Below are 57671 nucleotides of genomic sequence, written 5' to 3' on the forward strand. Positions count from 1 at the left end.
CTGTGGTGCCGTGAGAGCATTAAGAGTTCGGTGCCGAGCGCACGCTCGACACTGAAGGCCGGAACTTGCAAGCAGAGGAGAAGATGGTGTGACCGGTCGAACCGGGACGAGCGAGACACTCCGAGGTGCTCACTGGCAGTCAATGTCGTGGTACGTGTTTGGAACTCGCTATCCGTGAAGCCCATCTAGGCCAGCGCTCACATGTCCGCGCGCAAAAGGCCGGACATATGAGCGCAAGCGATCCGATCAAATCATCTTCAGCCAAAACCTTGCAAGCAGGGGGCCGTCCACATATGAGCACCGGCCTTCGCAGGCCGGCCTCACCTGAATATCAGCGCACCTCAGGCTGCGCCGATGCGCAACAGGTCATGGAAATGCACCACGCCCAGCGGAATGTTGTTCCTGGTCACCACCAGCGCGCCGACATTGTGCTCGTTGAGCAGCGCGATCGCCGTGCCCGCAAGCGTCTGTGGGTCGACCGTCTTGGGGGTGCGGGTCATCACCTCGTCGACGATGACATCGGCCAGGTTGCGGTGCAGGTTGCGCGCGACATCGCCGTCGGTGATGATCCCGGCCAGTTCGCCGTTCGCGTCGACGATCAGCACGCAGCCGACCTTCTTCTGTGACAATGTCATCACCGCTTCCGGCATCTTGGTGCCGAGCGCGGCCAGCGGCATCTGGTCGCCGACCCGCATGATCTCGGAGACCATGGTCAGGTTGGCGCCGAGCTGACCGCCGGGATGGAAGGTGCGAAAATGGTCCGGCGTGAAGCCGCGCGCCTCGAGCAGCGCGATCGCCAGCGCATCGCCGATGACCAGCTGCAGCAGCGTCGATGTCGTCGGCGCCAGGCCATGCGGGCAGGCCTCGGGGGTACGTGGCAAGAGCAGCACCACGTCGGCCGCGCGCGCCAGCGCCGACGTCTCCCCGGAGGTCACGGCGATGAGCGGAATGGAGAAGCGCCGGGAATAGGCGACGATGCCCATCATCTCCTTGCTCTCGCCCGACCATGAGATGGCGATGATGGCGTCGTCCCTGGCGATCATGCCGAGATCGCCATGATTGGCCTCGACGGGGTGGACGAAGAACGCCGGCGTGCCGGTCGAGGCCAGCGTCGCCGCGACCTTCGAACCGATATGGCCGCTTTTGCCGACACCGGTGACGATCAGCCGGCCCTCGATCTTCGAGATCATTTCGACGGCCTGGGCAAAGGGTGCTGCCAGTCCGTTCTCGAGCGCGTCGGCAAGGGCCGCAATCCCGGCCTGTTCGGTTGCCACGGTCCTCAGCGCCGATTCGATCGACGCCTGCCTGTCCAAGGGCTTCTTTTCCGGGGATTTCGCATGCATGGATGATGCGATTAGCGCTTTGCCGCCCGCCTGTCCAACGGAAATGGCCCCGCGCCTGTTGCTCAAACGCCGTGCGATCGATTGGGACAACGACAAGCGCAAGAACAGGAAGCTCAACGACGGTCGTAAGACTCCCAAATCGGCGTTCGAGCCCATGGCGCGCGCGGCCTCAACCCTCCGTTAACCATCCCCATTTACGGTTCGGTAAGTATGGCGCGCATGCGCCGCGCAAGCAGTGGTGGCGATGTCCGGGGTCCAGCCAGAAAAATTGAGAGGACGACAGGGCAAGGCGGTCTGCGCCTTGCTGCTGGCGACCAGCATCCTTGCCTTGCTGCGTCCTGCGCCGCTCCATGCCCAGGAAACGGAACTGCGTGGAGAAGTGTCCGAATCGGCGATCCTGTCCGACCAGCAGCGCAAGGCGAGAAACCTGGTTCTTGCCCAGCAAGCGGCGGCCGACGCTGCCGCGCAGGACGATGCGCCGGCGCGCACCTATCTGCCGGCCAGCGCTGGCGCCGTGCCTGACGACAAGGACGCCGCGAACTCGACCACCAGCGTCTTCGACCCGCCCCAGGCCAGCGACGATACCTCCGCCGACACGCCAGCGCCACCCAAGCCGCGCCGCACTTCGACCGCCAGGCAGAATGCGGCTGACAAGGCAAAGGACAAGGCTGCCGACAAGTCGAAGGCGAAGAAGCGCACCAAGGCGGCTACGGATCCAACCACCACCGCCACGACGGCCACCACGGCGACGACGGACGACACCGACAGCAGCGCGGCGGACAAGGAAGCGGCCAACCGCCGTGCACTCACGATCGACAGTGTGGACAGGCAGAAACTCGATGCCGGCGCCGAGCGCACCGCCGCAATCGAGGGCCGAAACAAGAAACCAGAGGACGATCCGTTTTCCGCCACCGGCGTCAAATGGGGCTCCTTCGTCATCCGGCCGACCATCGAACAGGGGCTGACCGCCACGACGAACGGCGATTCGAGCAGTGCCGGTACATCGGCGCTGCTGTCCGAGACGGCGCTGCGCTTTACCGCCGCTTCCGACTGGCGCGAAAACTCCGCGACCATCGACGGCTATGGCATTTTCCGCGAAACCGTGTCGGGCTACCCGGTTCACGATGCGCAGGGCCGCATCGAAGGCCAGCTCAATGTCGACCTCGACAAGGAATTGCGCGCCATCGCCAAGCTCGGCTACGAAGCCGTGCCGGAATCCGCGTCTTCGCCCGATGCCATTGCCGGCGTCAGCACCCAGCCGCTGCGGCAGACGATCGACGGCAGCATCGGCGTCGAGAAGGCCGTCGGCAAGATGCAGTACACGTTGACCGGGGCGATCACACACGACTTCTATGGTGACGCCAAGCTCTCGGACGGCACCTCGCTGTCGCAGAAAGATCAGGACAACACGCTCTACACCGCAACCTTGCGCACCGGCTACGAGATATCTCCGGCGCTCACGCCCTTCACCGAAATCGAGGTCGGCCGCCGGGCCTATGACCAGCGCATCGACAATGAAGGCTTCGAGCGCTCCTCGACGCGGCTTGGCGCCCGCGCCGGCCTGCAACTCGACATGGGCGAAAAGCTGTCGGGTGAATTCTCGGCCGGCTGGCTCAGGGAAGCGATCGACGACAAGAACCTGGAAGCGATTTCGGGGGCCACCGTCAATGCCGATCTCAAATGGTCGCCGCAGCGCGGCACCACGATCGGCCTGACCGGCAAGACCACCGTCGAGACCACGACCACGTCGGGCGAAAGTGGCGATATCCTCTACTCCGGACGCCTGACCGGCGAACGCGTGATCCGATCCAATCTCACCGCGAATGCGGCTTTGGGCCTGGATTGGCGCGATTATGTCGGCATCGACGGCCACGACAGGATATTGAGCGCCGAGGCCGGGCTGACCTGGTGGCTGAACCGCTATGCCGGCCTCACCAGCCGGCTGAGAACCGAAAAGCTGACCAGCAACCTGCCCGGCCGCGACTACACCGCCAACAGCATCTACCTCGGCGTGAAGGTGCAGCGCTGAAGGAGTATGAGCTTCGTCATCCTGGGGCGTAGCAAGGAGCGAAGCGACGCGGCGCAGACCCCAGGATCCATGCCGCGATTTATGGGTCGCCTCCGCGATGGTAGGCCTGGGGACATCGTTCCGGACCGCTACACTCTGGGTCTATGTAACGGAATGGATCCTCGGGTCTCCGCGACGTCGCTACGCTCCTGCTTTGCCCGAGGATGACGAAAGTGGGGCCTAAAATGCCGCCCCGCGGCGCTCCGATGGCTGCATCTCGTCGAGCAGCGTGCGGATGACGCCGGCCATGCTCTGGTTCATGTCGTTGCGCCACAGCGCGAAGGCGACATTGGCCTCGACAAAACCTTCCGGCGAACCGCAATCGAAGGTACGGCCCTGATAGTGGTAGCCGTAGAAGGCCTGCTGCTTCTCCAGCTTCAGCATCGCGTCGGTGAGCTGGATCTCGTTGCCGGCGCCCTTCTCCTGTCCTTCCAGAATCCCAAATATTTCCGGCTGCAGGATGTAGCGGCCGTTGATGTAGAGGTTGGACGGCGCCGTGCCGGTCTTCGGCTTTTCCACCATTTCGGTGATGCGGAACCCGTGATGCGTGTCTTCGCCGCGCCCGACGATGCCGTATTTATGGGCCTCCGCCGGATCGCATTCCTGCACGGCGATGATGTTGTTGCCGGTTTCCTCGTAGAGCTCGACCATTGCTTTCGTGCAGCTCTTCTCCGACTGCATGATCATGTCCGGCAACAACAGGGCGAAAGGTTCGTCGCCGACCAGTTCGCGCGCGCACCAGACGGCATGGCCGAGACCCATCGGTACCTGCTGGCGGGTGAAGCTGGTCTGGCCCGGCAACGGCTGCAGTCGTTGCAGTCGGGCAAGCTGCTCGTCCTTGCCGCGCTGTGCCAGTGTGTCATAGAGCTCGAACTGGATATCGAAATGGTCCTCGATGACCGCCTTGTTGCGGCCGGTCACGAAAATGAAATGCTCGATGCCCGCCTCGCGCGCCTCATCGACGACATACTGGATGACCGGCCTGTCGACGACGGTCAGCATCTCCTTGGGAACAGCCTTGGTGGCCGGGAGAAACCGCGTGCCGAGACCGGCGACCGGGAAAACTGCCTTGCGAACTCTCTTCATACTTTCAATTATCCGTTTGCTGGCCCGCACCGCAATCCCGTCTCGCGACATTTTCACGCCGGAATCGAAGATTACTGGGCGGGTGAGGGAAACTTCCACCGGTTAAAGCATCGAGGTGTCTTTTCGTTCCAGGCGACACCTATGGTAAACCAATTCCTAACCCGGTTCGGCGATGAATGGTCTTTCCTGAGACAGAGAAGGAGGAAAAGATGTCCGTTCGCAATGCCGCAAAACGTTTTACCAGCGCCATGACGGCAGCCAGCCTCTCGCTCACTTTGCTCATCCCCACCGGGCCGGCTTTCGCCGACGCCGGGTTCCGGCAATGGGTCGCCGGCTTCCGCGCCACCGCCGTGGCGGGCGGCGTTTCCGGCGCTATTTACGACCAAGCATTCAGCGGCATCAAAGAAGCCGACCCGGTAGTGTTGGAAAAGGCTCGCACGCAGCCCGAATTCACCGCCCCCGCCTGGGATTATTTCGACAACCGCGTCCATGACCAGTCCGTCGCCGTCGGGCAGCTGATGGCGAAGAAATGGAAGCCTTGGCTGGACAGGATCGAGGCAAGGTTCGGCGTCGACCGGTACGTTCTCCTGGCCATCTGGTCGATGGAATCCAACTATGGCGAGATCCTCAAGCGCGACGACATCATGCGCAACGTCATCCGTTCGCTGGCGACTTTGGGTTATGGCGACGCGAAACGTTCGAAATACGCTCGCACCCAGTTGGTCGCGGCCCTGAAGATCCTGCAAACCGGCGACATCGACGAGAGCCATCTGATGGGCTCCTGGGCGGGCGCCATGGGCCAGACCCAGTTCATCCCGACCAGCTACCAGCATTATGCCGTCGACATGGACGGTAACGGCAAGCGCGACATCTGGAATTCCATTCCCGATGCGCTGGCGACATCAGCCAACCTGCTCAAGAAGAATGGCTGGCAGGCCGGAAAGACCTGGGGCTACGAAGTCACGTTGCCGGCAGGCAAATTGCCGGCCGGATCCAAGACGCTGGCGCAATGGCAGGCGCTCGGCGTGGTCCGCGCCAGCGGCAAGCCGTTCAAGAGCCTCGCCGACAAGGCGACGCTGAAAGTGCCGGATGGCCGTGGCGGGCCGGCCTTCCTGATGATCAGGAATTTCTCGGTCATCAAGGCCTACAACAATGCCGACAAATACGCGCTCGCCGTCGGTCTGCTTGCCGATGAGATCGCCGGCGGCAACGGCCTGGTGCAGGATTGGAACCGGCCTTTCACCAAGCTCAGCTTCGAGGAACGGCAGGAGTTGCAGAAGCGACTTTCCCAGCATGGCCTTTATGATGGCAAATTCGACGGCAAGATCGGCGACGGCTCGAAGACGGCCATTATGGCCTATCAGGCAAAGGTCGGCTTGACCCAGGATGGCTATCCGAGCTTGGAAGTGCTGAAATGGCTCAGGCGGAAATAGAGCCTGACGTATTGAGTAGGGAGGGAACGATTGGTGTGGCCTGCGCGCGTCGGGGCGTTCGTTCGTCGCATGCCGGTGCTGGTCCTGGCCTTCGCCGTGCTCGCCATTGCCGTGGCCGGCGCCGTCCATGCCCCAGCCATGGCGCAGGAGCAGCCACAGCAGAGCCGCGGCTGGTCGTTGCGCGACCTCCTGTTTCCGCGCCGCAGCGAGCGGGTCGAGCCGCCGCAGGACATTCAGCAGGCGACGCCTAAGCCGAAGAAAAAGCCGCGTGCGCCTCGCCCGCCAGCGGAGCCGGCAACGCCCGTGGTCGAAAAAGCGCCGGACGCCCGCACCGTGCTGGTGGTCGGCGACTTCATGGCGGCGGGCCTCGCCGAGGGTCTGGACGACGCCTTCGCCGAGAATACCGGTGTCAGGATCGTTGTCCGCAGCAATGGCTCGTCAGGCTTCGTGCGCGATGATTTCTACAACTGGCCCGAACAGATCAAATCGCTGATCGAAACCGAAAAACCCGCCGCGGTGGTCGTCATGCTGGGGTCTAACGACCGCCAGCAAATGAAGGTCGGCGACGTGCGCGAGCAGCCCCGCTCCGAGAACTGGACCAAGGAATACGAACGCCGCACCGATGAGTTCGGCAAGGCAATCGCCACCGCCAAGGTGCCTTTCCTGTGGGTCGGCATGCCGGCCTTCCGGGTGCCGAAGATGACCTCGGACATGCTGGCCTTCAACGACATCTACCACAAGGCGGCCGAAAGCCACGGCGGCGAGTTCGTCGATGTCTGGGACGGCTTCGTCGACGAGAACGGCGCCTTCATCACCAACGGCCCCGACATGAACGGCCAGCCCGTGCGGCTGCGCGCCGATGACGGCATCAACGTGTCCAAGGCCGGCAAGCGCAAACTCGCCTTCTACACCGAAAAGCCGCTGCTGAAGATCCTTGGATTGGCCGCGCCAGGAAGCGTGGCGCCGGCCGTCGCGCCGGCGGGCGCACCCGTCGAAGCACCCGCTCCGGCGGCCGCGCCCATCGTCATCGATCGCACCCAGCCCATGCTGCTCAGCGATCCCGCGCTCGACGGCGGCACGGAATTGCTCGGCGCTGCCCCGCCGCCGAAGGCCAATCCAGCTCTTCCCGGGGAAAGGCTGGTGATCGAGGGCAAGGCGCCGGAAGCGTCGCCAGGCCGCGCCGATGATTTCTCCTGGCCCCCGAAGGCAAGTCCGGCAGCCGCGGCGGCGGCAAGCGACACCACGACAGCGATCAGTCCTTAGTCTAACGCGGTAGCACCGTCGTCCCCATCAGCGCCTCGTCGATCGAGCGTGCCGCCTGGCGGCCTTCGCGGATCGCCCAGACGACCAGCGACTGGCCGCGGCGCACGTCCCCCGCCGCATAGAGCCGGTCGACGCTGGTCCTGTAGTCGCGATCATTGGCCTCGACATTCCTGGAACGGCGGCTGTCGGTGGTGACCTTCATCTCACCCTCCAGTTCCGCCGCAACGCCCGCCATCGCCGGGCCGGCAAAGCCGATGGCGATGAAGGCGAGATCGGCGCGGATGACGAATTCGGTGCCGGCGATCGGCTTGCGCTTCTCGTCGACCTCGCAGCACTTCACGCCCGTAAGCTGGCCTTCCTCGCCGATGAATTCGAGCGTCGCCACCTGGAATTCGCGTTCGGCGCCCTCGGCCTGCGAGGACGAGGTGCGCATCTTGGTCGCCCAGTAGGGCCAGACGGAGAGCTTGTCTTCCTTCTCGGGCGGCTGCGGACGGATGTCGAGTTGGGTGACGCGCACCGCGCCCTGGCGGAAGGCGGTGCCGACGCAGTCGGACGCGGTATCGCCGCCACCGACGACGACGACATGCTGGCCACCGGCGATGATCGGATGCGACGGCCATGCCACGGACTGGATCGGCTCGCCGCCGACGCGGCGGTTCTGCTGGACCAGATAAGGCATCGCGTCATGCACGCCGCCGAGATCATCGCCTGGAATGCCGGCCGCGCGTGGTGTTTCCGAACCGCCGCAATAGAGCACCGCATCATGTTCGGTCAGCAGTTCCGCGACGGGCTTGTCGACGCCGACATTGACACCGCAGTGGAATGCGACGCCCTCGCCCTGCATCTGTTCGATGCGCCGGTCGATATAGTGCTTCTCGATCTTGAAGTCCGGAATGCCGTAGCGCATCAGCCCGCCGGGGCGGCTCTCGCGCTCGTAGACATGCACGTCGTGGCCGGCGCGGCCAAGCTGCTGGGCGGCCGCCATGCCGGCCGGGCCGGAGCCGATGATGGCGACGCGCTTGCCGGTCTTCTTCTCTGGCGGATAGGGCCTGATATGGCCGGTCTCATAGGCCTTGTCCGCGATCGCCTGCTCCACCGTCTTGATGGCGACCGGAATGTCCTCGAGGTTCAGCGTGCAGGCTTCCTCGCAAGGTGCCGGACAGATGCGGCCGGTGAACTCCGGGAAATTGTTGGTCGAGTGCAGGTTGCGGATCGCGTTATCCCAATCCCTGTTGTAGACGAGGTCGTTCCAGTCCGGGATCTGGTTGTGGATCGGGCAGCCGGTCGGCCCGTGGCAGAACGGAATGCCGCAATCCATGCAGCGCGCGGCCTGTTTCTCGACCTCCTTGTCCGACATCGGTAGCGTGAACTCGCGAAAGTGCCGGATGCGGTCGGAGGCAGGCTGGTACTTGTGCACCTGCCGGTCGATTTCGAGAAAGCCTGTTACCTTGCCCATAGTCCAGTTCCTGCTGTCCAGATGGTGCGGTTTTCGCCGCACCCGTTAACCTCTTGAGGCAGCCATGGCAACCTTGAGCCCGAGGTCAACTGTCGATGAAGGGGCCGGGAAGCCTGGGCTCCCCGGCAATTCTCAAAAATCTATTCGGCCGCGACGCCCATGCGCATGCGTTCCATCTCGATCAGCGCGCGGCGGTATTCGACCGGCATGATCTTGCGGAATTTCGGCCGGAAAGTCGTCCAGTCGTCGAGGATCTCGCGGCCGCGCACCGAACCCGTATAGTGCACGTGGTTCGAGATCAGCTGGTAGAGCCGTTCCTCGTCATGGCTGGTCATGTCGCCCGACACGTCGACGCGGCCCTTGTGATCGAGGTCGCCGCCATGGTGCAGCAGCTTTTCCATCAGGTCGTCTTCTTCCGGCACCGGCTCCAGCTCGACCATGGCCATGTTGCAGCGCTCGGCGAAATCACCCGCCTCGTCCAGCACATAGGCGACACCGCCCGACATGCCGGCGGCGAAGTTACGGCCGGTCTTGCCGATGACGACGACGACGCCGCCGGTCATGTATTCGCAGCCATGGTCGCCGACGCCTTCGACGACGGCTGCCACGCCCGAATTACGCACCGCGAAACGTTCGCCCGCTACGCCGGCGAAATAGGCCTCGCCCTCGGTCGCGCCATAGAGCACCGTATTGCCGACGATGATGGAGTCGGCCGCGACGATCCTGGCTTCCTGCGGCGGCCGGATGACGATGCGTCCGCCCGACAGGCCCTTGCCGACATAGTCGTTACCGGCGCCGACGAGTTCGAACGAGATGCCCCGCGCCAGGAACGCGCCGAACGACTGGCCCGCGGTTCCGGCGAGCTTGACCTGGATCGTGTCCTCGCGCAGGCCCTTGTGCTTGAAGCGCTTGGCCACTTCACCCGACAGCATGGCGCCCGTCGAACGGTCGACATTGCGGATGTCGACTTCGATCTTGACCGGTTGCTTCGCCTCCAGCGCGGGCTTGGCCAGTTCGATCAGCTTGCGGTCGAGCACATCGTCGATCGGGTGCTTCTGCCGTTCGGTCCAGTGCACCGCTTCATGCGGCGCGTCGGGCTTGTAGAACATCTTCGAGAAGTCGAGCCCGCGCGCCTTCCAATGCTGGATCACGTCGCGCTTCTCCAGAAGGTCGGCGTCGCCGATAATCTGGTCAAGATGGGTAAAGCCCATTTCGGCGAGCAGCGCCCGCACCTCTTCCGCCACGTAGAAGAAGAAGTTGATGACGTGCTCGGGCGTGCCCTTGAAGCGCTTGCGCAGCACCGGGTCCTGCGTCGCGACACCGACCGGGCAGGTGTTGAGATGGCACTTGCGCATCATGATGCAGCCGGCCGCGATCAGCGGCGCGGTCGAGAAGCCGAATTCGTCAGCGCCGAGCAGCGCGCCGATGATGACGTCGCGCCCGGTGCGCAGGCCGCCATCGACCTGCAGCGCCACGCGTGAGCGCAGGCCGTTCAGCACCAGCGTCTGGTGCGTCTCGGCAAGGCCCATTTCCCACGGGCTGCCGGCGTGCTTGAGCGAGGTCAGCGGCGACGCGCCGGTGCCGCCATCATAGCCCGAGATGGTGATGTGGTCGGCGCGCGCCTTGGCAACGCCCGCCGCGACCGTGCCGACACCGACTTCCGACACCAGCTTGACCGACACGTCGGCCGCCGGATTGACGTTCTTCAGATCGTAGATCAGTTGCGCCAGGTCCTCGATCGAATAGATGTCGTGGTGCGGCGGCGGCGAGATAAGGCCGACGCCCGGCGTCGAATGCCGAACCTTGGCAATGGTCGCATCGACCTTGTGGCCGGGCAACTGGCCGCCTTCGCCGGGCTTGGCGCCCTGAGCCACCTTGATCTGCATGACGTCGGAATTGACGAGATACTCGGCCGTCACGCCGAACCGTCCCGAAGCGACCTGCTTGATCGCGGAACGTTCCGGGTTCTTGCCGCCGCCAGGCAGCGGCAGATAGCGGTCGGCCTCTTCACCGCCTTCGCCGGTGTTCGACTTGCCGCCGATCTTGTTCATGGCGCGCGCCAGCGTAGTGTGCGCTTCCCTGGAAATCGAGCCGAACGACATCGCCCCGGTCGAGAAGCGCTTGACGATGTCGGCCGCCGGCATCACGTCGTCGAGCGCGACCTTCGTGCGGCCGGTCTCATCCGCCAGCCTGATCTTGAACAGGCCGCGGATGGTCTGGGCGCGCGCCGTCTCGCTGTCGATCTGCGCCGAATAGTCCTTGAACGTCTCCCACGATCCCTGGCGCACGGCGTGCTGCAAGGTGGCGACCGCGTCGGGCGACCACATATGCGCCTCGCCGCGCATGCGGAACAGATATTCGCCGCCGACCTCAAGGCTGTTGCGCAGCACCGGATCGCTGCCGAAACCGTCCGTGTGACGGCTGACGGTTTCGCCCGCGACCTCATCCAGCCCGACGCCTTCGATCAGCGTCGCGGTGCCGGTGAAGTACTGCTGCACGAAATCGGTCTTCAGCCCGATGGCGTCGAAGATCTGCGCGCCGCAATAGGATTGGTAGGTCGAGATGCCCATCTTGGACATCACCTTGAGGATGCCCTTGCCGATCGACTTGATGTAGCGCGACACCACTTCGTAGGCGTCGACCTCTTCAGGCAATTCGCCGCGCTTGTGCATGTCGAGCAGCGTGTCGAAGGCGAGATAGGGATTGATCGCTTCCGCGCCATACCCGGCAAGACAGCAGAAATGATGCACCTCGCGCGGCTCGCCGGATTCGACGACCAGGCCGACCGCGGTGCGCAGCCCCTTGCGGATCAGATGATGGTGCACGGCGGCCGTCGCCAGCAACGCCGGAATGGCGATACGGTCCGGTCCGAGCTGGCGGTCGGAAAGGATGATGATGTTGTAGCCGCCGGCGACCGCCGCTTCCGCACGCTCGCACAGCCGGTCGATGGCGCCCTGCATGCCGGCAGCACCCTCGCTCGACCCATAGGTGATGTCGATCGTCTTGGTGTCGAAACGGTCCTCGGTGTGGCCGATGGAGCGGATCTTCTCGAGGTCGCCATTGGTCAGGATCGGCTGGCGCACCTCGAGCCGCTTGCGGCGCGAATTGCCGACCAGGTCGAAGATGTTCGGCCGAGGTCCGATGAAGGACACCAGGCTCATCACCAGCTCCTCGCGGATCGGGTCGATCGGAGGGTTGGTGACCTGGGCGAAATTCTGCTTGAAATAGGTGTAGAGCAGCTTCGACTTGTCCGACATCGCCGAGATCGGCGTGTCGGTGCCCATCGAGCCCACCGCTTCCTGACCGGTGGTCGCCATCGGCGACATCAACAGCTTGGTGTCTTCCTGGGTGTAGCCGAACGCCTGCTGGCGATCGAGCAGGCTGACATCCTTGCGCAGCGCGCGCGGCTCGACTGGCTTCAAATCTTCCAGGATGAGCTGCGTATTGCCAAGCCAGGTCTTGTAGGGATGCTTGGTCGCGATCTCCGACTTGATTTCCTCGTCGGGGACGATGCGGCCCTTGGCCAGGTCGATCAGAAGCATGCGGCCGGGCTGCAGCCGCCACTTCTGCACGATCTTCTCCTCCGGCACCGGCAGCACGCCGGCTTCCGAAGCCATGATGACGCGGTCGTCATCGGTGACGATGTAGCGCGCCGGGCGCAATCCGTTGCGGTCGAGCGTGGCGCCGATCTGGCGTCCGTCGGTGAAGGCGACCGCGGCCGGCCCGTCCCAAGGTTCCATCAACGCCGCATGGTATTCGTAGAAAGCCTTGCGGTCGGCATCCATGAGCTTGTTGCCGGCCCAGGCTTCCGGGATCAGCATCATCATGGCGTGGCTGAGGCTGTAGCCGCCCTGGAACAGGAACTCGAGCGCATTGTCGAAGCACGCCGTATCGGACTGGCCATCATAGGAGATCGGCCAGAGCTTCGAGATGTTGTTGCCGAACAGTTCGGAATCGACCGACGCCTGGCGCGCCGCCATCCAGTTGTTGTTGCCGCGCACGGTGTTGATTTCGCCATTGTGCGCGACCATGCGGTAAGGATGCGCCAGCTTCCACGACGGGAAGGTGTTGGTCGAGAAGCGCTGGTGGACGAGGATCAGCGCGGTCTGGAAGCGCGGATCGGTCAGGTCCTTGTAGTAGGCCCCGACCTGATAGGCCAGGAACATGCCCTTGTAGACGATGGTGCGCGCCGACAGCGACACGCAATAGGCGCCGATGTCCTTGTTGTCGTTCTCGGCGTAGATGCGGCCCGAGATAACCTTGCGCAGCAGGTAGAGCCTGGCCTCGTATTCCTCGTCGTCGGTGATGTCAGCCGTGCGGCCGATGAAGACCTGGCGGTGGAACGGCTCGGACGCGACGATGTCAGCCGCCTTCGATAGCGACGAATTGTCGACGGGCACGTCGCGGAATCCCAGCAGCGGCAGCCCTTCGGACTGCGCCGACTCCGCGATGATTTCTTCGACATGGGCACGAAGGATGGCATCCTGCGGCATGAACCAGTGTCCGACGCCATACTGGCCTAGCGGTGGCAGTTCGATACCTTGGGCCGCCATCTCCTCACGGAAAAAAAGATCCGGAAGCTGCACCAGCACGCCGGCGCCATCGCCGACCAGCGGATCGGCGCCGACGGCGCCGCGATGCGTCAGGTTCTCGAGCACGGCTAGACCGTCCTTGACGATCTGATGCGACTTCACGCCCTTCATGTTGACGATGAAGCCGACGCCGCAGGCGTCATGCTCGTTGCGCGGATCGTAGAGACCCTGGGCGGTCGGGCCGCCGGTGGGCGCACGATTTTTGGTGGAGGTATTTTTGACGGCGGCCGCTTCCGTCTGCGCGGCCTGGCCGTTCGTCGCAGAGAGCGTCAATTCCGTCATCGTCCTATCCTCCGTTCCGCGCCACTTGGCATTGGTCAGCCTGGGGGCGCTGGTTTGCCTTGGCGAGCACTTGGGCTCGCCCTTCATCCTTGCGGCACGTCTTGCAAAATCGCCGAACCAGGCGGCACGCCGCTGGTTCACATCCGGTATCGTACAGGCCAGAGCCGGTCCGTCCACCTGTCGCTCGCGGCAAAAGCCGGAGTGGCCTAAACGATACGCCAATCCAGCCTGTTTTGTGCGACAAAATAAGACAGCACTACTGTCCTAAATTTTTATGACAGAAATCCAGAACCCACACAAGACCGATTCACAAAAAACTTAGCCGCGCCGCGACACAAAATTTCGTGACGCGATTGCAAAACGTAAGCTTCGGTCTCTGGAGGCGCCGCCAGCCCGACACTGGCTTTACCCGTTTTCTTGTGTCTGGCTCTTGCGGGCGGGTCATGAAACCGGTCAAGGTCCCGGCGATTTTCCCAGCACAGGCAGACGCATGTTCTTCGCTTCCGACAATTGGGCAGGCGCCCACCCAAGCATTGCAGCCGGCCTTTCGGCCCATACCGCCGGCTTTTCGACCGCCTATGGCGATGGTGCCCTCGACCAGGCCGTCTATCAGCGCTTCAGCGAGATTTTCGAACGTGAGGTCGCGGTGTTCTTCGTGGCGACCGGCACCGCCGCCAATTCGCTGTCGCTGACGGCCTATAACAAGCCCGGCGGCATTTCCTTCGCCCACCGCGAATCGCATGTCATCGAAGACGAATGTGGCGCGCCGGAATATTTTTCAGGCGGCTCGCGGCTTCACGCCGTCGACGGCCCGCTGGGCAAGATCGAGCCGCACAATCTGGACAGGGCGATCGGCCGTTTCGCCGGCGAGGTGGTTCACTGGGGCCGGCCGATGGCCGTCTCGATCACCCAGTCGACCGAGGTCGGCACTATTTATGGCCTGGATGACATCGACGCGATCTCGGCCATCGCCAAACATCATTCCGTGCCGCTGCACATGGACGGCGCCCGCTTTGCCAACGCGCTGACCGCGCTCGACACCACGCCGGCCGAAATGACCTGGAAACGCGGCGTCGACATCCTGTCCTTCGGCGGCACCAAGAACGGCTGCTGGTGCGCCGAGGCGATCGTGCTGTTCGATCTCGGCCGCGCCAAGGAATTGGCCTTTCTGCGCAAGCGAGCGGCACAGCTGTTTTCGAAGTCGCGTTTCGTCGCGGCGCAGTTCGAAGCCTATTTCAAGGACGGGCTGTGGCTCGATACCGCAAGGCATGCCAACGCCATGGCCGCGCGCCTGGCGGCGGCGATCGAGGATTCGGCCACGGCCAAGCTGGCCTGGCTGCCGCAGGCCAACGAAGTCTTCGCGGTGATCAAGAAAACGGAAGCCGAGAAGCTGCAGGCGGCGGGCGCGGCCTTCTACGACTGGCACAGGCCGCACGGCTTCGACGGCCATATCGGCGAGGACGAACTGCTCTATCGCTTCGTCACCAGTTTTGCTACGACCTCGGAGGAAGTCGACCGTTTTGGCCAGCTGATCGCCGGATAATCAGCCTTCGCGACAACAAAAAAGCGGCGCCTTTCGGCGCCGCTTTCCGTCTCGGGAGGAGACTTTAGACTTTAGGCAGCGGTCTTGGCCTCGATCTGCTTGGCCTTGGCCGGAGCCGAGGTGATCGCGATCTTGCGCGGCTTCAGCTCTTCGGGAATGTTGCGCTTGAGGTCGACGAAGAGCAGGCCGTTCTTCAGCGCGGCGCCGACGACTTCAACGTGATCGGCAAGCTGGAAGCGGCGCTCGAAGGCCCTGGAGGCAATGCCGCGATAGAGCAGCTCGGAGCCTTCGCCGGTGCCCTCTTCCTTGCGCTCACCCTTCACGGTCAGCACGTTGCGGTGGGCTTCGATGGAGATCTCGTCATCCGAGAAGCCGGCAACCGCCATAGAGATGCGGTAGGAATCCTCGCCGGTGCGCTCGATGTTGTAAGGCGGATAGGTCTGCGCGCCATCAGGCTGCGCAAGCGAATCGAGCATCGTGAAGAGACGGTCGAAGCCGACGGTCGAACGGTAAAGCGGGGAAAAATCAACGTGACGCATGAGGTGTTCTCCTGTTGAGCAACATGGTTTGCGTATGGCCGGTGCGAAACCCGTAAGCGGCGTCTCGGCTGGACCAGCGACCCCGACATTGGCGGCCGCAACACACATCTGGGGAGCGCTCAAGAGCATTTCAAGTTTCGTTTGACGGCAAAAAAGGTGAGGCCGCCTGCCTTTGATGAACGGCAGATGAACCGGCGCTTCGGCGCCCGTTCAGACAGCCGCCGCTAAAGTGGCTTTCAAGATCAAGGATTGGCGGCGCCGGATTTGCAGAGGTGCCGCATCGAGGCCGAACCGGGTGTTAACGTCCCTTCCTCCCGGATCGACAGGGCCGGAAGCGCGCTCAAAGCCGCTTCCGGCCTTCCCTGGTGCAGGTCTCCGTAACCCGGATTTGCTTTGCTTTTGATGTGTGGGCGTCTATCACCTTGACGAGGCCAGCCCTGAAGGGCTGGCGCGCCAAGACGCCGAGCACAAAGCGCCGAATGACGGATCTCCTCTACGACACACCCCTTTTTCACGAAGTTGAGGGCAATCCGCGACCGGAAAACGCCACCGGCGGCTTTTTCACCACGCGCGACCGCAAGAAGATACGCTATGGACTGTTCGCAGCGGTCGCCCGGCCGATGCGCGGCACCGTGGTGCTGCTCGGCGGCCGCAACGAGTGCATCGAGAAATATTTCGAGACCATCCGCGATCTTGCCGCGCGGGGCTTCGGCGTCGCCACCCTCGATTGGCGCGGCCAGGGCGATTCCGACAGGCTGATCCGCGATCGCCAGCGCGGCTATGTCAGGTCGTTCCGCGACTATACGGCCGATCTGGAGCAGTTCTTCGAGGAGATCGTGCTGCCGGACTGCCGTGGACCCTATTACATCCTCGCCCATTCCGCCGGGGCGGTGATCGCGCTGCTTGCCGCGCCGTCGATGGTGAACCGCGTGCGGCGCATGGTGCTGATCGCGCCATTCCTGACATTGCCCGACCTGCCGGTCTCGATAGGGACGGTCCGCCGGGTCTGTTCGATTTTCTGCGCCCTGGGGCTCGGCCGGCTCTACGCCGCCTGGGGTCCACGGCCGAGACACACGCTGCCCTTCGAGGTCAACAAGGTGACATCAGATCCGCAGCGCTATCGCCGCAACACGCGCATCTATGAAGAATATCCGCAACTGGCGCTTGGCGGCCCGACGGTCCGCTGGCTGCAGGCGGCGGCGAAGGCGTCGGAAGCCATCAGCAACCCCGACTTCATGGCCCGCATTCAGGTGCCGCTGCTGATCATCGCCGCCGGCGCCGACCAGGTCGTCTCGACCAAGGCGGTGGAAAAATATGCGAGAAACCTGCGACTCGGTTCGCTATTGATGATCGACGGCGCCAAACACGAAATCCTGCAGGAAGTCGACCTCTACCGCGAACAATTCCTCGCCGCCTTCGACGCCTTCGTCCCCGGTTCCGACGACCCGACGGCCTGACCTCTCTCCCAGACGCAGGCGGCGTTCAAGCAGGTCTACGGGCACACCTCTGCGGAATTCCAGCGTTCGATACGGTCGCGCCGACCAAAGGCAATGTCAGCCGCGCAGGGCGGCCATCGCGGAGGCATGAAGCTCCGGTGTCGCCGCCGCAAGAACATCGCCGCCATTCTCCGCCGGCCCGCCGTCGAAAGTGGTGACGACCCCGCCGGCTTTCTCGATGATCGGGATCAGCGCCACGATGTCGTAGGGCTTCAATCCAGGATCGGCGACGATGTCGACGCTCCCCGAGGCGATCATGGCGAAGGCATAGCAATCGGCGCCATAACGGGCGAGCTGTATCTGCTTCTCGAATGCGTCGTAGCGCGTGCGTGCCTCGCCCTTGAACAGCGCCGGCGTGGTGGTGAACAGCGTCGCCTCATCGAGTTTTGTCGTCTTGCGGGTCGACAGTTTTCGCGGACCTCCCGGCCCCTCGTAATGCGAGCCGGACTCGTTGGCGTAGAACAGCTCGCCGGTGAAGGGCTGCGCCATCATGCCGGCGACCGCGTCGCCATCGACCGTCAGCCCGACCAGCGTCCCCCACACCGGCAGGCCGGAGATGAAGGCGCGCGTGCCGTCGATCGGATCGATCACCCAGACGTGCCGGCTGGAGATGTTCTCGCTGCCGTGCTCTTCGCCCAGGATGCCATGGTCGGGATACTCGGCCGATATCAGCGCCCGGATCGCGCGCTCGGCCTCGCGGTCGGCCTCGGTGACCGGGTCGAAACTGCCCTTTTCCTTGTTGGCGACCGCGCCTTGGGCGCGAAAGCGCGGCAAGGTCTCGGCCGCTGCGGCTTGCGCGATGCGGCGCATGAAATCGATGCTGATGTCCAACTGATTCTCCCGCATTGCAGCATGCCCGAACCGGCTCTGCCGCCCGTCAAAACAAGCTTGTTTATCGATTTATCGCCGCGATAGCTGTTGCCGGAATGTCACTCCAACGCCATCGAGAGGCAATTTCCACATCACTGTGAATTAAAAAAGCCTGAACGTCCCTTGACATTTGTGCGCTGCACAATACCCTCATCCTCGGACAGGGTTTCCTGTCCATGCCCTCCTTGGGCGTTTCCTCCCTAGACTTCGACCGTATCGTGCAAACGATGCGGTCTTTTTTTCACCGCTCCGGAGCCTGCCGCCCAAAAAACGGCAAAGGGTCTTGGGCACGCATGAGACAAGGCGTGATCTTCACTCCGCGGCCAGCGGCAGGTCGATGAAATGATGGTCCGGCATCGCCATCAGGTCGGCTGAAAACCGCGTCAGATCGTCGGCCAGCTCGTCGAAGCCGGCGGCCTTCTCGAATGTTCGCTCATTCATGTAGAGCCCGCGATTGACCTCAATCTGCAGCGCATGCAGGTTAAGCGCCGGGCGCCCATAGTGTTCCGTGATGAAACCGCCGGCATAAGGCTTGTTGTGAGCAACGGTATAGCCCATCGCGGTCAGCAGCCCGATCGCGGTTTCGGTCAAGGCCGCGGTCGCCGAGATGCCGAAACGGTCGCCGATGATGAAATCCGGCCGCAGCCCGTTGTCACCGACGCGGATGCTCGCCGGCATCGAATGACAATCGATCAGCACGGCAAAGCCGAAACGGGCGTGGGTCCTGGTCAAAAGCCGCTTCAGCGTTTCGTGATAGGGCTTGTAGACGGCCTCGATGCGGGCAACCGCCTCGGCGAGCGGCAAGCGGCCCGCATAGATGTCGAGCCCCTCGCCCACCAGCTTCGGCACGGTACCGAGCCCGCCGGCGACACGCGCCGAGCGGATGTTGCAGAAGGACGGCACCGGCTCGGCGAACATGCGCGGGTCGAGTTCCCACGGCTCGCGGTTGACGTCGAGATAGGCACGCGGGAAATTCGCCGCCAGCATCGGCGCGCCCAGCGCCACGGCGCCGCCGAACAACTCGTCGACATAGCAATCCTCCGAGCGTCGGATGGCATTGCGATCGAGCCTCGCCATGGCAAGGAAGCGTTCGGGATAGTAGCGGCCGCTATGCGGTGAATTGAAGAGGAAGGGGACGCGCTGCTCGGCGCCCGAACGGATTTCGAAGGGTGGAAAGACCGAAAAATCCTCGGCTGCCGTCTTCAATTTGAACGAACCCGAAAACACCAGTGCATCATGACACGAAACTGCCACCTTGCCGGCCGCATGTCCAGCATTTCAGCGGTCGTGCCGCTGGGCAAATGTGGGTCAGACGCGTCCGCGTTCACTTGATGTTTACTCTCACCTCCTCATATACAGGATGGTTAACGGGACTGCCCCACGGCAGTCTCTGGCGGGTGATTCGGACAGGATATCATGGCACGCATTCTTCTGGCGGAAGACGATGACGATATGCGTCGGTTCCTCGTCAAGGCGCTGGAGCGCGCCGGCTACCAGGTCAGCGATTTCGACAACGGCGCCAGCGCCTATGAGCGGCTGCGCGAGGAACCGTTCTCGCTGCTTCTGACCGACATCGTCATGCCGGAGATGGACGGCATCGAATTGGCACGCCGCGCCACCGAGATCGACCCCGACCTCAAGGTCATGTTCATCACCGGTTTCGCCGCCGTCGCGCTGAACCCGGATTCCAAGGCGCCGAAAGACGCCAAGGTTCTGTCCAAGCCCTTCCACCTGCGCGATCTCGTCAACGAGGTCGAGAAGATGCTGCAGGCGGCCTGAGCCACCTTCCGCAAGCCGCCGGCGTCAGTTCCACAGCCGCGGCGAGACGACGTGTTTTTCCTCTTTTCCTGCTATTGACGCGCCGGACCAAAAATGGTGTATGCGCGGCTTCGGATGGGCGTGTAGCTCAGCGGGAGAGCACTGCATTGACATTGCAGGGGTCACAGGTTCAATCCCTGTCACGCCCACCATCCAACCCAGAAATTCGGCCCTTGCATCACGGCGCTCCCGTCTTGGCGCTCACCGGAATGGACGACGGCAGATTCGATCGCGAAACTCGTTTAGACGCCCGCGACGGCACACAGGCTTTTCATCCGCGACATGGCAAGGTCGGGATCGGCCAGCAATCCGGCCTGGTCGGCGAGGCGAAAGACTTCGGCATAATGGCGGATGCCGCGCGCCGACTGCATGCCGCCGACCATCGCGAAATGGTCCTGATGGCCGTTGAGCCAGGCCATGAAGACAATGCCGGCCTTGTAATGTTCGGTCGGCGCCTCGAAGATTTTTCGTGACAGCGGCACGGTCGGCGCCATCAGCGCGTCATAGCCGGCACGATCGCCATCAGCCAGCTTCGCCAGCGCGGCATTGGCAACCGGCGCGATCGCGTCGAAAATGCCGAGCAGTGCGTGCGAGTGCCGCTTGCCGTCTCCGGCGATCAGTTCGGGATAATTGAAGTCGTCGCCGGTGAACATCAACACACCGTCCGGCAGCCGGTTCCTGAGCGCCACCTCCCTGCCGGCGTCCAGCAGCGATATCTTGATGCCTTCGACCTTGCCGGCATGGCGCTCGATGATGGCGACCACCGTATCGAGCGCGGCCTCGAAATCGTCGTTGCCCCAATAGCCCTTCAAGGCCGGGTCGAACATGTCGCCCAGCCAGTGCAGGATGACCTTGCCGGAGGCCTGGCCCAATATGCGGTCGTAAACCAGGGCGTAGTCGTCCGGCCCCTTCGCCACGGCCGCCAGCGCGCGGCTGGCCATCATGATCGCCTTGCCGCCCTGGCCTTCGATGAAAGCGAACTGCTCCTCATAGGCGGCGATCACATCGTCCAGTGTCCTGGCCGACGCCGGCACGAGGTGGTCGGTTCCGGCGCCCGAGGCGAGATCGCCAGCGACGGTCCGCGCCTCCGCGATTGAACGGCGGATCAATTCCTGCGCATTTGTCCAATCGAAGCCCATGCCGCGCTGCGACGTGTCCATCGCCTCGGCGATGCGGAAGCCGAGCCGCCATAGATGATGGCGAAACGCCATTGTTCTGTCCCAGTCGACAACCGGCCGCGACCATGGATCGGTCATATTTAGGGGGTCGGCGACGACATGCGCGGCGGCATAGGCGATCCGCGAAAACCGTGCGCCGATTACCGGTTGGACCGGCCGTCCGGCAAGCGCGTAGCGGGCGCTGCGGTCACCTTCGCCAGGCAAGACAATGTCCATCGATCTCTCCCTTCGCAGCGCCTATTAAATGGAACGTTCCAATAAATCAAGAACCTTTAGGATTCGAAGTGACCCGCCAACCAATGCTGCGTTGCAACACAAGACCCCTTGAATGGCAAACTGTTGGACCACGTATGACCGCGTCGTCTGATTGAGAAAAATCCCGATTGACTCATCCATGGAGCATACATTAGAACGTTCCAATAAATTCGATTGAGAAAACCGGGGAGGATATCTGGATGGCCAGCCGGGCCAAGGCGACGATCTTCGACATTGCCCGCGAGGCGGGCGTGTCCAAATCGACCGTGTCGCTCGTGCTCCAGGGCAGCGGACTGATCCGTCCCGAGACCGCGGTCAAGGTGCGCAAGGCGATCGAGGATGTCGGCTATGTCTACAATCGCGGCGCCGCCAATCTGCGCAAGGCCCATTCCAACGTCATCGGCATGGTCATCAACGATCTCACCAACCCGTTCTTCGCGGAACTGGCGGTGGGCATGGAGCGTGTTTTCCAATCGGCCGGCATCGTGCCCTTCATCGCCAACACGGCCGAAAATCCGGTGCGCCAGGAAGAAGTACTGAAGTCGCTGATGGAACAGGGCGTCGCCGGGCTCATCGTTTCCCCGGCGCGCGGCACCACGCCAGGAGCGTTCCGGCGGCTGGAAATAGCCGGTCTGCCGATTGTCTTCGCCATGCGCCGGCTGCCTGAAAGCCGCATTCCGGTGATTGCTCCCGACAATCATCGCGGCGCCTATCTCGCCACCGCTCATCTCATTGGCAAGGGGCACCGCCGGCTGGCGTTCTTCGGCGGCTCGTCCGACCTGGTGGTCTATCATGAGCGGCTGGGTGGCTTTCGCGAAGCCTGCGAAACGCTCGGCATCGACGCCCGCGACGCGCTCATCATCGAGGGCGAGACCAACCGCAAGGGCGGCATGGCCTGCCTGGAAACGTCGCTCGCAATGGTTGAGCCGCCAACCGCGGCGCTCTGCTTCAACGATGCCGTCGCCTTCGGCGTCATGCTGGCGCTGCGCAAGCGCAGGCTCGAGCCCGGCCCGGATTTCGCCGTCGTCGGCTTCGACGATGTGGTCGAGGCCGAGCACTATATGCCGCCGCTGACCAGCGTCGCGGTGGACTCCGCCGGTCTCGGCGAACGCGCGGCCCACGTCATGATCAAGTTGATCCAGTCGCGCACCACGCGCGCTGAGGACCATATCGGCGCCGTCAATCTCGTGGTCAGGGAAAGCTGCGGCCCAGATCGCCGCACGCGAAACAGGCCTACGGCAACCGGAGCCGCGACATGAGTGTCAAATGGGGGCTGATCGGCGCCAGCACGATCGGCCGGCAATTCATGATCGACGCCATTCGCGCGCAAGCCGATGGCGAGATATCAGCGGTGATGAGTTCCAACCCGGACCGCGCCGCGGCCTATGCAAGGGAAAATGGCATTCCGGCCGCCGTATCGAATCTCGATGCCTTGCTCGGATCCGGTATCGACGCGGTCTACATCTCGACCACCAACGAACTGCATCTCGAACAGGCACTGGCCGCGATCAAGGCGGGAAAACATGTGCTGTGTGAGAAGCCGCTGGCGCTGACCAGCGACGACGCGCGCAGGATGGTCGTTGCGGCCAAGGCCGCGGGCGTCGTGCTTGGAACCAATCATCATCTGCGCAATGCCGGTGCTCACCGCGCCATGCGCGAGGCTGTTACCGCAGGTCGCATCGGCCAGCCGATTGCCGCGCGGGTTTTCCACGCCGTCTACCTGCCCGAAAACCTGCAGGGTTGGCGCGTCGCCAGGCCTGAGGCGGGCGGCGGCGTGGTGCTCGACATCACCGTACACGATGCCGACACGCTGCGCTTCGTGCTTGGCGACGATCCGGTCGAGGTTTCCGCTTTTACGCAATCCGCCGGTATGGCCGGCAGCGGGCTAGAAGACGGCGCCATGTGCATCTGGCGCTTCAAGTCGGGCCTTATCGCGCAATCGCATGAAGGCTTCACCACCAGATTTGCCGATACCGGCTTCGAGGTGCACGGCTCGCAAGGGTCGCTGATCGCCCGCAATGTGATGACGCAAAAGCCGGTGGGCTCAGTCCTTCTGCGCACCGCCAGCGGCGAGGAAGAATTGAGCTTCGACCGCGAGAACCTCTATGTCAGGTCGGTGGACCGGTTCCATGCCGCGATCCGTGGCGATGACCAGCCCTCCGCCACCGGAGAAGACGGCATCTGGTCGCTCGCATCAGCCGAGGCGGCATTGCAATCGGCCAATTCCGGCAGAGTCGTCAAGATCGACCCGAAACTCGGGAGCATGAATTGAGCAAGGTCGTTTCACCGGCGCAGGCAGCCAGCCTGATCAAGGACGGCATGGTCGTCTCGGTGTCCTCGTCGAGCGGCCTCGGCTGTCCGGACGCCGTGCTCGCCGCCATCGGCGAACGCTTCGACAGCGAGGGCCATCCGAAGGACATCACCACGCTACACCCGATCGCCGCCGGCGACATGTATGGCATCAAGGGCATCGATCATCTGGCCAAGCCGGGCCTTTTGAAGCGTACGCTGTGCGGCTCCTATCCGTCCGGCCCCTCCTCCGCCGAGCCGCCGCGGATCTGGAAGATGATCGGCGACAATTCCGTTGCCGCCTATAACGTGCCATCCGGCATCCTGTTCGACATGCACCGCGAAGCCGCCGCCAAGCGGCCGGGCGTGCTGACCAAGGTCGGCCTCGACACTTTTGCCGACCCGCGCCACCAGGGTTGCGCCATGAACGCCGCCGCCGGCGAGCCGATCGTGTCGGTGCAGCAATTCGACGGCGAGGAATGGCTCTATTTCCGCGCTATCGTGCCCCAGGTCTCGATCATCCGCGCCACCACGGCGGACGAGCGCGGCAACCTGACCTATGAGCACGAGGGCGCGTATCTCGGCGGCTTGGAACAGGCGCTCGCCGCCCGCAACAATGGCGGCATCGTCATCGCGCAGGTCAAGCGCGTCGTCGAGAATGGCACGCTGAAGCCGCATGATGTGCGCGTGCCCGGTGTGTTGGTCGACCATATCGTCGTCGCGCCGGACCAGTTGCAGACGACGCTGACGCCTTACGATCCGGCGATTTCTGGTGAAATCTTCCGGCCGCTGTCGAGCTTCCGCAATGCCGAGATGAACGTCCAGAAGGTGATCGCGCGCCGTGTCGCCATGGAGCTCCGCGACGGCATGGCCGTCAACATCGGCTTCGGCATCTCGGCCAACGTGCCGCGCATCCTTCTGGAAGAAGGCCAGCACGGCAAGGTCACCTGGGTGATCGAACAGGGCGCTGTCGGCGGCGTGCCGCTTCTCGACTTCAAGTTCGGCTGCGCCTCCAATGCCGAGGCGATCATGCCCTCGCCGCACCAGTTCATCTATTTCCAGGCCGGCGGTTTCGACGCTTCGCTGCTTTCCTTCCTGCAGATCGACCGCCACGGGTCGGTCAACGTGTCGAAGCTTTCGGCACGGCCGCACGTTACCGCCGGAGCCGGCGGCTTCGTCGACATCACGTCGCGGGCAAAGAAGATCGTCTTTTCCGGCTTCTTCAATGCAGGGGCCAAGCTGTCGCTCGCCAATGGCGGCATCCGCATCGACGCGGAAGGCAAGGTCAAGAAAGTCGTCCAGGAGGTCGAGCACATCTCCTTCTCCGGCAAGCGCGCCGTCGCGCAGGGACAGGACATCACCTACGTCACCGAGCGCTGCGTGATGAAGCTGACATCAGATGGGCTGATGGTGACGGAACTGGCGCCGGGTATCGACCTCGAGCGCGATGTGCTTGGTCAAGCCGAGATCCCGCTCAACGTAGCCAACGACCTCAAGGTGACGCCCGCCGCGCTCTACCAGGATCGGCCGATCGGCCTGTCGCTGAATGGCGGCGCCTCGCTCGGAGGCGCGCATGGCTGAGCGCCTCGTGACCTTCGAGCAGGATGGCGCGATCGGCATCGTCACCTTGCGCCGGCCCGAAAAGTTCAACGCGCTCGACATTCCGATGCTGCGCGCGCTGGAAGCGGCGCTCGATGAGGCGGAAAGCGCCGAGGATGTGCGCGTCGTCCTCATATGCGGCGAAGGCAAGGGTTTTTGCGCCGGCGGCGATGTCGAGGCCTGGGGCGGCATGAGTGCCGCCGATTTCCAGGTGCAATGGGTGCGCTACGGCCACCGTGTCTTCGACCGGCTGGCACGGCTACGCCAGCCGACCATCGCGGTCTTGTCTGGCCATGCGCTCGGCGGCGGGCTCGAACTGGCTGTCGCTTGCGACTTCCGCGTCGCGGAAACGCAGGTGAAACTCGGCTTCCCCGAAACCTCGATCGGCGTCGTCCCCGGCTGGTCCGGCACGCAACGCGCGGTGCGTCGCTTCGGCGCCCAGACGGTGCGTCGCATGGCGCTTGGCGGTGAGATCTTTCTGGCGACGGAAGCGCTTGCGCTGGGTGTCGTCGACCGCGTCGTCGAAACCGGCAAAGCGTCGGATGAAGCCAAGACATGGGCTGAAAAAATCGCCGAACGCGGGCCGCTGGCGACCGAAGCCGCCAAGCTGATGATCGCGGTGGCGGAAGGCGAGGAAAGTGCAGCTGCAACGGAAGCCTTGGCCAGCGGCTTCATAGCGCTAACCAGCGATCTCAAGGCCGGTGTCGGCTCCTTCAAGACCAAGCAGAAGCCCGTGTTTTCGCGTTCCTAGGACAGAGTGGAAATCACATGAATGCACCTCTCAAGATTTCCATGCCTGCCGAGGCCTCTGCGGCCCCCAAGGCATACAAGCTGCTGATCGACGGCAAGCACGTCGATGCCCGCGATGGCCGCATGCTGAAACGCAAGAGCCCCGGTCACGGCTTCACCGTTTCACACTATGCGCAGGCAGGTGCCGCCGAAGTGGAAGCCGCGATGCAGGCGGCGCACAGGGCGTTCGAGACCGGTCCCTGGCCGCGCATGAAGGCGGCCGAGCGTGCCGCGATCCTGCTCAAGACGGCCGACCTGATCGAGGCCCGGCTGGAAGACATAGCGCGGCTCGATGCACTGGAATCCGGCAAGCCGATCGCCCAAGCGCGCGGCGAGATCGGCGGCGCCGTCGACATCTGGCGCTATGCAGCTTCGCTCGCCCGAACGTTGCACGGCGAAAGCTACGCCAATCTCGGCGACGCCATGCTGGGCGTCGTGCTGCGCGAGCCGATCGGTGTCGTCTCGATCATCACGCCGTGGAACTTCCCGTTCCTCATCGTCAGCCAGAAATTGCCTTTCGCGCTCGCAGCCGGCTGCACGGCGGTGGTCAAGCCGAGCGAGATGACCTCGGCCTCGACCTTCCTGCTTGGCGACATCCTGCTCGAAGCCGGCGTTCCCGCGGGCGTCGTCAACATCCTCGCCGGCCTCGGCGCCGATGTCGGCGCGCCGATGGTCAGCCATCCCCTGGTCGAGATGGTTTCGTTCACCGGTTCCACCCGCGTCGGCAAGATGACCATGGCGGCGGCCTCGAATTCCCTGAAGAAGGTCTCGATGGAGCTCGGCGGCAAGAACGGCCAGATCGTGTTCCCCGATGCCGATCTCGAGGCGGCCGCCGACGCGGCGGTGTTCGGCGGCTTCTTCAATGCCGGCGAATGCTGCAATGCCGGCAGCCGGCTGATCGTGCACGAGGCGATCGCCGATGATTTCCTGGCCGCTGTGAAGGCATTGACCGCCAAGGTAACGGTGGGCGATCCGCTCGATGACAGGACCAAGGTCGGCGCGATGATTTCGTCCGACCATCTTGCCAAGGTGACCGATTACGTGGCGGCGGCCGCGAGTGACGGCGGCAGCATCTTCAGCGGCGGTCGGCAGCTCCCCTCCAATGCCGGCCAATATCTCGATCCGACGATCTTGCGCGACGTCACCGAAAACATGGCCGTCGCCCGCGAGGAAGTGTTCGGGCCGGTGCTCTCGGTGCTGACCTTTGAATCGATTGAGAAGGCGTTGCACATCGCCAACAACACGCCCTATGGTCTGTCGGCGGGTGTGTGGAGCGCCAGCATCGACACCTGCATGTCGGTGGCGCGGGGCGTGCGTTCGGGGACGGTCTGGGTGAACACGTTCATGGAAGGTTATCCAGAACTGCCGTTCGGCGGCTATAAGCAATCGGGCTTGGGCCGCGAACTCGGCAAGCGCGCCGTCGAGGACTATACCGAGGAAAAGACAATCCAGTTTCATCGCGGCCAGCGCACCGGTTGGTGGGTCGGCTGAGTTGGGAAGAACCCGGTGGCCTGCCACCGGTCGTGTAATGCAACAAGGGAGGAAGTACATGTTGCGCAAACTGCTTATCGGAACGGCTCTTGCGACAAGCTTTGTGTTCTCGGCCCACGCCGCGGACGTCAAGGAAGTGCAGATGCTGCATTGGTGGACGTCGGGCGGCGAAGCGGCGGCCCTCAACGTGCTCAAGCAGGATCTGGCCAAGGAAGGCTATGCCTGGAAGGACGTGCCGGTGGCCGGCGGCGGCGGCGATGCCGCCATGACCGCGCTGAAGGCGATGGTCGCGGCCGGCAACTATCCGACCGCCTCGCAGATGCTCGGCTACACCGTGCTCGACTATGCCGCGGCCGGCGTCATGGGCGACCTCACCGAGACGGCCAAGAAGGAAGGTTGGGACAAATCGGTTCCGACCGCCCTGCAGAAATTCGCCGTCTATGACGGCAAGTGGGTCGCCGCTCCGGTCAACGTCCACTCCGTCAACTGGCTGTGGATCAACAAGGCGGTGATGGACAAGATCGGCGGCACCGAGCCGAAGACCTTCGACGACTTCGTGGCATTGCTCGACAAGGCCAAGGCGGCCGGTGTCACTCCGCTCGCGCTTGGCGGCCAGAACTGGCAGGAAGCCACCATGTTCGATTCCGTCGTGTTGTCGACCGGCGGGCCGGAATTCTACAAGAAGGCGATGAACGACCTCGACGACGCGTCGCTCAAGTCCGACACGATGAAGAAGTCGTTCGACAACCTTGCCAAGCTCGTCACCTATGTCGATCCGAACTTCTCGGGCCGCGACTGGAACCTCGCCACCGCCATGGTCATCAAGGGCGATGCGCTGGTGCAGGTCATGGGCGACTGGGCCAAGGGCGAGTTCCACGCCGCCAAAAAGACCCCGGGCACCGACTTCCTCTGCTACCGCTTCCCGGGCACCGACGGCTCGGTGATCTACAACTCCGACATGTTCGGCATGTTCAACGTTCCGGAGGACCGCAAGGCCGCCCAGATCGCTCTGGCCACCGCCACTTTGTCGAAGAGCTTCCAGTCGGCCTTCAACGTCGTCAAGGGTTCGGTTCCGGCCCGGACCGACGTGCCAGACACCGACTTCGACGCTTGCGGCAAGAAGGGTATTGCCGACCTGAAGAAGGCCAATGAAGGCGGCACGCTGTTCGGCTCGCTCGCCCAGGGCTACGGCGCGCCTCCGGCGGTCGCCAATGCCTACAAGGACGTCGTCTCCAAATTCGTCCATGGTCAGATCAAGACCTCGGACGAGGCGGTGACCGAACTGGTCAAGGCGATCGACGACGCCAAGTAAGCGCTACGTACGAAAACACCTTCCCCGCTCCGGCGGGGAAGGGTCCCCGGTCCGTGAGGCCGGTCGGCCGGACGCCGACGGGAGGAACCCATGAGCACAGTCGCGACAACCCAGATTAAGCTGACGCCGGAGCATGCCCGCCCGCGCGCCTCTGTGCGCTCGCGCCTGCAGGATGCCTTGCCGAAAATCGTGCTGGCGCCGAGCTTCGCCATCACCATCGTTTTCGTCTACGGCTTCATCCTGTGGACGATCTATCTGTCCTTCACCAACTCCAAGACCTTCCCGTCCTACGCCATAACGGGCGGGCGTGCCTATCAGCGACTGTGGGGCTGGACCTTCGACACCGACCCGCCATCGAGCTGGTACACGTCGATCACAAATATGGGCATTTTCGGTTTTCTCTACATCTTGATCTGCCTGGCGCTCGGCCTGTTCCTGGCCATCCTGCTCGACCAGAAGATCCGCGGCGAAGGCGTTTTGCGCCCCATCTACCTCTACCCGATGGCGCTCTCCTTCATCGTCACCGGCGTCGCCTGGAAATGGTTCCTCGACCCCGGCCTCGGTCTTGAGCAGACGCTGCATCAATGGGGCTGGACGAGCTTCCATTTCGACTGGATCAAGAACAAGGATTTCGTCATCTACACGGTGGTCATTGCCGGCGTCTGGCAGGCTTCCGGCTTCATCATGGCGATGTTCCTGGCCGGCCTGCGCGGCATCGACGGCGAGATCATGAAAGCGGCGCAGATCGACGGCGCCACCACCTTCCAGCTCTATCGCCGCATCGTCATTCCGCTCTTGCGGCCGATCTTCCTGTCGGCCTTCATCGTGCTCGCGCACCTTGCCATCAAATCCTACGATCTGGTGGTGGCTCTGACCAGCGGCGGTCCCGGCGGCTCGGCCTGGCTGCCGTCCAACTTCATGTATGAATACACCTTCAAGCGCAACGAAATGGCCGTCGGTTCGGCAAGTGCGGTGATCATGTTGATGACCATCGTCGCCATCATCGTGCCCTACCTCTATTCGGAACTTAGGGAGAAGTCGCGATGAGCGCCGTCACCGCTCCCGCCCGCCAGGCCAGCCGTGGCGTCAACGTCAAGATCGTCAACCGCATCGTCATCTACGGGCTTCTGGCGCTGTTTGCGCTGTTCTACCTGATGCCGCTATTCGTCATGCTGGTGACCTCGTTCAAGACCATGGACGAGATCCAGAATGGCAACATGCTGGCCCTGCCCACGGCGCCGACCTTCGAGCCCTGGCTGAAGGCCTGGGGCGAGACCTGCGTCGGCCTCACCTGCGCCGGCATCAAGGGTTATTTCTGGAATTCCATCAAGATGGTGGTCCCGGCCGTGCTGATCTCGACCATGCTCGGCGCGCTCAATGGCTACGTGCTGACCAAATGGCGTTTTCGCGGCGCAACCCTGGTGTTCGGGCTGATGCTGTTTGCCTGCTTCATTCCGTTTCAGTCGGTGCTGCTGCCGATGGCGACGATCCTCGGCAGCCTCGGACGGTTCGGTGTGACGCTGCAGAACACGATCGGAACCAGCTTCGGCCTCGGCAATTCGACGGTCAACCTGGTCTTCGTTCATGTCGTCTACGGCATCGGTTTCACCACGCTGTTCTTCCGCAACTATTACGAGGCGTTCCCGAGCGAACTGGTCAAGGCCGCGCAAGTGGACGGCGCTTCCTTCTTTCAGATCTTCCGGCGCATCATGCTGCCGAACTCGATGCCGATCTTCGTCGTCACCGTCATCTACCAGTTCACCAACATCTGGAACGACTTCCTGTTCGCCTCCGCCTATGCCGGCACCGGTGACGCGATGCCGATGACGGTGGCCCTCAACAACGTCGTCAACACCTCGACCGGCGTCGTCGAATACAACGTCAACATGGCGGCGGCGATGATCGCCGCGCTGCCCACCCTTCTCGTCTATGTGCTCGCCGGCCGCTATTTCGTGCGCGGTCTGATGGCCGGCGCGGTCAAAGGATAACCCAATGGCTTTTCTGGAAATTGATGGTCTGAGGAAGCGTTTTGGCCAGGTCGAGATCCTGAAAGGGATTAACCTCGAGCTGGAAAAGGGCGGCTTCCTGGTGCTGGTCGGTCCGTCCGGCTGCGGCAAGTCGACCTTGCTCAACACCATTGCCGGACTGGAGACGATCACCTCTGGCGATATCCGCGTCGATGGTCGCACCATCACCGATCTGCATCCGTCGAAGCGCGACATCGCCATGGTGTTCCAGAGCTACGCGCTCTACCCGAATATGACGGTCGCCGGGAACATCTCCTTCGGCATGGAGATGCGCGGCGTGCCTGCCGACGAACGCCAGAAGGCGATCGACAAGGTGGCCAAGGTGCTGCAGATCGGCCATCTCCTGCAGCGCAAGCCGAGCCAGCTCTCCGGCGGCCAGCGCCAGCGCGTCGCCATGGGCCGGGCACTGGTGCGCGACCCCAAGCTGTTCCTGTTCGACGAGCCGCTGTCCAACCTCGACGCCAAGCTGCGCGTCGACATGCGCATCGAGATCAAGCGCCTGCATGCCACCACCGGCACGACCATCGTCTACGTGACCCACGACCAGATCGAGGCGATGACGCTGGCGACCAAGATCGCCGTCATGCGTGACGGCGAGGTGCAACAGTTCGGCACGCCGGCCGAGATCTACAACAACCCCGCCAACGTCTTCGTCGCCGACTTCATGGGGTCGCCGGCGATGAACCTGATCCCGGCCACCATCGACGGCAACGGCGGCGACCTGGCCGTCGTGCTCGATCGCGAGGCACGCCAGCCGATCACCTTGCCGATGGCCAACGCTCCGGCCGGATTGTCGGCGTTCAAGGGCAAGCCGGTCATCTTCGGCGTTCGCCCGGAGGCGCTCACCGATCCGGAAGGCGCGGAGCGCAACGCCTCGCAAATCGCCACCGCCGATTGCCATATCGAGGTTGTGGAGCCGGCCGGCTCCGACACTTTCGCCGTTACCAATCTCGGCGGCAAGGGCGTGGTGGCGCGGCTGCGCGCCGATGCCAACATCCAGCCGGGCACCAACACGCCGCTCGCCTTCAACCTCACCAAGGCGGTGTTCTTCGATCCGGCGACCGAGAGCCGTATTCGCTGATGCGTGTCGTCCAAAAGTGGATCCGGTTTTGGGGCAACGACATGCATCGAAACAAAAGAACTAAAGCGGGCGGCATGTGTCAATTCAAACGCGGCGCGCTTTAGGCGATGGCAAACCCCGATATCGTCATCATCGGTTCCGGGATCGGCGGCGCCACGATTGCCTCCGGTCTGGCCGGCAGCGGCGCTTCCATCCTGATGCTGGAGCGCGGCGAGCCGTTGCCGTCGACGCCGCACGCGCGCGACACGCGCGCCATCTTCGTTGACGGCCATTACCGGCCGAAGGAAATGTGGCGCGAGGCTGGCGGTGCGTCCTTCAACCCCGGCAATTACTACTATGTCGGCGGCAACTCGAAATTCTTCGGCGCGGTGCTGATCCGCTACCGCAAGGAAGATTTTTCCGACATGGAACACTTTGGCGGCGTCTCGCCCGCGTGGCCGTTCTCTTATGACGAATTCGAGCCCTGGTACTCCAGGGCTGAGCAGGTGTTTCGTGTGCGCGGCGCGCTTGGCGAGGACCCGACCGAGCCGTTCCACTCCATTCCCTATGCCTTCAAGCCGGTGCCTGACGAAGCGCCGATCGCGCGCGCCCGTGCCGAACTCAAGGGGCTGGGCCTGCATCCAGCATCACTGCCGCTCGGCGTCGACATAGAGACATGGCTGAAGGAGGGCAGGACCGGCTGGGACGCCTTCCCGAACACTGGTCAGGGAAAGATGGACGCCCAGACGGCGCCGCTGGCGGCGGCGCTCAAGGACGAGAACATCAAGCTCGAAACCGGCGCCTATGTCGAATATCTCGAGACAGCCCCGGACGGCAAAACCATCTCGGCCGTTCACTATCGCCAGAACGGCGAGCCGAGGAAGGTCGCGCCGAAGCTGGTGATCCTGTCGGCCGGCGCGGTCAATTCAGCCGTCATCCTGCTGCGCTCGCCCTCACCCGGTAATGGCAAGGGAGGCGGCAAGGGCTTGGCCAACCGCTCCGACCAGGTCGGCCGCAACTTCATGAACCACAATTCGAGCGCCATGCTGGCGATCGATCCGCGCCGCAGGAACGATGCCGTCTACCAGAAGACGCTGATGCTGAACGACTACTATCTCTCGGACGGCAAGGGCGGCAAACCGCTCGGCAATGTCCAGCTTCTCGGCAAGATCGACGGCAACATGCTCAAGGCCAATGTGAAGCGGGTGCCGAAATTCGCGCTCGACTTCATGGCCGGCCATGCCGTCGACTGGTACCTGATGTGCGAGGACCTGCCAGATCCCGAAAGCCGCATCATGGTCGACGGCAAGGACATCGTCATGCAATGGCGACGCTCCAACATGCAGTCACTGGAAGGCCTGACCAAGGTGATGCGCGAGAATTTCCGCGCCTGCGGTTATCCCCTCGTGCTGTCGCGCCCTTTCGACAAGCGCACGCCCTCGCACCAGTGCGGCACGGTGAAAATGGGCGACGATCCGGCGACGTCGCCGCTCGATCCGTTCTGCCGCGCCTTCGATCACCGGAACCTCTTCGTCGTCGACGCCAGTTTCCTGCCGAACTCAGCCGCCGTGAACCCGGCGCTGTCGATCGCCGCCCAGGCGTTGCGGGTAGCGGACCACATCCGTAAGAGCGAATTTCAATGATAGGTTCGCGCCGCCCCTCATCCGGCTGGCGGCACCTTCTCCCCGTAAGCGGGGAGAAGACAGCTCGCCGCAACCCCGGCGCTCTTCTTGCCACGCTGGCGATTAGCGAAAGCGGCCGCGACGGCCTCCTTCTCCCCGTCACTATACGGGGAGAAGTGCCCGGCAGGGCGATGAGGGGCGGCGCTAGCATACGGATAGGTATCCAATGACCCGTCCCGCAGCCATCGTCACCGGCGGCGCGCGCGGCATTGGGCTTGCCTGCGCCGAGGCGCTGGCCGATGCCGGCTTCGACATCCTGGTCGCCGATCTTGCCGATAGCCCCGTCAAAGGGCTGACAGAAAATATTATAGAGCGTGGCGCGGCCTTCGCTTACCATCCCTGCGACATCGCTGATCTTTCCGCTCACACCACACTTGTCGACGCTACCCTGCGCGCGTTCGGCCGCATCGATTGCCTGGTCAACAATGCCGGCGTCGGCGCTGCGGAGCGTGGCGACCTGCTGGACCTCAAACCCGACAATTTCGACCGCGCGCTCGGCATCAACCTGCGCGGCACCGTCTTCCTCAGCCAAGCCATCGCCAGGGCGATGCTCCGCCAGCCCGGCGATCATGCAAGATCGATCATCACCATCACCTCGGTCAGCGCGGAGATGGCCTCTCCGGAACGCTCCGAATATTGCATATCGAAAGCCGGGCTTTCCATGTGGGTGAAGAACTTGGCGCTCAGGCTCGCCCCGGAAGATATCGGCGTGTTCGAGCTGCGGCCGGGCATCATCCGCACCGAGATGACGGCAGGCGTGAGCGCCAAATATGACGCGTTGATCGACAGCGGCCTGGTGCCTGCCAAACGCTGGGGCGAAGCCTCCGACATCGGCGCCATGGTGGCCGCACTTGCTGCCGGCAGACTGGGCTTTGCAACCGGCTCGATCATCAATGTCGACGGCGCGCTCTCCGTGCCCCGGCTATGAACGGATGAGACAATGACCGACTACATCATCGTGGGCGCCGGCCCGGCCGGCTGCGTGCTGGCCAACCGGCTGAGCGAGGATCCCTCCAATTCCGTGCTGCTGCTGGAAGCGGGCGGCAAGGACTGGCACCCACTGATCCACATGCCGGCGGGCTTCGCCAAGATGACCAAGGGCATCGCCTCCTGGGGCTGGTCGACCGTGCCGCAGAAGCACATGAAGGATCGCGTCTTCTGGTACACGCAGGCCAAGGTTGTCGGCGGCGGCTCGTCGATCAACGCGCAGATCTACACGCGCGGCAATGCCCGCGACTACGACGCCTGGGAGAAGGAGGAAGGGCTGGCCGGCTGGGGCTATCGCGACGTGCTGCCCTATTTCAAGCGCGCCGAGAACAACCAGCGCTACGCCAACGATTTTCACGGCGACCAGGGACCGCTCGGCGTGTCGAACCCGATTGCGCCGCTGCCGATCTGCGAAGCCTATTTCCGCGCCGGCCAGGAGATGGGCATTCCCTTCAACCCTGATTTCAACGGCGCCAGCCAGGAAGGCGTCGGCTACTACCAACTGACCCAGAAAGACGCCCGGCGCTCCTCCGCTTCGGTCGCCTATTTGAAGCCGATCCGCGATCGCAAGAACCTGACCGTCAGGACCGATGTGCTGGTCACCCGCATCGTCGTCGAGAAGGGCCGTGCCATCGGCGTCGAGATCGTCGACAAGCCGGGCGGCCAGACAACAATCCTGCGCGCCGACCGCGAGGTGATCCTCTCGTCCGGCGCCATCGGCTCGCCGAAGCTGCTGATGCAGTCCGGCATCGGCCCGGCCGACCATCTAAAGTCGGTTGGCGTCACGCCCGTCCACGACCTGCCCGGCGTCGGCTCCAACATGCAGGACCATCTCGACCTGTTCGTCATCGCCGAATGCACCGGCGATCACACCTATGACAATTATGCCAAGCTGCACCGCACCGCCTGGGCCGGCCTGCAATATCTGCTCTTGAAGAACGGACCGGTCGCCTCCAGCTTGTTCGAGACCGGCGGCTTCTGGTACGCCGATCCGACCGCCGCCTCGCCCGACATTCAGTTCCATCTGGGTCTCGGCTCCGGCATCGAGGCCGGCGTCGAGAAGCTGAAAAACCCGGGGGTCACCTTGAACTCGGCCTTCCTGCACCCGCGCTCCCGCGGCACGGTACGCCTGAAAAGCGCTGATCCCGCCGACCATCCGCTGATCGACCCGAACTACTGGTCCGATCCCTATGACCGCGCCATGTCGCTGAAGGGGCTGCGGCTAGCGCGAGAGATCATGCGGCAGAAGGCACTTGTCCCCTACGTGCTGCGCGAGGTGCTGCCGGGTCCGTCGCTCGCCAGCGACGACGAGTTGATCGACTATGCCTGCCGCACGTCCAAGACCGACCACCACCCGGTCGGCACTTGCCGCATGGGCCATGACGAGATGGCGGTGGTGACGCCGGACCTCAGGCTGCGCGGGATAGAAGGCCTGCGCGTCTGCGACGCCTCGGTGATGCCGCGTGTGCCTTCTTCCAACACCAACGCGCCGACCATCATGGTTGGCGAAAAGGGCGCGGATCTGATCCTTGGCCGCGAGCCGCTGGCGCCGGCGGTATTTTCCGGCAATCGCGCTGCTTAGGGAGTGAAAAATGATCAGGCACTGTGTTTTCGCTAGATTTCGTAGCGATGTATCCCCGACCGAGCGCACGGCCATCCACGCCGACCTCGAGGCGTTGCGACAGGTGATCGAAGGCATGGAGACGGTTCATTTCAGCGTCAATGTCAGTCCGGAGCCATTCGCGCGCGGGTTCAGCCATGGCTTCACCATCGACTTCCGCGATGCCGCGGCACGCGACGCCTATCTCGTGCATGAGGCGCATCAGCGTGCCGGCGCCCGGCTTGTCGCGGCCGTCGAAGGCGGCACGGACGGGCTGATGGTCTTCGATCTCGACCTTACGAAAACGTGAACCGCCGGCCTTTCGAAAGCCGGCTGACCGCTGTTCTCCTTTACCGGCGGGCCGACACAGTCTCCGCTGTCTCGAAGCACCGTTCCTGACTTTGGCGACCCGCTTCATGCGCGCGACCTTGCCCGGCTTCATCTACCAGGCCGGCAATCTCGCCGCGTCCTATGGCGGTCCGTATCAGGCGGGATCGCCGAAGCACCCGGAGGGAGCTATGCTACGCTCTGGCGCTTTTTGCCGGCGTGGTCGCCGTCTGCATCATCGCTTCAGTCCGGAGAGGCGTGGCCAGGTGATGACCGTGCTGGGCTGAGAGATCAAGCCATCCTCAGCGCGATGACGCCCGCGACGATGCTGAGCGCGGCGGCACCGCGCCAGCCCGTCATCTTCTCGCCGAGCGCGTAGACCGAGATCATCATGGCGAACAGGATCGAGGTCTCGCGCAGTGACGCCACCGAGGCGATCGGCGCCTTGGTCATCGCCCACATCACGATCCAGTAGGCGGCGCCGGAAAGCACGCCGGTGAACAGCCCGGTCTTCCAGTCGCGCGCCAACACCGGCAGCGCCTTGGGCCCTCGGAAAACGAGGCACAGCACCAGCGCTCCGAGCGCATCGCAGATGAACAGCCAGGCGGCATAGCTTTGCGCGGTTGCCGCCAGCCGCGCGCCGCTACCGTCGGACAGCGTGTAGCTGGCAATGAAGATCGACGTGCCCAACGCAAATGCGACCGCGCGCAGGTTCAGCTTCTCCAGATGCGCCCCGCCGCGAAACGACATCACCAGCGTTCCGGCCGACAACAGCAGGATGCCGACAATGGCGAGCGGCGCCGGCACCTCGGCGACCACGAACATGCCGCCAAGCGCGGCCAGCAGAGGTGCCGTACCGCGCGCCAACGGATAGGTCTGGGCGAAATCGCCGGCCTGGTAGGCGCCGATCAGAAAAGTGCGGTAGCCCATGTGGAAGATCACCGAAGCGGTGATGTAGGGCCAGACTTCCGCCTTGGGCACCTCGACGAAAGGCAGCACCACGAGGCCAGCGACCCCCATGCCGAACGTCATCAAAGTGATCGACAGGAAGCGGTCGAGATGCACCTTGACCAACGCGTTCCAGATCGCGTGCATGGCGGCGGCGGCAAGCACCGCGAAGAAAACGAAAAGCGTCATATGGAGCTCATCGACCTCCCCAGCCGAAGGGCGTTTCGAGATCGATGTCGACCCGGACGGGGAAGTGATCGGACGCAAGCTCGCCGATGTCGGCGCTGACCGAGCGCACACGTCCGGCGAACATGCCGCCGACAAAGCAATGGTCAAGCCGGCGCTTTGCCAGTCTGCCGTCTATGATCTTCTCATGCGTGTGAAAATCACCAGCCGGTTCAACCGCCATGGCGGCGGCATCGACGAAGCCGTCGAGATAGGCCGCCCCACGATGATAAGGCGTGCTACCGACGATGCGCCGATATTCGGCGCTGCCGGGTTCCATGTTGAAATCGCCCAGCCAGATCGCAGCCAGCGGGTTTTCCGGCTCGGCTTCTCCATGCGTCCAGTTACGCGAAGGTTCGTCATCCACGCCGCTCCACGGTCCGCCTTCCCGCGGCGCCCGGCGATGCGCGGCCAAGAGATAGTCGATCTGCTCCAGCCGCTCTTCCACCGCGATGTGCGCGAGATGCAGCGAAAGCACCCTGACCGGCCCGGCCGGCGTACGGATCATGCATTCGAGCGCGGCATTGCGGGTGTTGAGCGGACGCAACGTGCGGCGCATCGGCAGCACGTGCAGCCGCGACCAGACGATCGGCAGCCTCGACAGGACCATGGTGCCGAATTGCCGGCGCCGGTTGACCAGATGGCCGTCCCGCCATTCGCTGGCGTCCATGTCGAAGGCGGGGCCATATACCCAGTGATAACCAGGCAAAAGGCGTGAAAGCAGTTCCAGCTGGTCGTCGAAATTGCTGCGCTGCCAGTGCCGCTCGACCTCCTGCAGGGCGATGATGTCGGCGCCCGCGACGAGGCGCGCCGCGCGCGAAAGATCGTAGCGCCCGTCGCCGCCGAAGCCGTACTGGATGTTGTAGCTGACCAGCTTCATTGCTTATCCGGCTCACTTCTCGGCATTGGCAGTAACGGTTCGGTCGATCGCTTGCAATGTGCAGGAAGACGGACGGGGCTTGGGCCAGCAGGGCAGAGGTCGAGACGCGGTATCTGCTAGTCGGTGGTCAGCGGTTGGAACCGGCCGGCGGGCGACGCCGCCAATTCCGCCCAGTCGATTTCTTCCTCCAGTCGGTGGTAGGCTTCATCGCCGATCGTGCCGTTGCTGCGAAGTTCCTCCAGCGTGTCGCGCTGGCGGTTGATGGCGTAGAGCCGCAGCCGGTCGTATTCGGTCGCCGCCTGCGCATCCTCCGGGTTTTCCGCGATCTGCCGCTGAGCCTCGTACTGCTCGCGCACGACGGCGGCCGCCGACGAGGTCTTACGGCTCAACACGTCAAGCGCGGCCTGCATGACGGCAACGCGCGCCTGAGCCACTTCGCGATCGATACTCGTGTCCGGTTCGAAGTTGAGTATCCGCAGCAAGGGCTTCAAGGTCATGCCTTGCAACACCAGTGTGCCCAGAACCACCGCAAAGGCGGCAAGCACGATCGGATCGCGGCCGGGAAAGCCCGCCGGCAGCGCAATGGCGACCACCAGCGTCACCAGCCCCCGCATGCCGCACCAGCCGACCAGCACGGCGCCGCGAAATGTCGGCGCGTCTCCCTGTTGGCCTTCGCGGTCGCGGGCGAACCATCGTATGATCGCAACGTAACTCGCCACCCAGACGAGGCGTGCCAGAATGACGACGACCAGCACGGTCGCGGCAAAGAGAAAGACTCCGCCCTGCCCGTCGCCGGAGAGCCGGCCGACGATCGACCGGGCCTGAAGGCCCATCAGCACGAAAGCCAGCACATTGAGCACGAACACCGCCGACTCCCAGACCGAATAGGTGCTGACGCGGCGTCTCGCCGACATGCGGCGCGGCGCGCTGCGCGCAATGGTGATGGCATAGACGACGATGGTGATGATGGCGGAAAGACCGAGCCTGTCGGCCAGGATCCACACCCCGAATGTCCCGGCGAACTGCACCACGGTGCTGCTTGCGGCGTCGTCGATCCGGGTAAGCGTCAGCAGCGAGACGCGGCCAAGCACATAACCCGCGACCAAACTGCCGATCGTGGACAGCAAGATCACCGGAATGGCGTTGCTCAGCATGATCGAACCGAGCGCGGCCGAAACCGCCAGCCGGTAGATCAGCAGCGCGGTGGCATCGTTGAGCAGGCTCTCGCCCTGCAGGATGGCGGTGAGGCGGTACGGCACCCTGAACTGGCCGAGCACGGCGCTCGCCGCCACCGCATCAGGCGGTGCGACGATGGCGCCAAGCGCGACCGCCGCCGCGACCGGCAGCCCGGCCATTTTCCAGCCGACGAAGGCAACGACCACGGTGGTGAAGACCACGGCGCCGAGCGCCAGCAGCACCAGCGACAGCCTGTAACGCTTCAGGTCACGCAGCGACATGTCATAGGCCGCATCGAGAAGCACCGGCGCGATGAACAGGGCAAGAGCCAGTTCCGGATCGATCTCGATCACCGGCGCACCGGGTACGAAGGCAATCGCGACGCCCGCCAGGGCCAGAAGGGAAGGATAGGGAATCTCCAGCCGCCGCGACAGCGCCGTCAGCGCGACGGCGGCCAAAAGCAGGACAAGCGTCAGTTCGAAAAGAGCCATGCGATATCGTAGCGGCCGAATGAAACGATGGGCAGTGCCAAAGTCATGGCGTGAAACAACAGGATAACACCTCTGGCACGGGTTGTGTCGCCGCCGGCACGAGGAATCCGGAACGCTGGAGCACCCGTTGGGAGCGCCAACCGACGGTGGACTACCTAATGCAGCACCAGCATATCGCTCGACGAGAACGAAATCTCGGCCTTTTCACCGACCGCGGGTGGTGGCGTCGCCGGGCTGTTGAACGTGTCGAGCGACACCGTGTTGCCGCCGATGCCCACGCGAACACGGATCACCGAGCCGAGGAAGTGCACTTCGGAAATCTCGCCCGAAAGGCTGGAATCACGGCCGGGCTGGCGGCCGAGCGAAATTGCCTCGGGCCGCAGCGCCAGCGACAGCATGTCGCCGGACTTCGAGCCGTTGAGCTTGCCCTTGAGCGAGACTTCCTGCGTGTCGACCTGCACCGTGCCGGACGCGGCGTCGGTAACCTTGCCTTCGAGCACGTTCAGCGTACCGACGAAATTGGCGACGAATTTGGTCGCCGGCCGGTTGTAGATCTCGAACGGTGTGCCGACCTGCTCGGCCTTGCCGCCATACATGACGGCGATGCGGTCGGAGATCGACAGCGCCTCTTCCTGGTCATGCGTGACGAAGATGGTGGTGATGCCGAGTTTCTTCTGGATTGAGCGGATTTCCTCGCGCAGCGACACGCGCACCTTTGCGTCGAGCGCCGACAGCGGCTCGTCCAGAAGCAACAGCTTCGGCTTCGGCGCGATGGCGCGCCCCAGCGCGATGCGCTGCTGCTGGCCCCCGGAGAGTTGGTAGGGATAGCGGTCGGCCATCTGCGGCAGCTTGATCATGTCGAGCATCTCGGCGACGCGGGCATCGATATCAGCCCTGGGCATGCCGGCGACCTTCAGGCCGAAGCCGATGTTCTGCGCCACGGTGAGGTTCGGGAACAGCGCATAGGCCTGGAACACCATGCCGACATTGCGCTGGTTGGGCTTCAACCGGGTGATGTCCTTGCCGGCTACGACGATCTTGCCGGCTGATGGCTCCTCGAAGCCGGCGACCATGCGCAGCACAGTGGTTTTGCCACAGCCGGACGGCCCAAGGAACGAGACGAATTCACCCGGCTCGACGTCGAGATTGAAATCCTCCACGACCGTGGTGGCGCCGAAGGATTTTCGGACGTGCTGGATGGAGAGGAATGGCTCGGCCATGGTTCTTTCTTTCGATCAATTCGGACGGTTGGCGGACTTCGGCGCAAACCGCGACAGGACCTGGATCAGCGACATGCACCCCCAGGTGATTACGAAGGCGATTATGGACAGCGCTGCCGGTTCATAGGCCCGGTTGGCAACCAGGTTCTGCAAATATGGACCGAAAGCGGGCCGATTGAGCAGACTTGCCATGGTGAACTCGCCGATGACGATCGCGAACGTCAGGAAGGCGCCGGAGAGCACGGCGATCAACACGTTGGGAAGGATCACGCGGGTGACGATCGTACCCCAGCCGGCACCGAGTATCTGAGCCGCTTCCGTCAGCGTCCGCACGTCGATGGTCCGAAGTCCGGTGTCGACTGCCCTGTACATATAGGGCAGCGCCAGCGCCGCGTAGCCGATGACCAGCAGAGCATTTGTGGCCAAATTGTTTGACAGGAACGGCAGGGGCGAATTCGAGCCATACATCCTGATATAGCCGAAAACGATGACGATGGCCGGGATGACCAGCGGCAACAAGGTGATGAACTCGACCACCGGGCGAAGCTGGGGCAGACGCAGCCGGATCCAATAGGCCGTGGGCACAACGATCAGAACACCAAGAAGGATGGTGAAGACCGCCACGATCACCGAATACATGAAAGTTGTCTGGAACTGGCTATCGCCGAGCACGACCTTGTAGGCGTCGAAGGAATAGACGCCGCGGCGCATGCGCAGCGAAAACTCGATCGTCGAGATGAGCGGTATGAAGAAATAGGCCGCGCCGAGGATGAAGACGACCCAGGCCCAGAATTTGCCAGCCTTCATTTGAGCCACCTTTCGGAACGGGTCCGGAACCAGATGTAGAAGATGTTGGCCAGCCCGGTGATGAAGATCATGCCGAACGCAATCGCATAGCCGAGGTGGGCATTGTGCAGCACGTCGCCGCGTATCTGCGCGTAGAGCAGGATGGGCACGATGTTGAGCGAAGAGCCCGTTAGCGCATAGGCGGTGGCGATGGCGCCGAAGGCGTTGGCGAAAAGCAAGATCACGGTGCCCAGGAAACTCGGCCACAGCACGGGTATCACAACCATCCGCCAGTACTGCGACTGTGTGGCGCCGAGCGTCGCTGCGGCCTCACCCCATTCTTTCTTCAGCCCGTCGATCGCCGGCACGATGATGACCACCATGAGCGGGATCTGGAAGTAGACATAGGTGAGCGTCAGCCCCCAGAACGACAGCAGGTTGAAACCATGCGCATAGAGATTCAGCCCAACCAGCGTATTGAGCAGAACGGTAACCAGCCCAAGGCGGCCAAGCGTGGCGATGAAGGCGAAGGCAAGCGGCACGCCGGCGAAATTGGAAGCCACCCCGGAAAAGGTCAGCGTTGCCGACCGTATCCAGTTCGGCAGACCGCCGCGCACGATGGCAATCGCGATGGCAAGGCCTGCAAAGGCGCCGATCAGCGACGAGGCCAAGCTTACCTTGATCGATATCCAATAGGCGGCAACGATGTTCGCCTGCGATAGCGCGAAGATGTTTTCCAGCGTGAATTCGCCGGCATCGTTCTGAAATGCGCCGAGCATCAGGTAGAGCGTCGGCAAAATCAGGAACATGATGGCGAAAATGAAAAACGGCGTCACACCGAGCCACTGCGTCGGAAACCGCAAGGCGCGCGCTTCTCCTGGGGGCGCGGTCTTTCCCGCAATAGCCTGACTGGAAAGCGTAAGATCGGTCATGCGCCGGCTACCGTCTTCGAGGAAAGACCGGGCGGCCACGTGGCCGCCCGGTGGATTTCAAGTTTTTACTTGACGTTGGCGCCGACGACAGCGTCCCAGTTCTTGGTGATGGCTTCCTTGGCCTTGCCCTGTTCGTCGAGCGTCGGGAACGCGGCGGCGGCATAGGATTCCGCCGGCGGCAGCTTGGCCAGGACATCAGCCGGGACCTTGCCGTTCTTGGCAAGGTCGTTGAAGCGGATCGGGTGGCAATAGCCCTTCAGCCAGCCGACCTGGCCTTCGTCGGAATAAAGGTATTCCATCCACAGCTTGGCTGCATTCGGATGAGGCGCGAAAGCGCTGATCGCCTGCACGTAGACACCGGCGACGACGCCGGTCTTCGGCACGATGACGTCGACGGGCGGGTTGCCCTTCAGCGTGTCGCGGCCCGAAAGGGCGTTGTAGTCCCAGGTGACAAGGATCGGCGTCTGGCCTTGGGCGAGCGTCGCCGTCTTGCCGATGACCGGCACGAAATTGCCGGCGGCGTTGAGCTTCTTGAAGAAGTCGAGGCCAGCGGTGCCGGCGGCTTCACCAGCTGCCGCACCACCGGAAAGGCCCGCGGCGTAGACGGCCTGGATGGCCTGGTTCGAAGCGCGTGGATCACCGGCAAGGGCGACCGAGTTTGCGAATTCCGGCTTCAGCAGGTCGGCCCAGTCGGTCGGAGCTTCCTTGACCAGATCCTTGTTCACTTCGAAGGCGAGCACGCCGTAATAATCGCCATACCAGGCGCCGTCGGCATCCTTGGCGCTGTCCGGGATCGAGTCCCAGGTCGACACCTTGTAGGGCATCAAAAGGCCGTCGGCCTTGGCGGTCGGGCCGAACGAGAGGCCGACGTCGATGACATCAGGAGCCTGCGGGCCCTTGTTGTCCTTGTTGGCCTTGATCGCCTCGACTTCGTCGCCGGAACCGGCGTCGGGGTTGAGTTCATTGACGGTGATTTCCGGATATTTCGCCTTGAAGCCGGCGATGACCTCGCCGTAACCACACCAGTCATGCGGCAAGGCGATCGTGGTGAGCTGGCCTTCGGCCTTCGCGGCCTTGATGAGATCGTCCATCGAAGCGGCGGACGAAATCACCGACGACACCATGAGGGTCGCGGCCGAAAGGGAAAGCACTTTCCCCGTGAGTTTGAACATGTGTTCTCTCCATTGAACTGACGCCGTTGGACGTCTGCGATGCGGTATCGTTTCCGTGTGACAGCCAGATGAAAGCTTTGTGAAACCGGCGCCTCGCAGCGTGAAAAGTTAACTCTTTTTAACGGGCTGTAGCAATTAGCCATCACTTTATTTTCCGGCTAATCATTAATCCGTCCTATATTGCCCCTTCCCCTTTCCTTTCCCTTCGTTTCCCAATCAACTTCCGCACCCCGGAACCGGCCTTAGACCGTCCCGGCGATAGCGTTTTCGAGCAGCGTCAGCGCGGCCTTCTTGGTCAGCTTGACCGGATTGCCGCCGGCCGTCGGATCGACCACCGCCATGTCGGCGATCAGCGCCTTGCGCTTCTTGTCCATGTCGAGCCCCTTGATCAGGCCCGGCAGCGCGTGCGGCACCTTCAATTCCTTGCGCAGTTTGATGATCGCCTTGGCGAAGCCGTCGAAGCCGCCCTTGATGCCGCAATAGGCGGCGAGCCGGGCAATACGCTCCTCGATGGAGTCCCGGTTGAAGGCCAGCACATAGGGCATGAACACGGCATTGGTCATGCCGTGGTGGGTGTCGTAGAGCGCGCCGATAGGATGCGACAGCGAGTGGATGGCCCCCAGCCCCTTCTGGAAGGCGGCAGCGCCCATGGCGGCCGCGCTCATCATATGGGCGCGGGCGACAAGGTCCTTGCCGTTGGCATAAGCCTTCGGCAGGTTCTCGAACACCAGGCGCACGCCTTCCACGGCAATGCCGTCGGCCATCGGATGGTACCCTGGTGCACAATAGGCTTCGAGGCAATGGGCGAGCGCGTCCATGCCGGTACCGGCGGTGATGAAGCCCGGCATGCCGACCGACAGTTCCGGGTCGGCAATGACGATCGCCGGCAAAAGTTTCGGATGGAAGATCACCTTCTTGGTGTGAGTCGCCTCATTGGTGATGACACCGGCGCGACCAACCTCCGAGCCGGTGCCGGCCGTGGTTGGCACCGCGATGATCGGCGCGATGGCGTCGGAGTCGGCGCGCGTCCACCAGTCGCCGACATCCTCGAAATCCCACACCGGCCGCGTCTGGCCGGCCTGGAAGGCGATCAGCTTGCCGAGGTCGAGCGCCGAGCCGCCACCGAAAGCAATGACGCCGTCATGCTTTCCCTTCTTGAACACCGCGATGCCGGCGGTGAGGTTGGAGTCCACCGGGTTCGGCTTCACCTCGGAGAACACGCCATAGGGCACTTTGGCCTCATCCAGGATCTTCAGCGTCGAGGCGACGACCGGCAGTTTCGCCAATCCCGGATCGGTCACGAAAAGCGGGCGCTTGATGCCGGTGGCCGTGAGCACCTCCGGCAATTCCTTGATGCGCCCGGCGCCGAAGCGGACGGTGGTGGGATAGTTCCATTTGGAGATGAGCTTGGACATTGCTTGTCTTTCGAAAATTAGATGGCTTCACGCAGATGGAAGGACTTCGGCCGGGTCAGATTGTCGTAGCCGAGCGCCGACAGGGCAACGCCCTTGCCGGTGTCCTTGACGCCGGTCCAGACCAGCGCCGGATCGAGATAGTCGCAGCGGTTCATGAACACCGTGCCGGTCTCGACCCGGTCGCCGATCGCCACCGCATGCTCGGTGTCGCGCGTCCAGATCGAGGCCGTCAGTCCGTAGGGGCTGTCGTTCATCAGCGCGATCGCTTCCTCGTCGTTGCGCACCTTCATGATGCCGACGATCGGGCCAAAACTTTCCTCGCGCATGACACTCATCTGGTGGTCGACTCCCGTCAACACCTCCGGCGCCAGATAGGGCGAGCCGGCCCTGTCGTTAGCCACCTTCATATTGATGTGCGCCGCCGCACCCTTGCGCAACGCCTCGGCCTTCTGCTCGCGGATCAGGTCGGCGAAACGCGCCTGCGCCATCGGCCCCATTGTCGTAGCTTGCTCCAGTGGATTGCCGACGACATAGTTCCTGGTCTCGGCGATGAAGCCTTCGACGAACTCGTCATAGACCTTCTCGTGCACATAGATGCGTTCGATGCCGCAGCAGCACTGGCCGGAATTGAAGAAGGCGCCGTCGACGAGGTTGGCGACCGCGTGGTCCATCTTGGCATCGGGCAGCACATAGGCCGGGTCCTTGCCGCCGAGTTCGAGGCCGAGCGTCATGAAGGTGCCGGCCGCCGCCTTTTCGATGGCACGGCCGCCGCCGACCGATCCGGTGAAATTGACATGGTCGATCTTGCCGGAACCCAGCAGTTTTTCGGTCTGGGCGTGGTTGAGAACCACATTCTGGAACACGCCCTTGGGCAGGCCGGCCTTGTCGAAGGCTTGGCTGAAGCGCTCGCCGACCAGCAATGTCTGCGCGGCGTGTTTCAGGATGACGGCGTTGCCGGCCATCAGCGCCGGCACGATAGTGTTCACGGCGGTGAGATAAGGATAGTTCCAAGGGGCGATCACCATGACCACGCCGAGCGGATCTTTCTTCACATAGCGGCGGAACCCATCCTTGGGATTGGAGGCCGGCACGGGCTTGAGCGCCTGCTCGGCGATCTCGACCATATAGTTGGTACGTTCCTTGACGCCGCCGAGCTCGCCGCCATAGCGAACCGGCCGCCCCATCTGCCAGGCGATCTCCGGCACGATCTCGTCGGTCATCGCGACCAGCGCTTCGAGCATCGCCAGCATGTACTTGCCGCGCTCGACGATCGGCGTCTTCGCCCACGTCTCCTGCGCCGCCTTGGCGCGCTCGACCGAGGCGTTGATCGCCTGGTCCGTGGCGATCGGACGCTCGGCGTAGATCGAGCCGTCGATCGGAGATTTTAACTTGACCGTTTCGGTCATTCGTTCAGTCCTCGCACTTCATGAAATCTTGATTGGCGCCGCCGCCTTCGAGCGATGGCCGTAGGGCAGCGGTGGCTTGGTTTAATATCGCTCGAACCCTCTGTGCAGTTCCCAATCCGTGATCCGGCGGTCGTATTCGAACTGCTCCCACTTCGCCGTGTGGACATAGTGTTCGAGCACATCCTCGCCGAGCGCCTGTTTCAGCATCTTCGACTTGGCCAGCGTCTCGGTGGCGTCTCGCAGCGTCTTCGGGATCTCCGGCAAACGAGAGGCCTGATAGGCGTCACCGACGAACGGCTTCTGCAGGTCGAGCTTTTCGTCGATGCCGGCAAGGCCGGCGGCGATCAGCGCGGCAAAAGCCAGATAAGGGTTGAGGTCGGCGCCGCCGATGCGGCATTCCATGCGGATGCCCTTGGTGCCCTCACCGCACAGGCGGAAGCCGGCGGTACGGTTGTCCTCGCTCCACATGATCTTGGTCGGCGCGAAGGTGCCGGCCTGGAAGCGCTTGTAGGAGTTGATGTAGGGCGCCAGGAACCAGGTGAACTCCTTGGCGTATTTCAACTGCCCGGCCGCCCATTGCTGACCGAGCGTCGACAAGGTCCAATCTGCCTTTTTGTCGAAGAACAGCGGCGTCTTGCCGTCGGCGCTCCACAGCGAATTGTGGATGTGGCTGGAATTGCCGGCGAGCCCGTAATTGTATTTGGACATGAAGGAGATCGCTTTGCCTTCGGACTCGGCGATTTCCTTGGCGCCGTTCTTCAGGATGACGTGGCGGTCGGCCATGTCGAGCGCTTCGGCATAGCGCACATTGATCTCTTCCTGGCCCGGGCCCCACTCGCCCTTGGAATTCTCGATCGGGATTCCCGCCGCTTCCATCTCGTTGCGAAGCCGGCGCATGACGCCTTCTTCCTTGGTGGTGATGCCGATCTGGTAGTCGCCGATATAAGGCGATGCGGTGTCGAGACCTTGCCAGTGCTTCTTGCGGGCGGAATCGTAGGTCTCGTTGAAAAGATAGAATTCGAGCTCGGAAGCGAAATAGCCGATGTAGCCACGCTCCGTCAGCCGCTTGACCTGCTTCTTCAGGATGGCGCGCGGTGAGTGCGGCAGGTCGTCATGGGTGTGGTGGTCGAGCACGTCGCAGATCACCAGCGCGGTCTTTTCCAGCCAGGGAATGCGCCGCAGCGTCGCGAGGTCCGGCTTCATGACGAAATCGCCATAGCCCTTCGACCAGCTTGCCGCCTTGTAGCCCGGCACCGGTTCCATATCGATGTCGGCCGCGAGCAGGTAGTTGCAGCCATGCGTTTCGTCATGCGCGGAATCGACGAAGTACTGCGCCAGGAACCGTTTTCCCGCCAGCCGGCCCTGCATGTCGACAATGCATGCCAGCACCGTGTCGATCTCGCCATTGGAGATCGCTTTCTTCAACTGATCGAACGAGAAATTTCCGGCCATTCCTTTGGCACTCCAGTGCTTGGTCGTTTCGGGCTTGTCATGTTGACGGAACTAGAAAACCGTGGCGAGCGAACCCGCCACGGTTTGATTGGCTGTTCAGGCGGATTCGCCGACGGCCTTTTCGGCCGCTGCGATGATCGCCCTGCGCTTGGCGATTGCCGCCTCGCCGATAGGCGGCCCCTGGAAGCGGCGATTTTCAACGGCGAACCACAAAACGACGAGCAGAATGATCAATCCGATCGCATAATTGATCAGGATGTCGAAGGGCGGTTGGATGCCGGCATACATCAGCACCATGACACCAATCACCGTGATGATGGCGAACGGCTTTGACCAGATGCCGAGCCGGAACGGTCCGAATTCGGTCCAGGTCTTTCCTTCCGCAAAAAGTCCGGCCGCTATCGGCATGGCATAGGAGACGTAGAGGAAGAGAGCGCAGCCGGCTGCAAGCGCCGCGAAAGCCGGCGAATAGAGCGTGGCGGCGATCGACAGCACGACACCTAGCCAGATAGCCGGGACCGGCGTGCGCCAGGTCGGCGAAACCTGCTTCCACAAGGACGATCCCGGCAGACCTCCGTCACGTGAAAAGGCGAAGATCATGCGCGAGGTCGAAGTAAGGCCGGCCAGCGCGCACAGATAGTTCGACAGCACGATGCAGATGCCGAGCAGATCCTTGAGCCAGGTCGGCGCCGGCAGGTTGTTGAAGAGATTGAACCAGGCATTGCCGCCGTCCTTGGCGGTCGCCACGAGATCGGGGCTCGCGAGGACGAAGGAGACCGCCATCACGAAACCGAAGACGAGAGACCAGAGAACCGCGTGGATCATACCTCTGGGCACCGCAACGCGGGCATTGTGCGTTTCCTCGGCGGTATGCGCCGAGGCGTCGAAACCGGTGATCGTGTAAAGCGGGTAGAGAAGGCCGATCAGGAAGGCCACGAGTGCAGTGCGGGCCGTCGGAACATAGCCACCACCGAGATCGCCGGTCGTGTTGACGAAGGTCGTCAGTCGCGAAAGGTCGAAACCATGCGCGCCCCAGATCAGGAAAGTCAGCGTCAGCACGACCGCAACGACGAGGATGAGGTAGCCGGAAAAGTCGGTCAATCTCGTTGTCGTCTTGATGCCGAGATGATTGAACAGACCTTGGGTGACGGTAATGATCACGACAGCCACCGTCTGCTGCCAGAAGCCCCAGGTCGATGTGTCCCAGCCGAAGATCGGGCCTGCGACGAGCCCTTGAAAAAGCAGGTAGACGCCGACATTCACCGAGGCGACCACGAAGATCAGGCCGAGCAGGTTGATCCAGGCCGTGGCCCAGCCCCAGCCGCGTCCGCCCAGGATCGACGACCAGTGATAGAGGCCGCCGGCGGTAGGATAGGCCGAGCCGATCTGGCCCAACGAAGCAGCGACGACAAGGGCGAAGACGCCCCCGATGACCCAGCCGATGGTCGCCTCGAAACCACTGCCGGTGGCCATCGCCAGCGGGAAAGACGTAATGCCGCCCGCCAGAATGCAGATAATCGAGAAGGAAATGGCGAAGTTGGAGAAGCCGCTCATGCGGCGAGCCAATTCCTGGGCGTAGCCCATACTGTGAAGGATTTTTGTGTCCTCCGACTTGTCGGAGTGATCAGGTGTTGTCATGTCAGAATTCCCCTGTTGGTTCTTAGCTGGCCGATTGAACTGACTTTCCGACTGCGCTTCGTCGAGAGCCCTTGGCCTCCTCTGGCTCCAGATTCAAAAAAATGCCCGTAAGCAGATCCGCCCATTTCCGCTGCCCGGTTTCACCGGAGATTTCATCGTTGCGGATTTCGATCATCGCACAGGGCAAGCCACGCGAACGCGCATGCCGTTCCAGCGTGAAATAGACGCGGTCGGCAGGCGAATAGGGTTCGTTGACCCCGACCGCAACCCCGGCCAACCGCTTCAGCGCGCCGATCAGCGGCGCCGCCAGGCGGCGATCCTCGTCATGGATGATGCCGATATGCCACGGCCGGTTGCGGCCCTTGTAGACCGGCGTGAAGGAATGCACGGAAACCAGCCGGGTCTCTTGCCCGCGCGCCAACCGTTCCTCGACGATGCGCTCGATGGTGCTGTGAAATGGCTGCCATGACAGAGCGACCCGCGCCGCGCGCTGCTTTTCGGACAGGCCGGTATTGCCCGGTATTGCCGTGCTTTCGCTGACCGGCGGCACCAGATCCGGCGCGTCGAGCGGCCGATTGCAGTCGATGACCAGCCGCGAAATGCGAGTTTCGACCAGCGTCGCATCGAGCGCCTGCGCCATGCGCAGCGCCACCGGCAGCGCGCCGGGATCCCAGGCGATGTGACGCGACAGGTCCTCGGCGGCAAGGCCGAGCGTGCCGAATTCGGCCGGCAGGAAATTGGAAGCGTGGTCGCAGGTCAACACGAAAGGGCACGATCCGCCGGGGTTCGTCACCCGCGCGGTATCAGACGATGCAAGGCTGGCGGGCCGTGCTTTCTCCATAGTCTGCAGTCCCCGGGGAGCGCTGTATCGTATGTTACGTATTTTGCCTCATTGCGTCCCTATGGATGATTTCATACAGTTTGCTTGGCTTTGTCAAATGCGATCTGAGGAAAAGACCGTCTGCGGGCCAAGGTGGGGAAAAGATGATTTCCAACATTGCCGAATTGATCGCCGACCGTATCGGCGCGATGCCTGCTGGCGAACGACGCGCGGCGCAGACTCTGATCGCGAGCTATCCCATGATCGGCCTGAAGACGGTGGCCGAATTCTCGGCCGCAGCCGGCGTCTCCTCGCCGACGATCCTGCGTTTTGTCGCCCGGCTCGGCTTCCAGAACTACCCGGAGTTCCAGTCGAGCCTGCAGGACGAACTGGCGGCGCAACTGCAGTCTCCGGCGATACGAACACTCAACCCGCCTTCGCCCAGCGGCGGCATGGCGTCTCCGATGCTGGAGGCGACGCTCGACAATATGCGAGAGACCTTCCGCCATCTGTCCGACAAGCAGCTTGCCGACATTGCCACTAGGCTGGCCGAGCGGCGCGGCAAGACCTTTCTCATCGGCGGCCGCTTCACCGATCCGCTGGCGCGCTACATGGCCGCCCATCTGGCCGTCATCCAGCCCGACGTCTTTCACCTCGCCGGCCAGGAGAGCATGTGGCGCGACAGGCTGATCGACATGGGCAAGCGCGACGTGCTGGTGATCTTCGACATCAGGCGCTACCAGGACAGCCTCGTCCGCTTCGCCGAGAAGGCGCATCAGCGCGGCGTTCAGATCGTGCTCTTCACCGACCAGTGGCTGTCGCCGATCGCCCGCTTTGCCCGCCATGTCATCGCCGGACGAACCGCCGTGCCCTCCGCATGGGATTCTTCGGCGGCGCTTTTCGTCGTCGCCGAAACGCTGATCGGCGCCGTCACAAGACAACTCGAGGCCGACGGCGCCCGGCGCATCCGCGAGATGGAAGGCCTGCGATAAGCAGATTCCCCGGCCATCGCATCAGTTCCGCTACAGCGTCCCGAATTCACGTTACCGAGATTTAATGTGCACGATTGCGTGATAATTGCCATAAACCGATGATAATCGGGCGCGGCCGGTTGTTGCCGCCAGCCCGCATCGTCGCTGCATCCGCTTCCACCTGGAACCCAGCGGACGATTGTTGCCGCTGGGGTATCGATGTCGAGCTGGAAACAGATTGTTCTTGCATTTGTGATTGTGGTCGCCGCCGTGGCTGCGTGGGCGCGTTTCTACCCCGGCGCTCCTGAAGTGCTGGCACGCTGGGACTGGGCGTATGGCGCGACGCCTCCAGCGAAGGAAACCGCGGCGGTTGGTGCCCGGCAGGTGGGGCGCACCCGGATTGTCACGATCGTCGCGTCGCCAGCCAGCATGGCCACCATCAACGATCGCCTGCAGGCGATCGGCACCGGCCGTGCGAACGCCTCGGTGACCGTCAATCCCTACAGTTCCGGCCGCCTTGCCGAGTTGCTGGTCGAATCCGGCAGCCGTGTCGACAAGGGGCAGATCATCGCGACGCTCGATTCCGAGACGGAGATCATCGCCCAGAACCGGGCCAAGCTCGCCTTGCAGGACGCGCAAGCCAAGCTCGACCGCGTCAAGTCGCTGCGCGCCTCCAACGCCGCCACGCCGGTCGCGGTGGCCGATGCCGAAGTGGTGCTGGCCGGAGCCAAGCTGGCGCTTCAGGATGCCGAGCTTGCGCTGCGGCGCCGCTCGATCCTGGCGCCGATCGCCGGCACCGTCGGCATCCTGCCGATCTCGGCCGGCAACTACGTGACCGACCAGTCGGCGATCGCCACGCTTGATGACCGGTCCTCCATCCTGGTCGATTTCCAGGTGCCCGAGCGCTTCGCCGCCGCCGTCAAGGTCGGCGCGCAATTGACGGCGACGCCGATTGCCAATCCGAGCAACGCCTATACCGGCACGGTTTCCGCCATCGACAACCACATCGACGAAAAGAGCCGCACCCTGCTGGTCAAGGCCAAGATCGCCAACCCCGCCGATTCGCTGCGCGCCGGCATGTCGTTCGGAATCACCGTGAAGTTCCCCGGCGAGACCTATCCCTCCGTCAGCCCGCTGGCGATCCTGTGGGGATCGGACGGCGCCTATGTCTGGCGGATTGAGGACGGCAAGGCCAGGCGGTTGCCGGTTCGTATCATCCAGCGCAACACCGAAACCGTGCTGATCGACGCGGAGATCGGCAGCGGCGACATGGTGGTCACCGAAGGCACCCAAAGTGTCAGCGAAGGCGGCGAGGTTCGCATCGCTGGCCAGGAGCAACGCACCGTCGACGCCGCGGAAGGCTCATGACCGGCACCGTCAACGCCGCCAGCGATACAGGCTTCACCGCGCTGTTCATCCGCCGGCCGGTCATGGCCTTCGTGCTGAACACCCTCATTGCCGTTGCCGGCCTCGCTGCCTTCTACGGTGTCGAGGTCCGCGAACTGCCCGACGTCGACCGCGCCGTCGTCACGGTCTCCACCACCTTCGAAGGGGCCGCGGCCGAAACCGTCGACCGCGAATTGACCGACACGATCGAGGGCGCGGTAGCCCGCGTCTCCGGCGTCAAGTCGATCTCGTCTTCCTCCTCCTTCGGATCGAGCCGCGTCACCATCGAGTTCAACGACGGTGTCGACCTCAACGTCGCCGCCTCGGATGTCCGTGATGCCGTTGGCCGCGTCGCCAACCAGATGCCGGACACGGCCGATCCGCCACGCATCGTCAAGGCCGACGCCAATTCCGACGCGGTGATGCGGCTGGCGGTGACCTCCGACAGCATGTCGATCCAGGACATGACGGTCGTGGTCCAGGACCAGATCGAGGACGAGCTGGCAGCCGTGCCCGGCGTCGCCGACGTCCAGGTCTATGGCGATCGCGACAAGATCTTCCGCATCGACGTCGACCAGAACAAGCTCGCCAGCCTTGGCTTCACGGTCGCCGATCTCCGGGCGGCGCTCGCCTCCGTCGCCTTCGATTCCCCGGCCGGGTCGATCACCACGACCAACCAGGATCTGATCGTGCGCACCACGGCCGACGTGACGACGCCCGAGGAATTCGAAAGCATCATCATCGGCGGCACGACGCGCATCCGCGATGTCGCGACCGTCACGCTCGGCCCCGATGTCGGCCAGACGACGCTGCGTTCGGACGGCAAGACCGGCATCGGCCTCGGCATCATCCGCCAGGCGGAATCAAACACGCTGGACATTTCGACCGGCGTCCAGGCCGCCGTCGCCAAGCTGCAGGAGAACCTGCCCAAGGGCATGGCGATCAAGATCACCAGCGACGATGCTGTCTTCGTCAAGGGTGCGGTACACGAGGTCGAGATCGCGCTCGGCCTGTCGGTCACCATGGTGCTGATCGTGATCTATGTCTTCCTGCTCGACTGGCGCGCCACGCTCATCCCCGGCCTGTCGATGCCGGTCGCCATGATCGGCACCATAGCCGCCATCTACCTGGCCGGCTTCTCGGTCAACATCCTGACGCTGCTTGCCCTGGTGCTGGCCACCGGCCTTGTCGTCGATGACGCCATCGTGGTGCTGGAAAATATCGTGCGACGGCGCAACGAAGGCATGGGCCCGCGCGCAGCCGCCGTGCTCGGCGCACAGGAAGTGTTCTTCGCCGTCGTCGCCACGACGCTGACGCTGGTCGCCGTCTTCGTGCCGATCTCGTTCCTGCCCGGCCAGACCGGCGGCCTGTTCCGCGAATTCGGCTTCGTGCTTGCGATGTCGGTGCTTCTGTCCTGCGTGGTGGCACTGACGCTTTGTCCGATGCTCGCCTCGCGCATGCTGACCAGCGCGTCGCTCCAACACGAAGGCGGCCACGGCATCGGCGCGCGCATCGGCGGCGCTCTGAATGCCGGCTACAAGCGCGCGCTCCATGCATGTCTCGACGCGCCGTGGATCGTGGTTCTTGTCGCCGTGCTGTTTGCCGGCGTCGCGTTTGCGCTGTTCGGCACCATCCGCCAGGAGCTGACGCCGACCGAGGATCGCGCCGCTGTGCTGTTGCGCATCAACGCCCCGCAAGGCGTCAGCCTCGACTACACGACGCAGCAGATGCAGAAGATCGAGCGGCTGATCCAGCCGATGCGCGATTCCGGCGAGATCCGCTCGACCTTCGAAAACGCCGGTCAGAACGGCTCCTACAATTCCGGTTTCATGGTGATGACGCTGGCGCCGTGGGACGAGCGCAGCCGCAGCCAGCAGCAAATCATGGCCGAGATCAGCCAGTTGACCAGGCAGGTGCCCAGCGTGCGCATCTTCCCGGTCCAACCCAACAGCCTCGGCATCCGCGGCGCCGGCAACGGCCTGCAGTTCGCGCTGGTCGGCAACGACCGCAAGGCGCTCGGCGATGCGGCGGTCAAGATCATCGACGAGATGCAGAAGGACCCGCGCTTCCAGTCGCCGCGCCTGTCGATCGACCCGACGCAGCCGCAGCTCTCCGTCGCCATCGACCGGGAGCGCGCTTCCGATCTCGGCATCGACATATCGGGGCTCGCCAACACCATGCAAGCCATGCTCGACGGCAATGACGTCGTCGATGTCTACATCGCCGACCGCAGCTACGGCGTGAAGCTGGTCTCGACCACCAATCCGATCAACGACCCGACCGATCTGGAAAATGTCTTCCTCAAGACGGCGGATGGCCGCTTCGTGCCGATGTCGACCATCGCCACGCTGACCGAACGCGCCGTGCCGCCGTCGCTGTCGCGCGAACAGCAGCAGCCTTCGGTGGCGATCACCTCGAACCTCTCGGGCAATTTCGCGCTCGGCGATGCGCTGGCGCGCGCGCAGGAAATCGCCACGCCGCTCCTGCCACCCGGCAGCCGCATCCTGCCGCTTGCCGAAGCCGCGACTTTGGGCGAAACCAACAGCGCCATGGTCACCATCTTCGGCTTCGCGCTGGTCATCATCCTCTTGGTGCTGGCCGCCCAGTTCGAGAGTTTCGTCAGCGCCGTCATCATCATGGCGACGGTGCCGCTCGGCCTTGCTTGCGCCATTTTCGCCTTGCTGCTCTCCGGCACCAGCCTCAACGCCTACAGCCAGATCGGCCTGGTGCTTCTGGTCGGCGTCATGGCCAAGAACGGCATCCTGATCGTCGAATTCGCCAACCAGCTGCGTGATCGCGGCCTTGGCGTGCGCGAAGCGATCGAGCAGGCCTCCACCATCCGCCTGCGACCGGTGATGATGACGATGATCTGCACGATCCTCGGCGGTGTGCCGCTTGTGCTGGCCGCCGGCGCGGGCGCCGAGGCACGCGTGGCGCTCGGCTGGGTCATCGTCGGCGGGCTTGGCCTGGCCACCGTCTCGACGCTGTTCCTGACACCGGTCGCCTATCTCCTGCTTGGCCGTTTCGTCACGCCGAAGATCCATGAGCAAGCACGGCTGAAGCGCGAACTGGAGGAAGCCGCCTACACCAATGTGGAACCGGCGCAATAGAGATAGCTATTTCAGCAGCCGGCCCTCGATCGACCACCGGGCGGCAATAAAGTTCAGCACAGCCGCCACGATGACGCCGCCGATCTTTGCCGGCCACACGCCCGCGATACCGGCGAAGAGTGCGATCGACAGGCTGGAGACGCCGAGCGAAATCAGCGCTCCGAGCGAGACGAACCGCAGGAAGGCGTCATGCAGCCGGATGGCATGATTGCGCTCGAACGACCAGAAGCCATTCGCCACGAAAGAGAAGATCACGGCAATCGACCACGAGACGACATTGGCGGATAGCGGCGGGACGTGCAGCTTGAGCAGCAGGGAAAAGCCGGCAAGATCGATGGCCGTATTCGCCAGTCCGACAAGCGCAAAACGGACGATCTTGCTGCCGGTCGAACGCCGGGGCTGTTCGGCGCCGCTCATCCCTTGCCGTCCATGATCTCGACACCGGCGCGGGCCAGGCGTGCGCCGAACGCATCCGAGGCCAGTACCCCGAACTCCACTTCGCGCACGCCCTGCATCAGGTCGCGCGCGCGCAGCGTGTCGTCGACATGGCCGGGGTGGCACATGAACAACCCACGATCCGGCAACGCTTCGACCGCAGCCTCCAGCAATGGGGCAAATTTTTCAGGTTGCCGCCAGTCATAGATGCCGGCGAGCGGCTTCCAAACGGCAAAGCCGGCCCGCTGCATCGATTGGTTGAAGCCGGCGGCCACGGCAGCGATTGCCGCGATCTTCGGCGCGACGGCGGCATCGCTGAGCGCCGGAGCGCCGCGCAACAACGGCCTGCCGGCAGCTTCGCGAAAATGCGCCCGCAGCCATCCGCGCACGACGGGCAGGAAATGCACGTGCTGATGACCGTCGATGAAGTCGGGCTTACGGCCCAGCGCCTCGACGAAACGGCTGTACTGCGCGTCGAGTTCGACATGGACGTCGCGCTCGTCGATCCGGCCGCGCAGGACCGGCAGAGCCAGCGAACGAAGCGGCGGCAGCCGGCCCTCAGGCGCCAGGCTCGATTTGCCCGTGACGGCTGGCTGATCCGTGAGGGTCAGGTGCAGCCCGATCGCCGCGCGGCCGCACAGTGGCTTTATGCGCGCTGCCGCCTCGGTCCATTCCGGAAAACCGGTCATGCAACTGGTGCCGGTAAGGCGTCGCCGGTCGAGCAGGTCTAGAATCCCGGCGCAAACCCCTGGCGCCAGGCCGTAGTCGTCGGCGATCAGGCGAATACGCCGCGTCATGTCCGGGACGCGCCTGCCGGCCTATC

47 protein-coding genes and 1 tRNA gene (1 of these 48 running past the window's edge) are annotated in these 57671 nt (G+C 63.4%); 25 read left to right on the forward strand and 23 right to left on the reverse strand.

Features of this window, described 5'->3' with window-relative positions; genetic code table 11:
* Positions 1 to 341 precede the first annotated feature (341 nt).
* Positions 342 to 1343, reverse strand: a complete 1002-nt coding sequence (locus tag LB543_RS06820) for an SIS domain-containing protein (protein ID WP_224613548.1) — start codon at positions 1341 to 1343, stop codon at positions 342 to 344.
* Between LB543_RS06820 and LB543_RS06825 the strand changes: the two genes are divergently transcribed.
* Together LB543_RS06825 and LB543_RS06830 are read left to right on the forward strand one after the other, a co-directional pair.
* Positions 1342 to 1527 (forward strand): hypothetical protein, encoded by a 186-nt coding sequence (locus LB543_RS06825; RefSeq protein ID WP_224613549.1) that lies wholly within the window; start codon positions 1342 to 1344, stop codon positions 1525 to 1527. The genes LB543_RS06820 and LB543_RS06825 overlap by 2 nt on opposite strands.
* A gap of 60 nt (positions 1528 to 1587) precedes the next feature.
* Positions 1588 to 3372 carry an outer membrane beta-barrel protein gene (locus tag LB543_RS06830; RefSeq protein ID WP_224613550.1) on the forward strand — a complete coding sequence of 595 codons (1785 nt, stop codon included), beginning with the start codon at positions 1588 to 1590 and terminating at the stop codon, positions 3370 to 3372.
* 219 nt (positions 3373 to 3591) lie between these two features.
* Here the strand turns inward: LB543_RS06830 and galU are convergent, their stop codons facing one another.
* Positions 3592 to 4506 carry a UTP--glucose-1-phosphate uridylyltransferase GalU gene (gene galU, locus LB543_RS06835; protein WP_181178348.1) on the reverse strand — a complete coding sequence of 305 codons (915 nt, stop codon included), beginning with the start codon at positions 4504 to 4506 and terminating at the stop codon, positions 3592 to 3594.
* A gap of 200 nt (positions 4507 to 4706) precedes the next feature.
* On the opposite strand from galU, the gene LB543_RS06840 reads away from it, so the two are divergent.
* Both LB543_RS06840 and LB543_RS06845 read left to right on the forward strand, forming a co-directional pair.
* Positions 4707 to 5930 (forward strand): lytic murein transglycosylase, encoded by a 1224-nt coding sequence (locus tag LB543_RS06840; RefSeq protein ID WP_140810578.1) that lies wholly within the window; start codon positions 4707 to 4709, stop codon positions 5928 to 5930.
* 69 nt (positions 5931 to 5999) lie between these two features.
* Positions 6000 to 7193 carry a DUF459 domain-containing protein gene (locus LB543_RS06845; RefSeq protein ID WP_411908750.1) on the forward strand — a complete coding sequence of 398 codons (1194 nt, stop codon included), beginning with the start codon at positions 6000 to 6002 and terminating at the stop codon, positions 7191 to 7193.
* Position 7194: 1 nt separating this feature from the next.
* Here the strand turns inward: LB543_RS06845 and LB543_RS06850 are convergent, their stop codons facing one another.
* On the reverse strand, positions 7195 to 8649 hold the full coding sequence (locus LB543_RS06850; RefSeq protein WP_224613552.1) for a glutamate synthase subunit beta: 1455 nt from the start codon (positions 8647 to 8649) through the stop codon (positions 7195 to 7197).
* A gap of 140 nt (positions 8650 to 8789) precedes the next feature.
* The gene (gltB, locus tag LB543_RS06855) at positions 8790 to 13523 is read right to left on the reverse strand and encodes a glutamate synthase large subunit (protein ID WP_224613553.1); all 4734 of its coding nucleotides are present in this window, start codon (positions 13521 to 13523) and stop codon (positions 8790 to 8792) included.
* Between the two features lie 490 nt (positions 13524 to 14013).
* Here gltB and LB543_RS06860 point away from each other — a divergent pair, with 490 nt between their 5' ends.
* Complete coding sequence (locus tag LB543_RS06860) at positions 14014 to 15066, forward strand: threonine aldolase family protein (RefSeq protein WP_224613554.1); 1053 nt, start codon at positions 14014 to 14016, stop codon at positions 15064 to 15066.
* Positions 15067 to 15137: 71 nt separating this feature from the next.
* Here the strand turns inward: LB543_RS06860 and LB543_RS06865 are convergent, their stop codons facing one another.
* A complete protein-coding gene (locus tag LB543_RS06865; protein WP_224613555.1) occupies positions 15138 to 15605 on the reverse strand; it encodes an Hsp20 family protein in 468 nt (155 codons plus the stop codon).
* A gap of 479 nt (positions 15606 to 16084) precedes the next feature.
* On the opposite strand from LB543_RS06865, the gene LB543_RS06870 reads away from it, so the two are divergent.
* Positions 16085 to 17062 carry an alpha/beta fold hydrolase gene (locus LB543_RS06870; protein WP_224613556.1) on the forward strand — a complete coding sequence of 326 codons (978 nt, stop codon included), beginning with the start codon at positions 16085 to 16087 and terminating at the stop codon, positions 17060 to 17062.
* Positions 17063 to 17158: 96 nt separating this feature from the next.
* Here LB543_RS06870 and hisN read toward each other — a convergent pair whose 3' ends face one another.
* On the reverse strand, positions 17159 to 17932 hold the full coding sequence (gene hisN / locus LB543_RS06875; protein ID WP_224613557.1) for a histidinol-phosphatase: 774 nt from the start codon (positions 17930 to 17932) through the stop codon (positions 17159 to 17161).
* Positions 17933 to 18283: 351 nt separating this feature from the next.
* On the reverse strand, positions 18284 to 19225 hold the full coding sequence (locus LB543_RS06880; RefSeq protein ID WP_224613558.1) for an N-formylglutamate amidohydrolase: 942 nt from the start codon (positions 19223 to 19225) through the stop codon (positions 18284 to 18286).
* A gap of 162 nt (positions 19226 to 19387) precedes the next feature.
* Here LB543_RS06880 and cpdR point away from each other — a divergent pair, with 162 nt between their 5' ends.
* Both cpdR and LB543_RS06890 read left to right on the forward strand, forming a co-directional pair.
* Positions 19388 to 19750 carry a cell cycle two-component system response regulator CpdR gene (gene cpdR / locus LB543_RS06885; RefSeq protein ID WP_006199474.1) on the forward strand — a complete coding sequence of 121 codons (363 nt, stop codon included), beginning with the start codon at positions 19388 to 19390 and terminating at the stop codon, positions 19748 to 19750.
* Between the two features lie 116 nt (positions 19751 to 19866).
* Positions 19867 to 19941: transfer RNA gene (locus LB543_RS06890), tRNA-Val, on the forward strand.
* 90 nt (positions 19942 to 20031) lie between these two features.
* On the opposite strand, the gene LB543_RS06895 is transcribed toward LB543_RS06890, so the two are convergent.
* Positions 20032 to 21183: a dihydrodipicolinate synthase family protein gene (locus LB543_RS06895; protein WP_224613559.1), complete on the reverse strand. Its 1152-nt coding sequence runs from the start codon at positions 21181 to 21183 to the stop codon at positions 20032 to 20034.
* A 239-nt stretch (positions 21184 to 21422) separates the two neighbouring features.
* Here LB543_RS06895 and LB543_RS06900 point away from each other — a divergent pair, with 239 nt between their 5' ends.
* The 14 genes from LB543_RS06900 to LB543_RS06965 all read left to right on the forward strand — a co-directional run bounded on the left by LB543_RS06900 (position 21423) and on the right by LB543_RS06965 (position 36672).
* Entirely contained in the window at positions 21423 to 22481 is a 1059-nt protein-coding gene (locus LB543_RS06900) for a LacI family DNA-binding transcriptional regulator (RefSeq protein WP_140756059.1), read from the forward strand.
* Entirely contained in the window at positions 22478 to 23494 is a 1017-nt protein-coding gene (locus LB543_RS06905; protein WP_224613560.1) for a Gfo/Idh/MocA family protein, read from the forward strand. The genes LB543_RS06900 and LB543_RS06905 overlap by 4 nt, the downstream gene beginning before the upstream one ends.
* Positions 23491 to 25092 (forward strand): acyl CoA:acetate/3-ketoacid CoA transferase, encoded by a 1602-nt coding sequence (locus tag LB543_RS06910; protein WP_224613561.1) that lies wholly within the window; start codon positions 23491 to 23493, stop codon positions 25090 to 25092. Before LB543_RS06905 ends, LB543_RS06910 begins: the two co-directional genes overlap by 4 nt.
* Positions 25085 to 25861: an enoyl-CoA hydratase/isomerase family protein gene (locus LB543_RS06915; RefSeq protein WP_224613562.1), complete on the forward strand. Its 777-nt coding sequence runs from the start codon at positions 25085 to 25087 to the stop codon at positions 25859 to 25861. Before LB543_RS06910 ends, LB543_RS06915 begins: the two co-directional genes overlap by 8 nt.
* 17 nt (positions 25862 to 25878) lie before the next feature.
* Positions 25879 to 27390 carry an aldehyde dehydrogenase family protein gene (locus LB543_RS06920; protein ID WP_140756067.1) on the forward strand — a complete coding sequence of 504 codons (1512 nt, stop codon included), beginning with the start codon at positions 25879 to 25881 and terminating at the stop codon, positions 27388 to 27390.
* Positions 27391 to 27448: 58 nt separating this feature from the next.
* The gene (locus tag LB543_RS06925; RefSeq protein ID WP_140756069.1) at positions 27449 to 28702 is read left to right on the forward strand and encodes an ABC transporter substrate-binding protein; all 1254 of its coding nucleotides are present in this window, start codon (positions 27449 to 27451) and stop codon (positions 28700 to 28702) included.
* 90 nt (positions 28703 to 28792) lie between these two features.
* Complete coding sequence (locus LB543_RS06930) at positions 28793 to 29749, forward strand: carbohydrate ABC transporter permease (protein ID WP_140756071.1); 957 nt, start codon at positions 28793 to 28795, stop codon at positions 29747 to 29749.
* On the forward strand, positions 29746 to 30690 hold the full coding sequence (locus tag LB543_RS06935) for a carbohydrate ABC transporter permease (protein ID WP_140756073.1): 945 nt from the start codon (positions 29746 to 29748) through the stop codon (positions 30688 to 30690). Before LB543_RS06930 ends, LB543_RS06935 begins: the two co-directional genes overlap by 4 nt.
* Before the next feature lie 4 nt (positions 30691 to 30694).
* Positions 30695 to 31810, forward strand: a complete 1116-nt coding sequence (locus LB543_RS06940; protein ID WP_140756075.1) for an ABC transporter ATP-binding protein — start codon at positions 30695 to 30697, stop codon at positions 31808 to 31810.
* A gap of 107 nt (positions 31811 to 31917) precedes the next feature.
* Complete coding sequence (locus tag LB543_RS06945) at positions 31918 to 33432, forward strand: FAD-dependent oxidoreductase (RefSeq protein ID WP_224613563.1); 1515 nt, start codon at positions 31918 to 31920, stop codon at positions 33430 to 33432.
* A gap of 205 nt (positions 33433 to 33637) precedes the next feature.
* Positions 33638 to 34399 (forward strand): 3-ketoacyl-ACP reductase, encoded by a 762-nt coding sequence (locus tag LB543_RS06950; RefSeq protein ID WP_140810594.1) that lies wholly within the window; start codon positions 33638 to 33640, stop codon positions 34397 to 34399.
* Positions 34400 to 34411: 12 nt separating this feature from the next.
* Positions 34412 to 36040, forward strand: a complete 1629-nt coding sequence (locus LB543_RS06955) for a GMC family oxidoreductase (RefSeq protein ID WP_224613564.1) — start codon at positions 34412 to 34414, stop codon at positions 36038 to 36040.
* A gap of 10 nt (positions 36041 to 36050) precedes the next feature.
* The gene (locus LB543_RS06960; RefSeq protein WP_140756083.1) at positions 36051 to 36368 is read left to right on the forward strand and encodes a Dabb family protein; all 318 of its coding nucleotides are present in this window, start codon (positions 36051 to 36053) and stop codon (positions 36366 to 36368) included.
* A 106-nt stretch (positions 36369 to 36474) separates the two neighbouring features.
* Positions 36475 to 36672, forward strand: a complete 198-nt coding sequence (locus tag LB543_RS06965; RefSeq protein WP_224613565.1) for a hypothetical protein — start codon at positions 36475 to 36477, stop codon at positions 36670 to 36672.
* Between the two features lie 4 nt (positions 36673 to 36676).
* Here LB543_RS06965 and LB543_RS06970 read toward each other — a convergent pair whose 3' ends face one another.
* From LB543_RS06970 to LB543_RS07025, 12 genes are all read right to left on the reverse strand, one after another.
* On the reverse strand, positions 36677 to 37522 hold the full coding sequence (locus LB543_RS06970; protein ID WP_140756085.1) for an EamA family transporter: 846 nt from the start codon (positions 37520 to 37522) through the stop codon (positions 36677 to 36679).
* A 7-nt stretch (positions 37523 to 37529) separates the two neighbouring features.
* Complete coding sequence (locus LB543_RS06975) at positions 37530 to 38438, reverse strand: endonuclease/exonuclease/phosphatase family protein (RefSeq protein ID WP_224613566.1); 909 nt, start codon at positions 38436 to 38438, stop codon at positions 37530 to 37532.
* A gap of 116 nt (positions 38439 to 38554) precedes the next feature.
* Positions 38555 to 40105 (reverse strand): cation:proton antiporter, encoded by a 1551-nt coding sequence (locus tag LB543_RS06980; protein ID WP_224613567.1) that lies wholly within the window; start codon positions 40103 to 40105, stop codon positions 38555 to 38557.
* Between the two features lie 155 nt (positions 40106 to 40260).
* Positions 40261 to 41325 carry an ABC transporter ATP-binding protein gene (locus LB543_RS06985; RefSeq protein ID WP_140756091.1) on the reverse strand — a complete coding sequence of 355 codons (1065 nt, stop codon included), beginning with the start codon at positions 41323 to 41325 and terminating at the stop codon, positions 40261 to 40263.
* A gap of 15 nt (positions 41326 to 41340) precedes the next feature.
* Complete coding sequence (locus tag LB543_RS06990; RefSeq protein ID WP_140810601.1) at positions 41341 to 42132, reverse strand: ABC transporter permease; 792 nt, start codon at positions 42130 to 42132, stop codon at positions 41341 to 41343.
* The gene (locus LB543_RS06995; protein WP_140810602.1) at positions 42129 to 43043 is read right to left on the reverse strand and encodes an ABC transporter permease; all 915 of its coding nucleotides are present in this window, start codon (positions 43041 to 43043) and stop codon (positions 42129 to 42131) included. The genes LB543_RS06990 and LB543_RS06995 overlap by 4 nt, the downstream gene beginning before the upstream one ends.
* A gap of 65 nt (positions 43044 to 43108) precedes the next feature.
* The gene (locus tag LB543_RS07000; RefSeq protein WP_224613568.1) at positions 43109 to 44215 is read right to left on the reverse strand and encodes an ABC transporter substrate-binding protein; all 1107 of its coding nucleotides are present in this window, start codon (positions 44213 to 44215) and stop codon (positions 43109 to 43111) included.
* 242 nt (positions 44216 to 44457) lie between these two features.
* Entirely contained in the window at positions 44458 to 45630 is a 1173-nt protein-coding gene (locus LB543_RS07005; protein WP_224613569.1) for an iron-containing alcohol dehydrogenase, read from the reverse strand.
* A 17-nt stretch (positions 45631 to 45647) separates the two neighbouring features.
* Positions 45648 to 47036, reverse strand: a complete 1389-nt coding sequence (locus tag LB543_RS07010; protein ID WP_224613570.1) for an aldehyde dehydrogenase family protein — start codon at positions 47034 to 47036, stop codon at positions 45648 to 45650.
* 81 nt (positions 47037 to 47117) lie between these two features.
* Complete coding sequence (locus tag LB543_RS07015) at positions 47118 to 48488, reverse strand: glutamine synthetase family protein (RefSeq protein WP_224613571.1); 1371 nt, start codon at positions 48486 to 48488, stop codon at positions 47118 to 47120.
* Positions 48489 to 48584: 96 nt separating this feature from the next.
* Positions 48585 to 50126 (reverse strand): amino acid permease, encoded by a 1542-nt coding sequence (locus LB543_RS07020; RefSeq protein ID WP_140756105.1) that lies wholly within the window; start codon positions 50124 to 50126, stop codon positions 48585 to 48587.
* 22 nt (positions 50127 to 50148) lie between these two features.
* Positions 50149 to 50967 carry an N-formylglutamate amidohydrolase gene (locus LB543_RS07025; RefSeq protein WP_224613572.1) on the reverse strand — a complete coding sequence of 273 codons (819 nt, stop codon included), beginning with the start codon at positions 50965 to 50967 and terminating at the stop codon, positions 50149 to 50151.
* 143 nt (positions 50968 to 51110) lie between these two features.
* Here LB543_RS07025 and LB543_RS07030 point away from each other — a divergent pair, with 143 nt between their 5' ends.
* The 3 genes from LB543_RS07030 (at position 51111) to LB543_RS07040 (ending at position 56413) form a co-directional block, all read left to right on the forward strand.
* Positions 51111 to 51938, forward strand: coding sequence for a MurR/RpiR family transcriptional regulator (locus tag LB543_RS07030; RefSeq protein ID WP_140756109.1), 828 nt, complete (start codon positions 51111 to 51113; stop codon positions 51936 to 51938).
* Positions 51939 to 52136: 198 nt separating this feature from the next.
* Positions 52137 to 53285 carry an efflux RND transporter periplasmic adaptor subunit gene (locus tag LB543_RS07035; RefSeq protein ID WP_224613573.1) on the forward strand — a complete coding sequence of 383 codons (1149 nt, stop codon included), beginning with the start codon at positions 52137 to 52139 and terminating at the stop codon, positions 53283 to 53285.
* Positions 53282 to 56413 carry an efflux RND transporter permease subunit gene (locus tag LB543_RS07040; RefSeq protein ID WP_224613574.1) on the forward strand — a complete coding sequence of 1044 codons (3132 nt, stop codon included), beginning with the start codon at positions 53282 to 53284 and terminating at the stop codon, positions 56411 to 56413. Before LB543_RS07035 ends, LB543_RS07040 begins: the two co-directional genes overlap by 4 nt.
* A 6-nt stretch (positions 56414 to 56419) precedes the next feature.
* Here LB543_RS07040 and LB543_RS07045 read toward each other — a convergent pair whose 3' ends face one another.
* The 3 genes in view from LB543_RS07045 to LB543_RS07055 are tightly spaced (each overlapping or abutting the next) and all read right to left on the reverse strand, a layout consistent with a single transcriptional unit that may run on beyond the window.
* On the reverse strand, positions 56420 to 56830 hold the full coding sequence (locus LB543_RS07045; protein WP_140756115.1) for a GtrA family protein: 411 nt from the start codon (positions 56828 to 56830) through the stop codon (positions 56420 to 56422).
* Positions 56827 to 57645 (reverse strand): ChbG/HpnK family deacetylase, encoded by an 819-nt coding sequence (locus tag LB543_RS07050; protein WP_224613575.1) that lies wholly within the window; start codon positions 57643 to 57645, stop codon positions 56827 to 56829. The genes LB543_RS07045 and LB543_RS07050 overlap by 4 nt, the downstream gene beginning before the upstream one ends.
* Positions 57642 to 57671 carry the final stretch of a glycosyltransferase family 2 protein gene (locus LB543_RS07055; RefSeq protein ID WP_224613576.1) on the reverse strand. Its footprint extends 954 nt past the window's final position, so 30 of the gene's 984 nt are visible here — the last part of the coding sequence; its start codon lies beyond the right edge, outside the window; the stop codon is at positions 57642 to 57644. Before LB543_RS07055 ends, LB543_RS07050 begins: the two co-directional genes overlap by 4 nt.

This window comes from Mesorhizobium sp. ESP7-2 (assembly GCF_020164715.1).
Lineage (GTDB): Bacteria > Pseudomonadota > Alphaproteobacteria > Rhizobiales > Rhizobiaceae > Mesorhizobium.

Coding starts and splice junctions, on each gene's coding strand:
- LB543_RS06825 (WP_224613549.1), top strand. CDS start 1,342: ATGGATGATGCGATTAGCGCTTTGCCGCCCGCCTGTCCAACGGAAATG.
- LB543_RS06820 (WP_224613548.1), bottom strand. CDS start 1,343: ATGCATGCGAAATCCCCGGAAAAGAAGCCCTTGGACAGGCAGGCGTCG.
- LB543_RS06830 (WP_224613550.1), top strand. CDS start 1,588: ATGTCCGGGGTCCAGCCAGAAAAATTGAGAGGACGACAGGGCAAGGCG.
- LB543_RS06840 (WP_140810578.1), top strand. CDS start 4,707: ATGTCCGTTCGCAATGCCGCAAAACGTTTTACCAGCGCCATGACGGCA.
- LB543_RS06845 (WP_411908750.1), top strand. CDS start 6,000: ATGCCGGTGCTGGTCCTGGCCTTCGCCGTGCTCGCCATTGCCGTGGCC.
- LB543_RS06850 (WP_224613552.1), bottom strand. CDS start 8,649: ATGGGCAAGGTAACAGGCTTTCTCGAAATCGACCGGCAGGTGCACAAG.
- gltB (WP_224613553.1), bottom strand. CDS start 13,523: ATGACGGAATTGACGCTCTCTGCGACGAACGGCCAGGCCGCGCAGACG.
- LB543_RS06860 (WP_224613554.1), top strand. CDS start 14,014: ATGTTCTTCGCTTCCGACAATTGGGCAGGCGCCCACCCAAGCATTGCA.
- LB543_RS06865 (WP_224613555.1), bottom strand. CDS start 15,605: ATGCGTCACGTTGATTTTTCCCCGCTTTACCGTTCGACCGTCGGCTTC.
- LB543_RS06870 (WP_224613556.1), top strand. CDS start 16,085: ATGACGGATCTCCTCTACGACACACCCCTTTTTCACGAAGTTGAGGGC.
- cpdR (WP_006199474.1), top strand. CDS start 19,388: ATGGCACGCATTCTTCTGGCGGAAGACGATGACGATATGCGTCGGTTC.
- LB543_RS06895 (WP_224613559.1), bottom strand. CDS start 21,183: ATGGACATTGTCTTGCCTGGCGAAGGTGACCGCAGCGCCCGCTACGCG.
- LB543_RS06900 (WP_140756059.1), top strand. CDS start 21,423: ATGGCCAGCCGGGCCAAGGCGACGATCTTCGACATTGCCCGCGAGGCG.
- LB543_RS06905 (WP_224613560.1), top strand. CDS start 22,478: ATGAGTGTCAAATGGGGGCTGATCGGCGCCAGCACGATCGGCCGGCAA.
- LB543_RS06915 (WP_224613562.1), top strand. CDS start 25,085: ATGGCTGAGCGCCTCGTGACCTTCGAGCAGGATGGCGCGATCGGCATC.
- LB543_RS06920 (WP_140756067.1), top strand. CDS start 25,879: ATGAATGCACCTCTCAAGATTTCCATGCCTGCCGAGGCCTCTGCGGCC.
- LB543_RS06925 (WP_140756069.1), top strand. CDS start 27,449: ATGTTGCGCAAACTGCTTATCGGAACGGCTCTTGCGACAAGCTTTGTG.
- LB543_RS06930 (WP_140756071.1), top strand. CDS start 28,793: ATGAGCACAGTCGCGACAACCCAGATTAAGCTGACGCCGGAGCATGCC.
- LB543_RS06935 (WP_140756073.1), top strand. CDS start 29,746: ATGAGCGCCGTCACCGCTCCCGCCCGCCAGGCCAGCCGTGGCGTCAAC.
- LB543_RS06940 (WP_140756075.1), top strand. CDS start 30,695: ATGGCTTTTCTGGAAATTGATGGTCTGAGGAAGCGTTTTGGCCAGGTC.
- LB543_RS06945 (WP_224613563.1), top strand. CDS start 31,918: ATGGCAAACCCCGATATCGTCATCATCGGTTCCGGGATCGGCGGCGCC.
- LB543_RS06950 (WP_140810594.1), top strand. CDS start 33,638: ATGACCCGTCCCGCAGCCATCGTCACCGGCGGCGCGCGCGGCATTGGG.
- LB543_RS06955 (WP_224613564.1), top strand. CDS start 34,412: ATGACCGACTACATCATCGTGGGCGCCGGCCCGGCCGGCTGCGTGCTG.
- LB543_RS06960 (WP_140756083.1), top strand. CDS start 36,051: ATGATCAGGCACTGTGTTTTCGCTAGATTTCGTAGCGATGTATCCCCG.
- LB543_RS06965 (WP_224613565.1), top strand. CDS start 36,475: ATGCGCGCGACCTTGCCCGGCTTCATCTACCAGGCCGGCAATCTCGCC.
- LB543_RS06970 (WP_140756085.1), bottom strand. CDS start 37,522: ATGACGCTTTTCGTTTTCTTCGCGGTGCTTGCCGCCGCCGCCATGCAC.
- LB543_RS06975 (WP_224613566.1), bottom strand. CDS start 38,438: ATGAAGCTGGTCAGCTACAACATCCAGTACGGCTTCGGCGGCGACGGG.
- LB543_RS06980 (WP_224613567.1), bottom strand. CDS start 40,105: ATGGCTCTTTTCGAACTGACGCTTGTCCTGCTTTTGGCCGCCGTCGCG.
- LB543_RS06985 (WP_140756091.1), bottom strand. CDS start 41,325: ATGGCCGAGCCATTCCTCTCCATCCAGCACGTCCGAAAATCCTTCGGC.
- LB543_RS06990 (WP_140810601.1), bottom strand. CDS start 42,132: ATGAAGGCTGGCAAATTCTGGGCCTGGGTCGTCTTCATCCTCGGCGCG.
- LB543_RS06995 (WP_140810602.1), bottom strand. CDS start 43,043: ATGACCGATCTTACGCTTTCCAGTCAGGCTATTGCGGGAAAGACCGCG.
- LB543_RS07000 (WP_224613568.1), bottom strand. CDS start 44,215: ATGTTCAAACTCACGGGGAAAGTGCTTTCCCTTTCGGCCGCGACCCTC.
- LB543_RS07005 (WP_224613569.1), bottom strand. CDS start 45,630: ATGTCCAAGCTCATCTCCAAATGGAACTATCCCACCACCGTCCGCTTC.
- LB543_RS07010 (WP_224613570.1), bottom strand. CDS start 47,036: ATGACCGAAACGGTCAAGTTAAAATCTCCGATCGACGGCTCGATCTAC.
- LB543_RS07015 (WP_224613571.1), bottom strand. CDS start 48,488: ATGGCCGGAAATTTCTCGTTCGATCAGTTGAAGAAAGCGATCTCCAAT.
- LB543_RS07020 (WP_140756105.1), bottom strand. CDS start 50,126: ATGACAACACCTGATCACTCCGACAAGTCGGAGGACACAAAAATCCTT.
- LB543_RS07025 (WP_224613572.1), bottom strand. CDS start 50,967: ATGGAGAAAGCACGGCCCGCCAGCCTTGCATCGTCTGATACCGCGCGG.
- LB543_RS07030 (WP_140756109.1), top strand. CDS start 51,111: ATGATTTCCAACATTGCCGAATTGATCGCCGACCGTATCGGCGCGATG.
- LB543_RS07035 (WP_224613573.1), top strand. CDS start 52,137: ATGTCGAGCTGGAAACAGATTGTTCTTGCATTTGTGATTGTGGTCGCC.
- LB543_RS07040 (WP_224613574.1), top strand. CDS start 53,282: ATGACCGGCACCGTCAACGCCGCCAGCGATACAGGCTTCACCGCGCTG.
- LB543_RS07045 (WP_140756115.1), bottom strand. CDS start 56,830: ATGAGCGGCGCCGAACAGCCCCGGCGTTCGACCGGCAGCAAGATCGTC.
- LB543_RS07050 (WP_224613575.1), bottom strand. CDS start 57,645: ATGACGCGGCGTATTCGCCTGATCGCCGACGACTACGGCCTGGCGCCA.